63 protein-coding genes and 1 riboswitch (1 of these 64 cut by a window edge) are annotated in these 53,492 nt (G+C 60.9%); of the genes, 53 read left to right on the top strand and 10 right to left on the bottom strand.

What is annotated here, in order from left to right:
- Positions 1-190: 190 nt before the first annotated feature.
- The 36 genes from rpoB (at position 191) to bfr (ending at position 29,058) form a co-directional block, all read left to right on the top strand.
- Entirely contained in the window at positions 191-4,264 is a 4,074-nt protein-coding gene (rpoB, locus tag GJV18_RS16965; RefSeq protein ID WP_160347663.1) for a DNA-directed RNA polymerase subunit beta, read from the top strand.
- Between the two features lie 64 nt (positions 4,265-4,328).
- A complete protein-coding gene (rpoC, locus tag GJV18_RS16960) occupies positions 4,329-8,528 on the top strand; it encodes a DNA-directed RNA polymerase subunit beta' (protein ID WP_160347662.1) in 4,200 nt (1,399 codons plus the stop codon).
- 151 nt (positions 8,529-8,679) lie between these two features.
- Positions 8,680-9,051 carry a 30S ribosomal protein S12 gene (gene rpsL / locus GJV18_RS16955; protein ID WP_004373429.1) on the top strand — a complete coding sequence of 124 codons (372 nt, stop codon included), beginning with the start codon at positions 8,680-8,682 and terminating at the stop codon, positions 9,049-9,051.
- A gap of 111 nt (positions 9,052-9,162) precedes the next feature.
- Complete coding sequence (rpsG, locus tag GJV18_RS16950; protein WP_010490886.1) at positions 9,163-9,633, top strand: 30S ribosomal protein S7; 471 nt, start codon at positions 9,163-9,165, stop codon at positions 9,631-9,633.
- A 33-nt stretch (positions 9,634-9,666) separates the two neighbouring features.
- Complete coding sequence (gene fusA / locus GJV18_RS16945; RefSeq protein WP_160347661.1) at positions 9,667-11,796, top strand: elongation factor G; 2,130 nt, start codon at positions 9,667-9,669, stop codon at positions 11,794-11,796.
- A 30-nt stretch (positions 11,797-11,826) separates the two neighbouring features.
- Positions 11,827-13,020: an elongation factor Tu gene (tuf, locus tag GJV18_RS16940; protein ID WP_160347660.1), complete on the top strand. Its 1,194-nt coding sequence runs from the start codon at positions 11,827-11,829 to the stop codon at positions 13,018-13,020.
- Positions 13,021-13,234: 214 nt separating this feature from the next.
- A complete protein-coding gene (gene rpsJ / locus GJV18_RS16935; RefSeq protein WP_013789756.1) occupies positions 13,235-13,546 on the top strand; it encodes a 30S ribosomal protein S10 in 312 nt (103 codons plus the stop codon).
- An 82-nt stretch (positions 13,547-13,628) separates the two neighbouring features.
- Positions 13,629-14,264 (top strand): 50S ribosomal protein L3, encoded by a 636-nt coding sequence (gene rplC, locus GJV18_RS16930; protein WP_090505796.1) that lies wholly within the window; start codon positions 13,629-13,631, stop codon positions 14,262-14,264.
- Between the two features lie 12 nt (positions 14,265-14,276).
- Positions 14,277-14,879, top strand: coding sequence for a 50S ribosomal protein L4 (rplD, locus tag GJV18_RS16925; RefSeq protein WP_160347659.1), 603 nt, complete (start codon positions 14,277-14,279; stop codon positions 14,877-14,879).
- On the top strand, positions 14,876-15,175 hold the full coding sequence (gene rplW / locus GJV18_RS16920) for a 50S ribosomal protein L23 (RefSeq protein WP_021444331.1): 300 nt from the start codon (positions 14,876-14,878) through the stop codon (positions 15,173-15,175). The genes rplD and rplW overlap by 4 nt, the downstream gene beginning before the upstream one ends.
- Before the next feature lie 14 nt (positions 15,176-15,189).
- Positions 15,190-16,014 carry a 50S ribosomal protein L2 gene (gene rplB, locus GJV18_RS16915; protein WP_160347658.1) on the top strand — a complete coding sequence of 275 codons (825 nt, stop codon included), beginning with the start codon at positions 15,190-15,192 and terminating at the stop codon, positions 16,012-16,014.
- 16 nt (positions 16,015-16,030) lie between these two features.
- The gene (rpsS, locus tag GJV18_RS16910; RefSeq protein WP_010486981.1) at positions 16,031-16,306 is read left to right on the top strand and encodes a 30S ribosomal protein S19; all 276 of its coding nucleotides are present in this window, start codon (positions 16,031-16,033) and stop codon (positions 16,304-16,306) included.
- 11 nt (positions 16,307-16,317) lie between these two features.
- On the top strand, positions 16,318-16,650 hold the full coding sequence (gene rplV, locus GJV18_RS16905; RefSeq protein WP_003103908.1) for a 50S ribosomal protein L22: 333 nt from the start codon (positions 16,318-16,320) through the stop codon (positions 16,648-16,650).
- 13 nt (positions 16,651-16,663) lie between these two features.
- The gene (rpsC, locus tag GJV18_RS16900; RefSeq protein ID WP_160347657.1) at positions 16,664-17,350 is read left to right on the top strand and encodes a 30S ribosomal protein S3; all 687 of its coding nucleotides are present in this window, start codon (positions 16,664-16,666) and stop codon (positions 17,348-17,350) included.
- A 12-nt stretch (positions 17,351-17,362) separates the two neighbouring features.
- Positions 17,363-17,776 carry a 50S ribosomal protein L16 gene (gene rplP / locus GJV18_RS16895; protein WP_090255798.1) on the top strand — a complete coding sequence of 138 codons (414 nt, stop codon included), beginning with the start codon at positions 17,363-17,365 and terminating at the stop codon, positions 17,774-17,776.
- Positions 17,776-17,967, top strand: a complete 192-nt coding sequence (gene rpmC / locus GJV18_RS16890) for a 50S ribosomal protein L29 (RefSeq protein WP_002555481.1) — start codon at positions 17,776-17,778, stop codon at positions 17,965-17,967. The genes rplP and rpmC overlap by 1 nt, the downstream gene beginning before the upstream one ends.
- 2 nt (positions 17,968-17,969) lie before the next feature.
- Positions 17,970-18,236: a 30S ribosomal protein S17 gene (gene rpsQ, locus GJV18_RS16885; RefSeq protein WP_160347656.1), complete on the top strand. Its 267-nt coding sequence runs from the start codon at positions 17,970-17,972 to the stop codon at positions 18,234-18,236.
- Positions 18,237-18,259: 23 nt separating this feature from the next.
- Positions 18,260-18,628, top strand: coding sequence for a 50S ribosomal protein L14 (rplN, locus tag GJV18_RS16880; protein ID WP_003243907.1), 369 nt, complete (start codon positions 18,260-18,262; stop codon positions 18,626-18,628).
- A gap of 11 nt (positions 18,629-18,639) precedes the next feature.
- Positions 18,640-18,954 (top strand): 50S ribosomal protein L24, encoded by a 315-nt coding sequence (gene rplX / locus GJV18_RS16875; protein WP_160347655.1) that lies wholly within the window; start codon positions 18,640-18,642, stop codon positions 18,952-18,954.
- Positions 18,955-18,973: 19 nt separating this feature from the next.
- A complete protein-coding gene (gene rplE, locus GJV18_RS16870; RefSeq protein ID WP_160347654.1) occupies positions 18,974-19,513 on the top strand; it encodes a 50S ribosomal protein L5 in 540 nt (179 codons plus the stop codon).
- Positions 19,514-19,526: 13 nt separating this feature from the next.
- A complete protein-coding gene (gene rpsN / locus GJV18_RS16865; protein WP_160347653.1) occupies positions 19,527-19,832 on the top strand; it encodes a 30S ribosomal protein S14 in 306 nt (101 codons plus the stop codon).
- Between the two features lie 183 nt (positions 19,833-20,015).
- Complete coding sequence (gene rpsH / locus GJV18_RS16860; RefSeq protein WP_160347652.1) at positions 20,016-20,408, top strand: 30S ribosomal protein S8; 393 nt, start codon at positions 20,016-20,018, stop codon at positions 20,406-20,408.
- A gap of 12 nt (positions 20,409-20,420) precedes the next feature.
- Entirely contained in the window at positions 20,421-20,954 is a 534-nt protein-coding gene (rplF, locus tag GJV18_RS16855; RefSeq protein ID WP_160347651.1) for a 50S ribosomal protein L6, read from the top strand.
- A gap of 10 nt (positions 20,955-20,964) precedes the next feature.
- Positions 20,965-21,315 (top strand): 50S ribosomal protein L18, encoded by a 351-nt coding sequence (rplR, locus tag GJV18_RS16850; protein WP_160347650.1) that lies wholly within the window; start codon positions 20,965-20,967, stop codon positions 21,313-21,315.
- A 3-nt stretch (positions 21,316-21,318) separates the two neighbouring features.
- A complete protein-coding gene (gene rpsE, locus GJV18_RS16845) occupies positions 21,319-21,819 on the top strand; it encodes a 30S ribosomal protein S5 (RefSeq protein WP_160347649.1) in 501 nt (166 codons plus the stop codon).
- 2 nt (positions 21,820-21,821) lie between these two features.
- On the top strand, positions 21,822-22,001 hold the full coding sequence (gene rpmD / locus GJV18_RS16840; protein WP_093985653.1) for a 50S ribosomal protein L30: 180 nt from the start codon (positions 21,822-21,824) through the stop codon (positions 21,999-22,001).
- A 3-nt stretch (positions 22,002-22,004) separates the two neighbouring features.
- A complete protein-coding gene (gene rplO / locus GJV18_RS16835; RefSeq protein ID WP_160347648.1) occupies positions 22,005-22,439 on the top strand; it encodes a 50S ribosomal protein L15 in 435 nt (144 codons plus the stop codon).
- Positions 22,440-23,768: a preprotein translocase subunit SecY gene (secY, locus tag GJV18_RS16830; RefSeq protein WP_160347647.1), complete on the top strand. Its 1,329-nt coding sequence runs from the start codon at positions 22,440-22,442 to the stop codon at positions 23,766-23,768.
- A gap of 28 nt (positions 23,769-23,796) precedes the next feature.
- On the top strand, positions 23,797-23,913 hold the full coding sequence (gene rpmJ / locus GJV18_RS16825; protein ID WP_002555468.1) for a 50S ribosomal protein L36: 117 nt from the start codon (positions 23,797-23,799) through the stop codon (positions 23,911-23,913).
- A gap of 133 nt (positions 23,914-24,046) precedes the next feature.
- Positions 24,047-24,403 (top strand): 30S ribosomal protein S13, encoded by a 357-nt coding sequence (rpsM, locus tag GJV18_RS16820; protein ID WP_058070007.1) that lies wholly within the window; start codon positions 24,047-24,049, stop codon positions 24,401-24,403.
- A gap of 30 nt (positions 24,404-24,433) precedes the next feature.
- Positions 24,434-24,823 carry a 30S ribosomal protein S11 gene (gene rpsK / locus GJV18_RS16815; RefSeq protein ID WP_013789773.1) on the top strand — a complete coding sequence of 130 codons (390 nt, stop codon included), beginning with the start codon at positions 24,434-24,436 and terminating at the stop codon, positions 24,821-24,823.
- A 17-nt stretch (positions 24,824-24,840) separates the two neighbouring features.
- Positions 24,841-25,461 carry a 30S ribosomal protein S4 gene (gene rpsD / locus GJV18_RS16810; RefSeq protein ID WP_160347646.1) on the top strand — a complete coding sequence of 207 codons (621 nt, stop codon included), beginning with the start codon at positions 24,841-24,843 and terminating at the stop codon, positions 25,459-25,461.
- A gap of 23 nt (positions 25,462-25,484) precedes the next feature.
- Positions 25,485-26,486, top strand: coding sequence for a DNA-directed RNA polymerase subunit alpha (locus GJV18_RS16805; RefSeq protein WP_160347645.1), 1,002 nt, complete (start codon positions 25,485-25,487; stop codon positions 26,484-26,486).
- Between the two features lie 44 nt (positions 26,487-26,530).
- Positions 26,531-26,917, top strand: a complete 387-nt coding sequence (rplQ, locus tag GJV18_RS16800) for a 50S ribosomal protein L17 (protein ID WP_160347644.1) — start codon at positions 26,531-26,533, stop codon at positions 26,915-26,917.
- A gap of 164 nt (positions 26,918-27,081) precedes the next feature.
- Positions 27,082-28,461, top strand: coding sequence for a Na+/H+ antiporter NhaC family protein (locus GJV18_RS16795; RefSeq protein WP_160347643.1), 1,380 nt, complete (start codon positions 27,082-27,084; stop codon positions 28,459-28,461).
- Between the two features lie 132 nt (positions 28,462-28,593).
- Positions 28,594-29,058 carry a bacterioferritin gene (gene bfr / locus GJV18_RS16790; RefSeq protein ID WP_160347642.1) on the top strand — a complete coding sequence of 155 codons (465 nt, stop codon included), beginning with the start codon at positions 28,594-28,596 and terminating at the stop codon, positions 29,056-29,058.
- Between the two features lie 114 nt (positions 29,059-29,172).
- Here the strand turns inward: bfr and uvrA are convergent, their stop codons facing one another.
- Positions 29,173-32,007 carry an excinuclease ABC subunit UvrA gene (gene uvrA, locus GJV18_RS16785; RefSeq protein WP_160347641.1) on the bottom strand — a complete coding sequence of 945 codons (2,835 nt, stop codon included), beginning with the start codon at positions 32,005-32,007 and terminating at the stop codon, positions 29,173-29,175.
- 135 nt (positions 32,008-32,142) lie between these two features.
- On the opposite strand from uvrA, the gene GJV18_RS16780 reads away from it, so the two are divergent.
- The 4 genes from GJV18_RS16780 to GJV18_RS16765 are packed head-to-tail and all read left to right on the top strand — an operon-like array spanning position 32,143 to position 35,856.
- Positions 32,143-33,531 carry an MFS transporter gene (locus GJV18_RS16780; protein WP_160347640.1) on the top strand — a complete coding sequence of 463 codons (1,389 nt, stop codon included), beginning with the start codon at positions 32,143-32,145 and terminating at the stop codon, positions 33,529-33,531.
- A 17-nt stretch (positions 33,532-33,548) separates the two neighbouring features.
- Positions 33,549-34,031, top strand: a complete 483-nt coding sequence (locus GJV18_RS16775) for a single-stranded DNA-binding protein (RefSeq protein ID WP_160347639.1) — start codon at positions 33,549-33,551, stop codon at positions 34,029-34,031.
- A 15-nt stretch (positions 34,032-34,046) separates the two neighbouring features.
- A complete protein-coding gene (locus GJV18_RS16770; RefSeq protein WP_160347638.1) occupies positions 34,047-34,931 on the top strand; it encodes a sugar nucleotide-binding protein in 885 nt (294 codons plus the stop codon).
- Complete coding sequence (locus tag GJV18_RS16765) at positions 34,924-35,856, top strand: NAD-dependent epimerase/dehydratase family protein (RefSeq protein ID WP_160347637.1); 933 nt, start codon at positions 34,924-34,926, stop codon at positions 35,854-35,856. Before GJV18_RS16770 ends, GJV18_RS16765 begins: the two co-directional genes overlap by 8 nt.
- Positions 35,857-35,909: 53 nt before the next feature.
- Here the strand turns inward: GJV18_RS16765 and GJV18_RS16760 are convergent, their stop codons facing one another.
- The gene (locus GJV18_RS16760; RefSeq protein ID WP_160347636.1) at positions 35,910-36,596 is read right to left on the bottom strand and encodes an OmpW/AlkL family protein; all 687 of its coding nucleotides are present in this window, start codon (positions 36,594-36,596) and stop codon (positions 35,910-35,912) included.
- A gap of 293 nt (positions 36,597-36,889) precedes the next feature.
- Between GJV18_RS16760 and GJV18_RS16755 the strand changes: the two genes are divergently transcribed.
- From GJV18_RS16755 to GJV18_RS16730, 6 genes are read left to right on the top strand one after another with little or no spacing between them, the layout of a single operon-like run.
- Positions 36,890-37,660, top strand: coding sequence for a DUF3450 domain-containing protein (locus GJV18_RS16755; protein ID WP_160347635.1), 771 nt, complete (start codon positions 36,890-36,892; stop codon positions 37,658-37,660).
- Positions 37,660-39,006: a MotA/TolQ/ExbB proton channel family protein gene (locus tag GJV18_RS16750; protein WP_407692372.1), complete on the top strand. Its 1,347-nt coding sequence runs from the start codon at positions 37,660-37,662 to the stop codon at positions 39,004-39,006. The genes GJV18_RS16755 and GJV18_RS16750 overlap by 1 nt, the downstream gene beginning before the upstream one ends.
- Before the next feature lie 55 nt (positions 39,007-39,061).
- Positions 39,062-39,547 carry a MotA/TolQ/ExbB proton channel family protein gene (locus GJV18_RS16745; protein WP_233280214.1) on the top strand — a complete coding sequence of 162 codons (486 nt, stop codon included), beginning with the start codon at positions 39,062-39,064 and terminating at the stop codon, positions 39,545-39,547.
- A gap of 11 nt (positions 39,548-39,558) precedes the next feature.
- Positions 39,559-39,969 carry an ExbD/TolR family protein gene (locus GJV18_RS16740; protein ID WP_160347632.1) on the top strand — a complete coding sequence of 137 codons (411 nt, stop codon included), beginning with the start codon at positions 39,559-39,561 and terminating at the stop codon, positions 39,967-39,969.
- Positions 39,969-40,649: an energy transducer TonB gene (locus GJV18_RS16735; protein ID WP_160347631.1), complete on the top strand. Its 681-nt coding sequence runs from the start codon at positions 39,969-39,971 to the stop codon at positions 40,647-40,649. Before GJV18_RS16740 ends, GJV18_RS16735 begins: the two co-directional genes overlap by 1 nt.
- 1 nt (position 40,650) lies before the next feature.
- Complete coding sequence (locus GJV18_RS16730; protein WP_160347630.1) at positions 40,651-41,745, top strand: tetratricopeptide repeat protein; 1,095 nt, start codon at positions 40,651-40,653, stop codon at positions 41,743-41,745.
- A gap of 216 nt (positions 41,746-41,961) precedes the next feature.
- Here GJV18_RS16730 and GJV18_RS16725 read toward each other — a convergent pair whose 3' ends face one another.
- The 4 genes from GJV18_RS16725 to GJV18_RS16710 all read right to left on the bottom strand — a co-directional run bounded on the left by GJV18_RS16725 (position 41,962) and on the right by GJV18_RS16710 (position 45,332).
- On the bottom strand, positions 41,962-42,483 hold the full coding sequence (locus GJV18_RS16725; RefSeq protein ID WP_160347629.1) for a DUF3299 domain-containing protein: 522 nt from the start codon (positions 42,481-42,483) through the stop codon (positions 41,962-41,964).
- A gap of 18 nt (positions 42,484-42,501) precedes the next feature.
- Entirely contained in the window at positions 42,502-43,767 is a 1,266-nt protein-coding gene (locus tag GJV18_RS16720; RefSeq protein WP_160347628.1) for an ABC transporter permease, read from the bottom strand.
- Between the two features lie 186 nt (positions 43,768-43,953).
- A complete protein-coding gene (locus GJV18_RS16715; protein ID WP_160347627.1) occupies positions 43,954-44,664 on the bottom strand; it encodes an ABC transporter ATP-binding protein in 711 nt (236 codons plus the stop codon).
- A 47-nt stretch (positions 44,665-44,711) separates the two neighbouring features.
- On the bottom strand, positions 44,712-45,332 hold the full coding sequence (locus GJV18_RS16710) for a DUF2796 domain-containing protein (RefSeq protein WP_160347626.1): 621 nt from the start codon (positions 45,330-45,332) through the stop codon (positions 44,712-44,714).
- A 125-nt stretch (positions 45,333-45,457) separates the two neighbouring features.
- On the opposite strand from GJV18_RS16710, the gene GJV18_RS16705 reads away from it, so the two are divergent.
- Positions 45,458-45,787 (top strand): hypothetical protein, encoded by a 330-nt coding sequence (locus tag GJV18_RS16705; protein WP_160347625.1) that lies wholly within the window; start codon positions 45,458-45,460, stop codon positions 45,785-45,787.
- 61 nt (positions 45,788-45,848) lie between these two features.
- On the opposite strand, the gene trxA is transcribed toward GJV18_RS16705, so the two are convergent.
- The 4 genes from trxA to GJV18_RS16685 all read right to left on the bottom strand — a co-directional run bounded on the left by trxA (position 45,849) and on the right by GJV18_RS16685 (position 48,680).
- Positions 45,849-46,721: a thioredoxin gene (gene trxA, locus GJV18_RS16700; protein ID WP_160347624.1), complete on the bottom strand. Its 873-nt coding sequence runs from the start codon at positions 46,719-46,721 to the stop codon at positions 45,849-45,851.
- A gap of 288 nt (positions 46,722-47,009) precedes the next feature.
- A complete protein-coding gene (thpR, locus tag GJV18_RS16695) occupies positions 47,010-47,570 on the bottom strand; it encodes an RNA 2',3'-cyclic phosphodiesterase (protein ID WP_160347623.1) in 561 nt (186 codons plus the stop codon).
- The gene (locus GJV18_RS16690; protein WP_160347622.1) at positions 47,554-48,210 is read right to left on the bottom strand and encodes a class I SAM-dependent methyltransferase; all 657 of its coding nucleotides are present in this window, start codon (positions 48,208-48,210) and stop codon (positions 47,554-47,556) included. Before GJV18_RS16690 ends, thpR begins: the two co-directional genes overlap by 17 nt.
- A complete protein-coding gene (locus GJV18_RS16685; protein ID WP_407692368.1) occupies positions 48,207-48,680 on the bottom strand; it encodes a hypothetical protein in 474 nt (157 codons plus the stop codon). The genes GJV18_RS16690 and GJV18_RS16685 overlap by 4 nt, the downstream gene beginning before the upstream one ends.
- Positions 48,681-48,791: 111 nt before the next feature.
- On the opposite strand from GJV18_RS16685, the gene nrdR reads away from it, so the two are divergent.
- From nrdR to nusB, 6 genes are all read left to right on the top strand, one after another.
- Positions 48,792-49,256: a transcriptional regulator NrdR gene (nrdR, locus tag GJV18_RS16680; RefSeq protein WP_160347621.1), complete on the top strand. Its 465-nt coding sequence runs from the start codon at positions 48,792-48,794 to the stop codon at positions 49,254-49,256.
- Entirely contained in the window at positions 49,256-50,374 is a 1,119-nt protein-coding gene (gene ribD / locus GJV18_RS16675; RefSeq protein WP_160347620.1) for a bifunctional diaminohydroxyphosphoribosylaminopyrimidine deaminase/5-amino-6-(5-phosphoribosylamino)uracil reductase RibD, read from the top strand. Before nrdR ends, ribD begins: the two co-directional genes overlap by 1 nt.
- An 82-nt stretch (positions 50,375-50,456) precedes the next feature.
- A riboswitch (FMN riboswitch) is annotated at positions 50,457-50,620 on the top strand.
- A 150-nt stretch (positions 50,621-50,770) separates the two neighbouring features.
- Positions 50,771-51,433: a riboflavin synthase gene (locus GJV18_RS16670; protein ID WP_160347619.1), complete on the top strand. Its 663-nt coding sequence runs from the start codon at positions 50,771-50,773 to the stop codon at positions 51,431-51,433.
- An 11-nt stretch (positions 51,434-51,444) separates the two neighbouring features.
- Positions 51,445-52,542 carry a bifunctional 3,4-dihydroxy-2-butanone-4-phosphate synthase/GTP cyclohydrolase II gene (ribBA, locus tag GJV18_RS16665; RefSeq protein ID WP_160347618.1) on the top strand — a complete coding sequence of 366 codons (1,098 nt, stop codon included), beginning with the start codon at positions 51,445-51,447 and terminating at the stop codon, positions 52,540-52,542.
- Positions 52,543-52,755: 213 nt separating this feature from the next.
- Positions 52,756-53,232 (top strand): 6,7-dimethyl-8-ribityllumazine synthase, encoded by a 477-nt coding sequence (gene ribH / locus GJV18_RS16660; RefSeq protein ID WP_160347617.1) that lies wholly within the window; start codon positions 52,756-52,758, stop codon positions 53,230-53,232.
- Positions 53,229-53,492, top strand: partial view of a transcription antitermination factor NusB gene (gene nusB, locus GJV18_RS16655; RefSeq protein WP_160347616.1) — the 5' portion only. 231 nt of this gene lie beyond the right edge of the window; only the first 264 of its 495 coding nucleotides appear in the window; it begins with the start codon at positions 53,229-53,231; the stop codon falls past the right edge of the window. The genes ribH and nusB overlap by 4 nt, the downstream gene beginning before the upstream one ends.

Raw genomic sequence — 53,492 nt, 5'->3', positions numbered from 1 at the left:
GCGACTCGCAAAAGGCTGATGGCTGGTGGCTAATGCCACCGGCCTTTTTCCGTTCTAGGTCGGCTATTCGATTGCCGGCCTGGAGCTGAAACCCGCCTCTGTAGGTGGCGCAAACCTTGGGTTTGCAAGAGTTTCTGGCTACTCCCGTCGGAGGGGCCAAATAAGCAGGTGACCAAGCTGGGGAACGCTGATGGCTTACTCATATACTGAGAAAAAACGTATCCGCAAGGACTTTAGCAAGTTGCCGGATGTCATGGATGTGCCTTATCTCCTGGCCATCCAGCTGGATTCGTATCGCGAATTCCTGCAGGCAGGAGCGACCAAGGACCAGTTCCGTGACATTGGCCTGCATGCGGCCTTCAAGTCTGTTTTCCCGATTATCAGCTATTCCGGCAATGCTGCTCTGGAGTATGTCGGTTATCGCCTGGGCGAGCCGGCTTTTGATGTCAAAGAATGCGTACTGCGCGGCGTAACCTTCGCCGTACCGCTGCGAGTCAAAGTCCGTCTGATCATTTTCGACAAAGAATCGTCGAACAAAGCGATCAAGGACATCAAAGAGCAAGAAGTGTACATGGGCGAAATTCCGCTCATGACCGAGAACGGTACCTTCGTAATCAACGGTACCGAGCGCGTAATCGTTTCCCAGCTGCACCGTTCGCCCGGTGTGTTCTTCGACCACGACCGTGGCAAGACTCACAGCTCGGGCAAGCTGCTGTATTCGGCGCGTATCATTCCTTACCGCGGCTCCTGGCTGGACTTCGAGTTCGACCCGAAGGACGCCGTGTTCGTGCGTATCGACCGTCGCCGCAAGCTGCCGGCGTCCGTGCTGCTGCGCGCCCTGGGTTACAGCACTGAAGAAGTGCTGGATGCCTTCTATGACACCAACGTGTTCCATGTGAAGGGCGAAACCCTCAACCTGGAGCTGGTGCCGCAGCGCCTGCGTGGTGAAGTGGCCGTCCTCGATATCAAGGACGACAAGGGCAAGGTCATTGTTGAGCAAGGTCGTCGCATCACTGCGCGCCATATCAACCAGCTGGACAAGGCCGGTATCAAAGAGCTGGAAGTGCCGATCGACTACCTGATCGGTCGCACCACGGCCAAGGCCATCGTGCACCCGGCCACTGGCGAAATCATCGCCGAGTGCAACACCGAGCTGAACGTCGAAGTCCTGGCCAAGATCGTCAAGGCCCAGGTCGTCCGCATCGAGACCCTGTACACCAACGATATCGATTGCGGTCCGTTTATCTCCGATACCCTGAAGATCGACAGCACCACCAATCAGTTGGAAGCGCTGGTCGAGATCTATCGCATGATGCGTCCTGGCGAGCCGCCAACCAAGGATGCCGCCGAGACCCTGTTCAACAACCTGTTCTTCAGTGCCGAGCGTTACGACCTGTCCGCAGTCGGCCGCATGAAGTTCAACCGTCGTATCGGGCGTACCGAGATCGAAGGTTCCGGCGTACTGAGCCGCGAAGATATCGTCGAGGTGCTCAAGACCCTGGTCGACATCCGTAACGGCAAAGGCATTGTCGACGACATCGACCACCTGGGTAACCGTCGTGTGCGTTGTGTTGGCGAAATGGCCGAGAATCAGTTCCGTGTAGGTCTGGTGCGTGTTGAGCGCGCGGTCAAGGAACGTCTGTCGATGGCCGAAAGCGAAGGCCTGATGCCGCAGGATCTGATCAACGCCAAGCCGGTTGCGGCTGCCGTTAAAGAGTTCTTCGGTTCCAGCCAGCTCTCGCAGTTCATGGACCAGAACAACCCGCTCTCCGAGATCACCCACAAGCGCCGTGTTTCGGCTCTTGGCCCGGGCGGTCTGACCCGTGAGCGTGCTGGCTTCGAAGTCCGTGACGTACACCCGACCCACTATGGCCGTGTGTGCCCGATCGAGACCCCTGAAGGTCCGAACATCGGTCTGATCAACTCCCTGGCGGCCTATGCCCGCACCAACCAGTACGGCTTCCTGGAAAGCCCGTACCGTGTGGTGAAGGACACCCTGGTCACCGACGAGATCGTCTTCCTGTCCGCCATCGAAGAGGCCGATCACGTGATCGCCCAGGCTTCGGCGACCATGAACGACAAAGGTCAGCTGGTCGATGAGCTGGTGGCCGTGCGTCACCTCAACGAATTCACCGTGAAGGCGCCGGAAGACGTCACCCTGATGGACGTTTCGCCCAAGCAGGTTGTCTCGGTTGCCGCCTCGCTGATTCCGTTCCTTGAACACGACGACGCCAACCGTGCGTTGATGGGTTCGAACATGCAGCGTCAGGCTGTACCGACCCTGCGCGCCGACAAGCCGCTGGTAGGTACCGGCATGGAGCGCAACGTTGCCCGTGACTCCGGCGTTTGCGTCGTGGCGCGTCGTGGCGGTGTGATCGACTCGGTCGATGCCAGCCGTATCGTGGTTCGCGTTAATGACGACGAAGTTGAAACTGGCGAAGCCGGTGTCGACATCTACAACCTGACCAAGTACACCCGCTCCAACCAGAACACCTGCATCAACCAGCGTCCGCTGGTGAGCAAGGGTGACAAGGTTGAGCGCAGCGACATCCTGGCCGATGGTCCGTCCACCGACATGGGTGAACTGGCGCTGGGCCAGAACATGCGCGTGGCGTTCATGCCGTGGAACGGCTTCAACTTCGAAGACTCCATCTGCCTGTCTGAGCGTGTGGTTCAGGAAGACCGCTTCACCACCATCCACATCCAGGAACTGACCTGTGTGGCCCGTGATACCAAGCTGGGCTCGGAAGAAATCACCTCCGATATCCCCAACGTTGGTGAGTCGGCGCTGAACAAGCTGGACGAAGCCGGTATCGTCTATGTAGGCGCCGAAGTGGGCCCGGGCGATATCCTGGTCGGCAAGGTCACGCCGAAGGGCGAAACCCAGCTGACCCCGGAAGAGAAGCTGCTGCGTGCGATCTTCGGTGAGAAGGCGTCCGATGTGAAGGACACCTCCCTGCGTGTGCCGACCGGCACCAAGGGCACTGTTATCGACGTGCAGGTCTTTACCCGCGACGGCGTAGAGCGTGACAGCCGCGCCCTGGCCATCGAGAAGCAGCAGCTGGACGAGATCCGCAAGGACCTCAACGAAGAGTTCCGCATCGTCGAAGGCGCGACCTTCGAGCGTCTGCGCTCTGCCCTGGTAGGCAAGAAAGCCGAAGGCGGCGCTGGCCTGAAGAAGGGTGCAGAAGTCACCGACGAGTTCCTCGATGGTCTGGAGCGTGGTCAGTGGTTCAAGCTGCGCATGGCTGACGATGCCCTGAACGAGCAGTTGGAAAAGGCCCAGGCCTATATCTCCGACCGCCGTCAGATGCTCGACGACAAGTTCGAAGACAAGAAGCGCAAACTGCAGCAGGGCGATGACCTGGCGCCGGGCGTGCTGAAGATCGTCAAGGTCTACCTGGCCATCCGCCGCCGCATCCAGCCAGGCGACAAGATGGCCGGTCGTCACGGTAACAAGGGTGTGGTCTCGGTGATCATGCCGGTCGAAGACATGCCGCACGACGTCAACGGTACCCCGGTCGACATCGTTCTCAACCCGCTGGGCGTACCTTCGCGTATGAACGTCGGCCAGATCCTCGAAACCCACCTGGGCCTGGCGGCCAAGGGCCTGGGCGAGAAGATCAACCGCATGCTCGATGAGCAGCGCAAGGTCGCCGAGCTGCGCAAGTTTATGCAGCAGATCTACAACGAGATTGGTGGCCGTCAGGAGAATCTGGACGAACTGAGCGATCAGGAAATCCTCAAGCTGGCGCACAACCTCAAGGGCGGTGTGCCGATGGCGACTCCGGTCTTCGACGGTGCCAAGGAAAGCGAGATCAAGGCCATGCTGAAGCTGGCTGATCTGCCGGAAAGCGGCCAGATGCGTCTGATCGACGGTCGTACCGGTAACCAGTTCGAGCGTCCGACTACCGTTGGCTACATGTACATGCTCAAGCTGAACCACCTGGTCGACGACAAGATGCACGCGCGTTCCACCGGTTCCTACAGCCTGGTTACCCAGCAGCCGTTGGGTGGTAAGGCGCAGTTCGGTGGTCAGCGCTTCGGGGAGATGGAGGTCTGGGCGCTGGAAGCCTATGGCGCCGCCTACACCCTGCAGGAAATGCTGACCGTGAAGTCGGACGACGTGAACGGCCGTACCAAGATGTACAAGAACATCGTGGATGGCGATCACCGTATGGAGCCGGGCATGCCCGAGTCCTTCAACGTACTGATCAAAGAGATCCGTTCGCTCGGCATCGACATCGATCTGGAAACCGAATAACACGTGACGCGCATTGGGGGTGGGGCGGTATCGCCCACTCCCTGCTCCTCTAGGAGGAAAGGCCTTGAAAGACCTACTGAATTTGCTGAAAAACCAGGGTCAGATCGAAGAGTTCGACGCCATCCGTATTGGCTTGGCCTCGCCCGAGATGATTCGTTCGTGGTCGTTCGGTGAAGTTAAAAAGCCGGAAACCATCAACTACCGTACCTTCAAGCCTGAGCGCGATGGTCTGTTCTGCGCCAAGATCTTTGGCCCGGTCAAGGACTATGAGTGCCTGTGCGGCAAGTACAAGCGCCTCAAGCATCGCGGTGTGATCTGCGAGAAGTGCGGCGTGGAAGTGGCCCTGGCCAAGGTTCGCCGTGAGCGCATGGCGCACATCGAACTGGCTTCGCCGGTTGCCCACATCTGGTTCCTCAAGTCCCTGCCGAGCCGTATCGGCCTGCTGATGGACATGACCCTGCGTGACATCGAGCGCGTGCTCTATTTCGAGAGCTACGTGGTGATCGATCCGGGCATGACCACCCTGGAGAAGGGCCAGCTGCTGAACGACGAGCAGTACTTCGAAGCTCTCGAAGAGTTCGGTGACGACTTCGACGCGCGCATGGGCGCCGAGGCCGTGCGCGAGCTGCTGCACGCCATCGACCTGGATCACGAGATCGGTCGCCTGCGTGAAGAGATTCCGCAGACCAACTCCGAGACCAAGATCAAGAAGCTGTCCAAGCGCCTGAAGCTGATGGAAGCCTTCAAGGACTCCGGCAACCTGCCTGAGTGGATGGTGCTGACCGTTCTGCCGGTTCTGCCGCCGGATCTGCGTCCGCTGGTACCGCTGGATGGTGGCCGCTTCGCGACTTCGGATCTGAACGATCTGTACCGCCGCGTGATCAACCGTAACAACCGTCTCAAGCGCCTGCTCGACCTGTCGGCGCCGGACATCATCGTGCGCAACGAAAAGCGCATGCTGCAGGAAGCGGTCGACGCCCTGCTCGACAACGGCCGTCGCGGTCGCGCCATCACAGGCAGCAACAAGCGTCCGCTGAAGTCGCTGGCCGACATGATCAAGGGTAAGCAAGGTCGTTTCCGTCAGAACCTGCTCGGTAAGCGCGTGGACTACTCCGGTCGTTCCGTGATCACCGTAGGCCCGACCCTGCGTCTGCACCAGTGCGGTCTGCCGAAGAAAATGGCCCTGGAGCTGTTCAAGCCGTTCATTTTCGGCAAGCTGGAAATGCGTGGTCTGGCGACCACCATCAAGGCCGCCAAGAAGATGGTCGAGCGCGAGCTGCCGGAGGTGTGGGACGTTCTCGCCGAAGTGATTCGCGAACACCCCGTCCTGCTCAACCGTGCGCCGACTCTGCACCGTCTGGGTATCCAGGCGTTCGAGCCGGTACTGATCGAAGGTAAGGCCATCCAGCTGCACCCGCTGGTCTGCGCCGCGTACAACGCCGACTTCGACGGTGACCAGATGGCCGTTCACGTGCCGCTGACGCTGGAAGCCCAGCTGGAAGCGCGTGCGCTGATGATGTCGACCAACAACATCCTGTCGCCGGCCAACGGTGAGCCAATCATCGTGCCGTCCCAGGACGTGGTTCTGGGTCTGTACTACATGACCCGTGAAGCCGTTAACGCCAAGGGCGAAGGTCGCGTATTCGCCGACCTGCAGGAAGTCGACCGCGTATTCCGCGCCGGTGAAGCGTCCCTGCACGCCCGCGTTAAAGTGCGCATCAACGAGGTCATCAAAGACCGCGACGGCAGCATCACCAAGAACACCCGCATCGTCGACACCACTGTCGGCCGCGCGCTGCTGTTCCAGATCGTTCCGGCGGGCCTGTCCTACGACGTGGTCAACCAGTCGATGAAGAAGAAGGCGATCTCCAAGCTGATCAACCAGTGCTACCGCACTGTGGGTCTGAAGGACACCGTGATCTTCGCTGACCAGCTGATGTACACCGGTTTCGCCTATTCGACCATCTCCGGTGTATCGATCGGCGTGAACGACTTCGTCATCCCGGATGAGAAGGCGCGCATCATCGACGCCGCCACCGAGGAAGTTAAAGAGATCGAATCGCAGTACGCCTCCGGCCTGGTGACCCAGGGCGAGAAGTACAACAAGGTTATCGACCTGTGGTCCAAGGCCAACGACGAAGTGTCCAAGGCGATGATGGCCAACCTGTCGAAAGAGCCGGTTGTCGATCGCGAGGGCAAGACCGTCGAGCAGGAGTCCTTCAACTCCATGTACATGATGGCCGACTCCGGTGCTCGTGGTTCTGCCGCGCAGATCCGCCAGCTGGCCGGTATGCGTGGCCTGATGGCCAAGCCGGACGGCTCCATCATCGAAACGCCGATCACCGCGAACTTCCGCGAAGGTCTGTCGGTTCTGCAGTACTTCATCTCCACCCACGGTGCCCGTAAGGGTCTGGCGGATACCGCCCTGAAGACCGCGAACTCCGGTTACCTGACCCGTCGCCTGGTCGACGTGGCCCAGGATCTGGTGGTGACCGAAATCGATTGCGGCACCGAGCATGGTCTGGTCATGACCCCGCACATCGAAGGCGGTGACGTGGTCGAGCCGCTGGGTGAGCGCGTGCTGGGTCGAGTGATCGCCAAGGACGTGTTCAAGCCGGGTACCGATGACGTCATCGTGCCGGCCGGCACCCTGATCGACGAGCAGTGGGTCGAGTTCATCGAGCTCAACAGCATCGACGAAGTGGTCGTGCGCTCGCCAATCACCTGTGAAACCCGCTACGGCATCTGCGCCAAGTGCTACGGTCGCGACCTGGCCCGCGGTCACCAGATCAATATCGGTGAAGCGGTCGGCGTTATCGCCGCCCAGTCCATCGGTGAGCCGGGTACCCAGCTGACCATGCGTACCTTCCACATCGGTGGTGCGGCTTCGCGTACCTCGGCTGCGGACAGCGTACAGGTGAAGAACGGCGGTACCATCCGCCTGCATAACCTCAAGCACGTTGAACGTCTGGATGGCAACCTGATTGCCGTGTCGCGTTCCGGTGAGCTGGCGATTGCCGACGAATTCGGGCGTGAGCGCGAGCGTTACAAGCTGCCGTACGGTGCCGTGATTTCCGTGAAGGAAGGCGACAAGGTCGACGCTGGCGCCATCGTCGCCAAGTGGGACCCGCACACCCACCCGATCGTGACCGAAATGAAGGGTACCGTGACCTTCGTCGGCATGGAGGAGGGCATCACCATCAAGCGCCAGACCGACGAACTGACCGGTCTGACCAACATCGAAGTCCTCGATCCGAAGGATCGTCCGGCTGCCGGCAAGGAAATCCGTCCTGCCGTGAAGATGGTGGGCGACGATGGCAAGGATCTGCTGTTGCCGGGCACCGACGTGCCGGCCCAGTACTTCCTGCCGGCCAACGCCCTGGTGGGTGTGGCCAACGGTGCCCAGGTGGCGGTCGGTGATGTTATCGCCCGTATCCCGCAGGAAACCTCGAAGACCCGTGACATCACCGGTGGTCTGCCGCGCGTTGCCGACCTGTTTGAAGCCCGTCGTCCGAAGGAAGCTTCGATCCTGGCGGAAATCAGCGGCACCATTTCCTTCGGTAAGGAGACCAAGGGCAAGCGCCGTCTGGTCATCACCCCGACCGATGGCAGCGATCCGTACGAGGAGCTGATTCCGAAGTGGCGTCACCTGAACGTGTTCGAAGGCGAACAGGTGAACAAGGGCGAAGTGATCTCCGACGGTCCGAGCGATCCGCACGACATCCTGCGTCTGCTGGGCGTCAGCGCGCTGGCCAAGTACATCGTCAACGAGATCCAGGACGTCTACCGCCTGCAGGGCGTGAAGATCAACGACAAGCACATCGAGACCATCCTGCGTCAGATGCTGCGCAAGGTCGAAGTGACCGAGTCGGGTGATTCCGCCTTTATCAAGGGCGATCAGATGGAGCTGACCGCGGTACTGGGTGAGAACGAGCGTCTGGCGGCTGATGACAAGTTCATCGCCAAGTACGACCGCGTTCTGCTGGGTATCACCAAGGCCTCGCTGTCCACCGAGTCGTTTATCTCCGCGGCCTCCTTCCAGGAGACCACCCGCGTCCTCACCGAGGCGGCGGTTACCGGCAAGCGCGACTTCCTGCGCGGCCTGAAGGAGAACGTGGTGGTCGGTCGCCTGATCCCGGCCGGTACCGGTCTGGCCTATCACAGCGAGCGCAAGCGCAAGCGTGATGCCGACAAGCCGGTCCGCGTCAGCGCCAGTGAGGTGGAAGCCGCACTGACCGAAGCGCTGAACTCCAGCAGCAATTAAGCCTGAGCCCCGCCAGTCCGCTGGCGGGGCTTTGTCTTGACTGGGGCGGCGAGTCTCATTAGACTCATGCACCCCTAAATTTGGCAGGGCATCCGCTCTGCCATTTTGTTTGTAGGGTAATAGCGTCGAAAGACAACAGTGGAGCTTATAGATGGCAACTATCAACCAGCTGGTGCGTCAGCCGCGCAAGCGTATCGTCGAGAAATCCGACGTACCTGCGCTGCAGAACTGCCCGCAGCGTCGTGGTGTGTGCACTCGCGTGTATACCACTACGCCGAAAAAACCTAACTCGGCACTGCGTAAAGTATGCCGCGTGCGTCTGACCAACGGTTACGAAGTGTCTTCGTACATCGGTGGTGAAGGCCACAACCTGCAAGAGCACAGCGTCGTGCTGATCCGTGGCGGTCGTGTAAAAGACCTTCCGGGTGTGCGCTACCACACCGTGCGCGGTTCGCTGGATACCTCCGGCGTTAAAGACCGTAAGCAGGGTCGTTCCAAGTACGGTACCAAGCGTCCGAAGTAAGTTCGGGTCGCTCACTGATTTTCTATTTATTGAGTCGATAAGAGTAAGGTCGGGCGTAACAAGATTGTTGCAGTCCCGGGCTAACCTGAAGACCGTTTGAGGGCTTATCAAATGCCAAGACGTCGTGTAGCAGCCAAGCGCGAAGTGCTTGACGATCCAAAATACGGAAGCCAAATCCTGGCCAAGTTCATGAACCACGTGATGGAAAGCGGCAAGAAAGCCGTTGCCGAGCGTATCGTTTATGGCGCCCTGGACAAGGTTAAAGAGCGTAAGAACAGCGATCCCCTGGAAATCTTCGAGAAAGCTCTCGACGCCATCGCTCCGCTGGTCGAAGTAAAGTCCCGCCGTGTAGGCGGTGCCACTTACCAGGTTCCGGTCGAAGTTCGCCCGTCCCGTCGTAACGCCCTGGCCATGCGCTGGCTGGTGGACTTCGCGCGCAAGCGCGGTGAGAAGTCCATGGCCCTGCGTTTGGCTGGCGAGCTGTTGGATGCTGCTGAAGGCAAAGGCGCTGCAGTCAAGAAGCGTGAAGACGTACACCGTATGGCAGAGGCCAACAAGGCCTTCTCGCACTACCGTTTCTAAGAACCGCGCTTCACATCCCACGAGGATATTATTGTGGCTCGTACAACCTCTATTAACCGCTACCGGAACATTGGTATCTGTGCCCACGTAGACGCGGGCAAGACCACCACCACCGAGCGGGTACTGTTCTACACCGGCGTTAACCACAAGCTCGGTGAAGTGCATGACGGCGCGGCTACCACCGACTGGATGGTGCAGGAGCAGGAGCGTGGTATCACCATTACCTCCGCTGCTGTAACCACCTTCTGGAAGGGTTCGCGCGGCCAGTATGACAACTACCGCGTCAACATCATCGATACCCCCGGCCACGTAGACTTCACCATTGAAGTTGAGCGTTCGCTGCGTGTACTCGACGGTGCTGTCGTAGTGTTCTGTGGCACCTCCGGCGTTGAGCCGCAGTCCGAAACCGTATGGCGTCAGGCCAACAAGTACGGTGTTCCGCGTATCGTTTACGTGAACAAGATGGACCGTCAGGGCGCCAACTTCCTGCGCGTAGTCGAGCAGATCAAGAAGCGCCTGGGTCACACCCCGGTTCCGGTTCAGCTGGCCATCGGTTCTGAAGAGAACTTCGTGGGTCAGGTCGACCTGCTGAAGATGAAGGCGATCTACTGGAACGACGACGACAAGGGCATGACCTACCGCGAGGAAGAAATTCCTGCGGAGCTGCAGGATCTGGCTGCCGAGTGGCGCTCCAACATGATTGAAGCCGCTGCCGAAGCCAACGAAGAGCTGATGAACAAGTACCTGGAAGGCGGCGAGCTGTCGATCGAAGAGATCAAGGCCGGTCTGCGTCAGCGTACTATCGCCTGTGAAATCGTTCCGGCTGTCTGTGGTTCTTCCTTCAAGAACAAGGGCGTGCCCCTGGTTCTCGACGCCGTGATCGACTTCCTGCCTGCTCCGACCGAGATTCCGGCGATCAAGGGTATCCACCCGGATCTGATCGAGAAGCCGAAGGAAGAGCTGGCTGACGCGGACTACGACGAGCGTCATGCTTCTGACGACGAGCCGTTCTCGGCTCTGGCGTTCAAGATCGCAACCGACCCCTTCGTCGGTACTCTGACCTTCGCCCGCGTTTACTCCGGTGTGTTGTCCTCGGGCGACTCCGTGCTGAACTCGGTAAAAGGCAAGAAAGAGCGCGTGGGTCGGATGGTGCAGATGCACGCCAACCAGCGTGAAGAGATCAAAGAGTGTCGCGCAGGTGACATCGCTGCTCTGATCGGCATGAAGGACGTCACCACTGGTGACACCCTGTGCTCGTTGGAAAAGCCGATCATCCTGGAGCGTATGGACTTCCCGGAGCCGGTAATTTCGGTGGCTGTAGAGCCGAAGACCAAGGCCGACCAGGAGAAGATGGGTATCGCGCTGGGTCGTTTGGCTCAGGAAGACCCGTCGTTCCGCGTCAAGACTGACGAGGAAACCGGTCAGACCATCATCTCCGGTATGGGTGAACTGCACCTCGACATCATCGTCGACCGTATGCGTCGCGAGTTCAACGTCGAAGCCAACATCGGTAAGCCGCAGGTTTCTTACCGTGAAAAGATCACCAAGAGCTGCGAGATCGAAGGTAAGTTCGTTCGCCAGTCCGGTGGTCGTGGTCAGTTCGGCCATTGCTGGATTCGTTTTGCTCCGGCAGACGAAGGTCAGGAAGGTCTGATCTTTACCAGCGAAGTAGTAGGTGGTGTGGTTCCGAAGGAATACATCCCGGCAATCCAGAAGGGCGTTGAAGAGCAGATGAAGAACGGCGTTGTCGCCGGTTATCCGCTGATCGGCCTGAAGGCTACCGTGTTCGATGGTTCCTACCATGACGTCGACTCCAACGAGATGGCGTTCAAGGTAGCCGCCTCCATGGCGACCAAGCAGCTGGCCCAGAAGGGTGGCGGCGTTGTGCTTGAGCCGATCATGAAGGTTGAAGTTGTAACGCCTGAGGACTACATGGGTGACGTGATGGGTGACCTGAACCGTCGTCGTGGTCTGATCCAGGGTATGGAAGATTCGGTATCGGGCAAAGTGATCCGTGCTGAGGTTCCGCTGGGCGAGATGTTCGGTTACGCAACCGACGTTCGTTCCATGTCCCAGGGTCGCGCGAGCTACTCCATGGAATTCTCCAAGTACTCCGAAGCTCCGGCGAACATCGTCGAAGCACTGGTTAAAAAACAAGGCTAATCCAGCCCTTTAGGCAAGAGGTTCACTGTCGTGGCTAAAGAAAAATTTGAACGTAACAAACCGCACGTCAACGTAGGCACCATCGGTCACGTTGACCACGGTAAAACCACTCTGACTGCTGCTCTGACCCGTGTGTGCTCCGAAGTGTTCGGTTCCGCCAAGGTTGACTTCGACAAGATCGACAGCGCCCCGGAAGAGAAGGCTCGTGGTATCACCATCAACACTGCCCACGTAGAGTACGATTCCAACATTCGTCACTACGCGCACGTTGACTGCCCGGGTCACGCCGACTACGTGAAGAACATGATCACCGGTGCTGCCCAGATGGACGGCGCTATCCTGGTTTGCTCCGCTGCTGACGGCCCCATGCCGCAGACTCGTGAGCACATCCTGCTGTCCCGCCAGGTAGGTGTTCCGTACATCGTCGTGTTCCTGAACAAGGCCGACATGGTTGACGACGCCGAGCTGCTGGAGCTGGTGGAAATGGAAGTGCGTGACCTGCTCAGCACTTACGATTTCCCGGGCGACGACACCCCGATCATCATCGGCTCCGCGCTGATGGCGCTGAACGGTCAGGACGACAACGAGATGGGCACCACTGCCGTCAAGAAGCTCGTTGAGACCCTGGATAGCTATATCCCTGAGCCGGTTCGTGCCATCGACAAGCCGTTCCTGATGCCGATCGAAGACGTGTTCTCCATCTCCGGCCGCGGCACCGTGGTAACCGGTCGTGTTGAGCGCGGTATCGTCAAGATCCAGGAAGAAATCGAGATCGTTGGTCTGCGTGACACCACCAAGACCACCTGTACCGGTGTGGAAATGTTCCGCAAGCTGCTCGACGAAGGTCGTGCTGGTGAGAACTGTGGCGTCCTGCTGCGCGGCACCAAGCGTGACGACGTAGAGCGTGGCCAGGTTCTGGCCAAGCCGGGCACCATCAAGCCGCACACCAAGTTCGAAGCTGAAGTGTACGTGCTGTCCAAGGAAGAAGGTGGTCGTCACACCCCGTTCTTCAAGGGCTACCGTCCGCAGTTCTACTTCCGTACCACCGACGTAACCGGTTCGTGCGAACTGCCGGAAGGCGTTGAGATGGTAATGCCGGGCGACAACGTGAAAATGGTTGTTACCCTGATCAAGCCGATCGCCATGGAAGACGGCCTGCGTTTCGCGATTCGCGAAGGTGGTCGTACCGTTGGTGCTGGCGTGGTTGCCAAGATCGTCGAGTAATCGACTGATCTGATCCAAAAAAAGCCCCCGCCTCGCGGGGGCTTTTTTTATATGTCATTCGGCTTGGCTGGCTAGTGGGGTGAAGTGCCGGGTGCGTTGCGCTGGTTATTTTCTAACCGGGTTGACACTCTGTAGAGGCATCTATAGAATCACGCCTCCTTTTAACGGGCGTAGTGCGTCCGTTGGGAATAGCAGCTTGGAATCTGAGGTCAAAATGCAAAACCAACAAATCCGTATTCGGTTGAAGGCTTTTGACCATCGCCTGATCGATCAATCAACCCAGGAAATCGTGGAAACCGCGAAACGTACTGGTGCTCAGGTGCGTGGTCCGATTCCTCTGCCTACCCGCAAAGAGCGGTTCACTGTACTGACTTCTCCGCACGTCAACAAAGACGCGCGTGATCAGTACGAGATCCGTACTCATAAGCGTGTTCTGGACATTGTCCAGCCAACGGATAAAACCGTTGATGCTCTTATGAAGCTCGATCTTGCGGCTGGCGTGGAAGTGCAGATCAGCCTCGGCTAAAACCTTGGGGTTTTAGTCGTGTAACGCTCTGAAATGGGCGGCCATAGCGGGTGAAAGCCCCGTACACTCATGAGGTTACAACATGACTATTGGTGTAGTCGGTCGTAAGTGCGGCATGACCCGCATTTTCACCGAAGAAGGTGTCTCCATTCCGGTTACGGTCATTGAGATCGAGCCGAATCGCGTCACTCAGTTCAAAACCGAAGAAAGCGATGGCTATCGTGCAGTGCAGGTCACTGTCGGTGAGCGTCGTGCTTCGCGTGTCAGTAAGGCGCAAGCCGGTCACTTCGCCAAGGCGAATGTCGCGGCAGGTCGTACCGTCATGGAATTCCGTCTTGAAGAAGGCGAGTACCAGGCTGGCGATCTGATCAACGCTGAAATTTTCCAAGCTGGTCAGCTGGTGGATGTCACCGGTCAGTCCAAGGGTAAAGGCTTTGCCGGTACCATCAAGCGTTGGAACTTCCGCGGCCAAGACAACACTCACGGTAACTCCGTGTCCCACCGTGTACCGGGTTCCATTGGCCAGTGCCAGACTCCGGGTCGCGTATTCAAGGGCAAGAAAATGTCCGGTCACATGGGTGCTGAGCGCGTGACTGTGCAGTCCCTGGAAGTAGTGCGCGTCGACGCTGAACGCAACCTGCTGCTGGTCAAGGGTGCCGTTCCTGGCGCTACTGGCGGCAACCTGGTTGTGCGTCCGGCAGCCAAGGCTCGCGGTTAAGGGGAAGCTGACATGCAATTAAATGTAAATGGCGCTCAAGCGATCGAAGTATCCGAAGCCACTTTTGGCGGCGATTACAACGAGACCCTGGTTCACCAAGCAGTTGTGGCCTACATGGCCGGCGGTCGTCAGGGCAGCAAGCAGCAGAAGACTCGTTCCGACGTATCCGGTGGCGGTAAGCGCCCGTGGCGTCAGAAGGGTACTGGCCGTGCACGTGCTGGTACCTCTCGTGGTCCGATCTGGCGTGGCGGTGGTGTGACCTTTGCGGCCCGTCCGCAGAATCACGACCAGAAGCTGAACAAGAAGATGTATCGCGCGGCCATCCGCTCGATCCTTGCTGAGCTGGTGCGTACCGATCGTCTGGTCGTGGTTGAAGACTTCACCGTCGAAGCCCCGAAGACCAAAGAACTGCTGAGCAAGCTGAACGGCATGGGTCTGAACGACGTTCTGATCGTGTCTGATGCTGTTGATCAGAATCTGTACCTGGCTGCTCGCAACCTGCCGCATGTTGATGTTCGTGACGTGCAAGGTTCCGATCCGGTCAGCCTGATCGCGTACGAAAAAGTGCTGGTCACTGTTTCGGCCGTGAAGAAATTCGAGGAGCTGCTGGGATGAACCAGGAACGCGTATTCAAAGTGCTACTTGGCCCGCACATCTCCGAGAAGGCCACGGTTCTGGCTGACAAGCAAGGTCAGTTCGTTTTCAAGGTCGCTACTGACGCGACCAAGCTGGAAATCAAGAAGGCCGTCGAAAGCCTGTTCAGCGTGAAGGTTGAGCGTGTGACTACTCAGAACGTTCTGGGTAAGAGCAAGCGCACCGCTCGCGGTCTGGGCAAGCGTAACGACTGGAAGAAGGCAGTTATCTCCCTTCAGCCAGGCCAAGATCTCGATTTCACCAGCAGTGCTGAGTAAGGAAGGGGTGCATCATGGCAATCGTTAAATGCAAACCGACTTCCGCTGGCCGCCGTTTTGTGGTCAAGGTGGTCAACCAGGAGCTGCACAAAGGCGCTCCTTACGCTCCGCTGCTCGAGAAGAAGTCGAAGTCTGGCGGTCGTAACAACAATGGTCGTATCACTACCCGTCATATCGGTGGTGGTCACAAGCAGCATTACCGTCTGGTCGACTTCCGTCGCAACGATAAAGATGGCATTCCAGCCACTGTCGAGCGTATCGAATACGACCCGAACCGTACTGCTCACATCGCTCTGTTGAAGTATGCCGACGGTGAGCGTCGCTACATCATCGCCCCCAAGGGCGTGAGTGCTGGCGATCAACTGATCTCGGGTCTGATGGCGCCGATCAAGGCTGGTAACAGCCTGCAGCTGCGCAACATCCCCCTGGGTTCGACTGTTCACGGTATCGAACTGAAGCCGGGCAAGGGTGCCCAGATCGCGCGTTCCGCTGGTGCTTCGGCTCAGCTGGTTGCTCGTGAAGGCGTCTATGTAACCCTGCGTCTGCGCTCCGGTGAGATGCGCAAGGTGCTGGCCGAGTGCCGTGCCACCCTGGGTGAAGTTTCGAACTCCGAGCACAGCCTGCGCTCGCTGGGTAAGGCTGGCGCCAAGCGCTGGCGTGGTGTTCGTCCGACCGTTCGTGGTGTTGCCATGAACCCGGTAGATCACCCGCACGGTGGTGGTGAAGGTCGTACCTCCGGTGGTCGTCATCCGGTGTCGCCATGGGGCTTCCCGACCAAGGGCGCGAAGACTCGCTCTAACAAGCGCACCGATAACATGATCGTCCGTCGTCGCAAGTAAATAGAGGGATACGACAGTGCCACGTTCTCTGAAAAAAGGTCCTTTTATTGATCTTCACCTACTGAAGAAGATCGAAGTGGCGGTGGAAAAGAACGATCGCAAGCCGGTGAAAACCTGGTCGCGTCGTTCCATGATCCTGCCACAGATGGTCGGTCTGACCATCGCTGTGCATAACGGTCGTCAGCATGTCCCGGTCCTCGTGAACGAAGACATGGTCGGCCACAAACTGGGCGAATTTGCCGGCACTCGTACCTATCGTGGGCACGTGGCTGACAAGAAAGCCAAGCGTTAAGGGGTAAGGAAATGGAAGTAGCCGCTAAGTTGTCGGGCGCTCGCATCTCCGCCCAGAAAGCCCGCTTGGTCGCCGACCAGATCCGCGGGAAGAAGGTGGGCGAAGCGCTCAACCTGCTGGCTTTCAGCAGCAAGAAAGCCGCCGAGATCATGAAGAAAGTGCTGGAGTCGGCCGTTGCCAACGCCGAGCACAACGAAGGCGCAGACGTTGATGACCTGAAGGTCAGCACCGTTTTCGTCAACGAAGGGCGTTCGCTTAAGCGCATCATGCCGCGTGCCAAAGGCCGTGCTGATCGCATCGTCAAGCGGTCTTGCCATATCACTGTCAAGGTTGCGGACAAGTAACGGAGTCGATCAGATGGGTCAGAAAGTACATCCCATAGGCATCCGCCTGGGAATCGTCAAGGATCACACCTCGGTTTGGTACGCAGATGGTCGCAATTACGCCGACTACCTGAATGCCGACCTGAAGGTCCGTGCATACCTGCAAGACAAATTAAAAAGCGCGTCCGTAAGCCGTATCGACATCGCTCGCCCGGCTCAAACCGCACGTATCACCATCCACACCGCCCGTCCCGGTATCGTGATTGGCAAGAAAGGTGAAGATGTTGAGAAGCTGCGCCAGGACCTGACCAAGCAAATGGGTGTGCCGGTGCACATCAATATCGAAGAGATCCGCAAGCCGGAGCTCGACGGTATGCTGGTTGCGCAGAGCGTAGCTCAGCAGCTGGAGCGTCGTGTGATGTTCCGTCGCGCCATGAAGCGCGCTGTACAGAACGCCATGCGTATCGGTGCCAAGGGCATCAAAATCCAAGTGAGCGGTCGTCTCGGTGGTGCAGAAATTGCCCGTACCGAGTGGTATCGCGAAGGTCGTGTGCCGTTGCACACCCTGCGCGCCGATATCGACTATGCCACGTACGAAGCGCACACCACTTATGGTGTGATCGGTGTCAAGGTTTGGATCTTCAAAGGCGAAGTGATTGGTGGTCGCCAGGAAGAACTCAAGCCGCAAGCACCTGCGCCTCGTAAAAAAGCTGCTAAGTAAGGGGTACGCCAAATGTTGCAACCAAAGCGTACGAAGTTCCGCAAGCAGATGACCGGCCACAACCGTGGTCTGGCTCAGCGCGGTAGCAAGGTCAGCTTCGGCGAATTCGCGCTGAAGTCTGTCGCCCGCGGTCGTCTCACCGCCCGTCAGATTGAGTCCGCTCGTCGTGCTCTGACTCGTCACGTTAAGCGTGGCGGGAAAATCTGGATTCGCGTTTTCCCGGACAAGCCGATCTCCAAGAAGCCTCTCGAAGTGCGGATGGGTAAAGGGAAGGGTAGCGTTGAGTATTGGGTAGCCCAGATCCAGCCAGGCAAGGTCCTGTATGAGATCGAAGGCGTTTCCGAAGAGCTGGCGCGTGAGGCTTTCGCCCTGGCTGCTGCAAAGCTGCCGCTCGCCACCACCTTTGTTAAGCGGACGGTGATGTGATGAAAGCGAATGAACTTCGTGAAAAATCAGCACAGCAGCTGAACGAGCAACTGCTCGGCCTGCTGCGCGACCAGTTCAATCTGCGTATGCAGAAGGCAACTGGCCAGTTGGGGCAGTCTCACCTGCTCTCGCAAGTTAAGCGCGATATCGCTCGCGTCAAGACTGTGCTCAACCAGCAGGCAGGTAAGTGATCATGGCTGAAGCCGAAAAAACAGTCCGTACGCTGACCGGCCGAGTTGTCAGCGACAAGATGGACAAGACCATCACCGTACTCATCGAGCGTCGCGTAAAGCACCCGATCTACGGTAAATACGTCAAGCGTTCGACCAAGCTGCACGCACACGACGAAAACAATCAGTGCCACGTCGGTGACAAGGTTTCCATCCGTGAAACCCGTCCCGTTGCCAAGACTAAGTCCTGGGCGCTGGTTGAAGTTCTCGAACGCGCAGTTGAAGTCTAAGAGCTAGGGGTCGGAGAAATTTTATGATTCAGACTCAATCCATGCTCGATGTGGCTGACAACAGCGGTGCACGTCGTGTGATGTGCATCAAGGTGCTGGGCGGCTCGCATCGTCGCTACGCCGGCATCGGCGACATCATCAAGGTTACCGTCAAGGAAGCAATTCCGCGCGGTAAGGTTAAGAAAGGCCAGGTCATGACCGCAGTGGTCGTTCGCACCCGTCACGGCGTTCGTCGCGCCGACGGTTCGATCATCCGCTTCGACGGCAACGCTGCTGTTCTGCTGAACAACAAGCAGGAGCCGATCGGTACCCGTATCTTTGGGCCGGTGACCCGCGAACTGCGTTCCGAGAAGTTCATGAAGATCGTCTCGCTCGCCCCTGAAGTGCTTTAAGGAGATCCGACATGCAAAAGATTCGTCGTGATGACGAGATCATCGTGATCGCCGGTAAAGACAAAGGTAAGCGTGGCAAGGTGCTGAAGGTGCTCGCTGACGACCGTCTGGTCGTTGGCGGGGTCAACCTGGTCAAGCGCCATACCAAGCCGAACCCGATGTCGGGCGTTCAAGGCGGTATCGTCGAGAAAGAAGCGCCTCTGCACGCTTCCAACGTTGCCATCTTCAACACTGAAACCAACAAGGCTGATCGCGTTGGCTTCAAGATTGAAGACGGCAAGAAAATTCGTGTCTTCAAGTCCACCCAGAAGCCGGTTGGCGCTTGAGAATCATAGGTAAAACACCATGGCACGACTGAAAGAGATTTACCGGAAGGAAATCGCGCCCAAGCTGAAGGAAGAACTGAAGCTGGCCAACGTGATGGAAGTTCCGCGCATCACCAAGATCACCCTGAACATGGGCCTGGGCGAAGCGATCGGTGACAAGAAGATCATCGAAAACGCAGTTGCCGACCTGGAAAAGATTACCGGTCAGAAAGTCGTTGTGACTCATGCCCGTAAGTCGATTGCAGGCTTCAAGGTTCGTGAGGGCTGGCCGATTGGCGTCAAGGTCACTCTGCGTCGCGAACGTATGTACGAGTTCCTGGATCGTCTGCTGTCCATCTCCCTGCCGCGCGTGCGTGACTTCCGCGGCCTGAATGCCAAGTCCTTCGATGGTCGTGGCAACTACAGCATGGGCGTGAAAGAGCAGATCATCTTCCCGGAAATCGATTACGACAAGATCGATGCACTGCGTGGTCTGGACATCACTCTGACCACCACTGCCCGTAACGATGATGAAGGCCGCGCTCTGCTGCGTGCTTTCAAATTCCCGTTCCGCAACTGATTGGAGTTGGAACATGGCTAAAACCAGCATGAAAAACCGCGAGCTGAAGCGTCAGCAAACGGTAGCCAAGTACGCCAAAAAGCGTGCCGAGCTGAAAGCTACCATCGCCAACCCGAACTCCACTCCGGAAGCGCGTTGGGAAGCCCAGGTGGCTCTGCAGAAGCAGCCGCGCGATGCCAGCGCTGCGCGTCTGCGTAACCGCTGCCGCGTCACCGGTCGTCCGCACGGCGTATTCCGCAAGTTCGGTCTGTCCCGCATCAAGCTGCGTGAAGCAGCCATGCGTGGTGATGTACCCGGTCTGGTGAAAGCCAGCTGGTAAAAAAGCAAAGCCGGCCTAGCGCCGGCTTTGTCTTATGTGTGAATCAGGCCCCTTTGGGGCTTGCTTCATTTTTGATCAGTCTCTAGAATGTCCGGCTCGCCTGAGTCTGGGAAGTTTTTGCCCGGAATATTCAGCGACTGTAGCCGCAAGGCTAATTCTTTTTGTATCAGGAGCGTCTAGCCCATGAGTATGCAGGACCCGTTAGCGGACATGCTAACTCGTATCCGTAATGCCCAGATGGCTGAAAAGTCCGTCGTAAGCATGCCCTCTTCCACGTTGAAGGTGGCTGTAGCCAAAGTTTTGAAAGACGAAGGTTATATTGCGGGTTATCAGATCAGCGGTGAATCCAAGCCGCAGCTGTCCATCGAGCTGAAGTACTTCGAAGGCCGTCCGGTTATCGAAGAAGTGAAGCGCGTGAGCCGTCCAGGCCTTCGCCAGTACAAATCCGTCGATGATCTGCCGAAAGTACGCGGCGGTCTCGGTGTTTCCATCGTCTCCACCAACAAGGGTGTGATGACGGACCGCGCTGCGCGCGCTGCCGGTGTCGGCGGCGAAGTGCTCTGCACAGTGTTCTAAGGGGGGATAAGCATGTCTCGCGTTGCTAAGAACCCCGTTAAGCTGCCTGCCGGTGTCGAGATCAAACTCGCTGGTCAGCAGCTTTCGGTGAAGGGTGCCAAGGGCACTCTGGAACTGAATGTTCACTCGTCCGTTGAAGTCGTGCAGGAATCCGGTGAGCTGCGTTTCGCTGCTCGCAATGGTGACCAGCAGTCTCGCGCCATGGCCGGTACCACTCGTGCTCTGGTCAACAACATGGTGATCGGCGTTAGCGCTGGCTTCGAGCGCAAGCTGCAGCTGGTCGGCGTTGGTTACAAGGCGCAAGCCAAAGGTCAGGTGCTGAACCTCGCTCTCGGCTTCTCCCATCCGATCGACTATGAGTTGCCGGAAGGTGTTGTGGCTGAAACCCCGAACCAGACCGAGATCCTGATCAAGGGTGTCGACAAGCAACTGGTTGGTCAGGTCGCCGCGGAGATTCGTGATTTCCGTCGTCCTGAACCTTATAAGGGCAAAGGTGTTCGTTACGCAGACGAAGTCGTCCGTCGTAAAGAAGCCAAGAAGAAGTAGGGCATAGCAAATGACCGACAAAAAAGTTACTCGACTGCGTCGCGCTCGCAAAGCACGCCTGAAAATGCACGAGCTCGAAGTCGTGCGTCTGTGCGTGTATCGCTCTTCGCAGCACATCTACGCCCAGGTCATTTCGGCCGACGGCGGCAAGGTTCTGGCCAGTGCCTCGACCTTGGACAAAGCACTGCGTGACGGCGCCACTGGCAACGTCGACGCCGCCAAGAAAGTTGGTGCGCTGGTGGCCGAGCGTGCGAAAGCCGCTGGTGTAACCCAGGTTGCATTCGACCGTTCTGGCTTCAAGTACCACGGCCGCGTCAAGGCGCTGGCTGATGCTGCTCGTGAAGGCGGGCTGGAGTTCTAAGTTATGGCAAATAACGACCAAAAGCGCGACGAAGGCTATATCGAGAAGCTGGTACAGGTTAACCGCGTTGCCAAGACCGTTAAGGGTGGCCGTATCTTCACTTTCACCGCGTTGACCGTGGTAGGTGATGGTAAGGGTCGCGTCGGTTTCGGCCGTGGCAAATCCCGTGAAGTGCCGGCTGCCATCCAGAAGGCGATGGAAGCTGCGCGTCGCAACATGATCCAGGTTGATCTGAACGGCACCACTCTGCAGTACGCGATGAAGTCCGCCCATGGCGCCTCCAAGGTGTTCATGCAGCCGGCTTCCGAAGGTACCGGTATCATCGCCGGCGGCGCCATGCGTGCCGTGCTGGAAGTGGCCGGTGTGCAGAACGTTCTGGCCAAGTGCTACGGCTCGACTAACCCGGTGAACGTGGTGCACGCCACTTTCAAAGGTCTGAAGGCTATGCAGTCTCCAGAGTCCGTTGCAGCCAAGCGTGGCAAGAGCGTCGAGGAGATTCTCTAACCATGGCTAATACCGTAAAAGTCACGCTGATCAAGAGCGTGAATGGCCGTCTGGCCAACCACAAGGCTTGCGTCAAGGGTCTCGGCCTGCGTCGCATTGGTCACACCGTTGAGGTTCAGGACACTCCTGAAAATCGCGGCATGATCAACAAGGCTTACTACCTTCTCCGTGTTGAGGGTTAAGACATGTACCTGAACGATTTGAGTCCTGCGCCGGGTTCCCGTCGCGAGAAGCACCGTCCGGGCCGTGGTATCGGTAGCGGTTTGGGTAAGACCGGTGGCCGCGGCCACAAGGGTCAAACCTCCCGTTCCGGTGGCACCATTGCCCCTGGCTTCGAGGGTGGCCAGCAGCCGCTGCACCGTCGTCTGCCCAAGTTCGGCTTCGTGTCCCTGAAGGCTATGGATCGCGCCGAAGTGCGTACCTCCGAGCTGAACAAGGTCGAAGGCGGGGTTATTACTCTGCAGTCGCTGAAGGATGCCAACCTGATCAACCAAAACGTACAGCGCGTGAAAGTCATGCTGTCGGGTGCGGTCACTCAGGCAGTCACCCTTAAAGGTATCGCCGCCACCAAAGGTGCGCGCGAGGCCATCATCGCGGCTGGCGGTAAGTTCGAGGAATAAATGGCTAAGCAAGGTGCTCTCTCAGCGCTCAGCAATGGCGGGTTATCCGAGCTCTGGGCTCGTCTGCGCTTTCTGTTCATGGCGATCATCGTCTATCGGATAGGTGCACACATCCCGGTTCCTGGTATCAACCCTGATCGGCTGGCGGACCTGTTTCGACAGAATGAGGGGACCATTCTTAGCTTGTTCAACATGTTTTCCGGTGGCGCGCTGGAGCGCATGAGCATTTTTGCGCTGGGGATCATGCCGTACATTTCGGCGTCGATCATCATGCAGCTCATGACTGCGGTCAGCCCGCAACTGGAGCAGTTGAAGAAGGAAGGTGAGGCTGGCCGTCGCAAGATCAGCCAGTACACCCGCTACGGCACACTCGTCCTGGCGTTTGTCCAGGCCATCGGTATGTCCGTTGGTCTGGCCAGTCAGGGCGTAGCGTTTTCGGTTGATTTCGGCTTCCACTTCGTTGCGGTTACCACTTTTGTGGCGGGCGCGATGTTCATGATGTGGCTGGGCGAGCAGATCACCGAGCGTGGTGTCGGCAACGGTATTTCGATGCTGATCTTTGCGGGCATCGTAGCCGGTCTGCCGTCGGCGATCGGGCAGTCTTTCGAGTCTGCTCGTCAGGGCGATATCAATATCTTCGCCCTGATCGCCATCGGCCTGTTGGCAGTAGCGATCATCGGTTTCGTGGTGTTCATTGAGCGTGGTCAGCGTCGCATTGCGGTGCACTATGCCAAGCGTCAGCAGGGCCGCAAGGTCTTCGCGGCGCAGACCAGCCACCTGCCGTTGAAGGTGAACATGGCGGGGGTTATTCCGGCCATTTTCGCCAGCAGCCTTCTGCTGTTCCCGGCCTCGCTGGGTGCCTGGTTTGGTCAGTCCGAAGGTCTGGGCTGGCTGCAGGACATTTCGCAGGCTATCGCTCCTGGTCAGCCGTTGAACATTTTGCTGTTTAGTGCAGGGATCATTTTCTTCTGCTTCTTCTATACGGCGTTGATGTTCAATCCGAAAGACGTAGCGGAAAACCTGAAGAAGTCCGGTGCCTTTATTCCGGGTATCCGTCCCGGCGAGCAATCGGCGCGCTATATCGATGGCGTGTTGACCCGCTTGACCATGTTCGGTGCTCTGTACATGACGGCCGTGTGCCTGCTGCCCCAGTTCCTGGTGGTGGCGGCTAACGTTCCGTTCTACCTTGGCGGGACCTCGTTGCTAATCGTGGTCGTGGTTGTGATGGACTTTATGTCGCAAGTACAATCGCACCTCGTTTCGCACCAGTACGAATCCCTGATGAAGAAAGCCAACCTGAAGGGCTACGGCAGCGGCATGATGCGCTGAAGTTCCCGTAAGGTTCGAGGAGTTGGTAATGAAAGTTCGTGCATCGGTGAAAAAGCTGTGCCGTAACTGCAAGATTATCCGTCGCGAAGGTGTCGTACGGGTTATCTGCAGTGCAGAGCCGCGTCACAAGCAGCGCCAAGGCTGAGTGTGAATCAAGCGTTTCAAGCCCGGCAGCTAGTGCGCTGCCGGGTTGATTAATTGTTTCTACAGCGTTAATATCTCGCGCCCTATTTCTTGGCTTCCGGGGCGTAGGTAGCTGTCAATTGGAGTTCCACTGAATGGCCCGTATTGCAGGCGTTAACATTCCGGATAACAAACACACTGTTATCTCGCTGACCTACATCTATGGTGTTGGTCGTACCACTGCACAGAAAATCTGTGCTGCTACCGGCGTTAATCCGGCAGCAAAGATCAAGGATCTCTCTGACGAGCAGATCGAGCAGCTGCGTGGCGAAGTAGCCAAGGTGAATACCGAGGGTGACCTGCGTCGTGAAGTGAATATGAAAATCAAGCGCTTGATGGATCTGGGTTGCTACCGTGGCCTGCGCCACCGTCGCGGCCTTCCGGTTCGTGGTCAGCGTACCAAGACCAACGCTCGCACCCGTAAGGGCCCGCGTAAGCCGATCCGCAAGTAATCGCATTCGCGCATCGACAGGAATTTAGTCATGGCAAAACCTGCTGCTCGTACTCGTAAGAAAGTCAAAAAGACGGTGGTTGATGGCATCGCCCACATCCACGCGTCGTTCAATAACACCATCGTGACCATTACTGACCGTCAGGGTAACGCCCTGTCCTGGGCTACCTCCGGTGGTTCGGGTTTCCGCGGCTCCCGTAAGAGCACCCCGTTCGCTGCCCAGGTGGCTGCTGAGCGTGCTGGTCAGGCTGCCCTGGAATATGGCCTGAAGAATCTTGACGTCAACGTCAAAGGCCCAGGTCCGGGTCGTGAGTCCGCTGTCCGTGCTTTGAACGGCTGCGGTTACAAGATCGCCAGCATCACCGATGTGACGCCTATCCCGCACAACGGGTGCCGTCCTTCGAAGAAGCGTCGCGTGTAATCAGGAGACAGTGAGAAATGGCTCGTTACATTGGTCCCAAATGCAAACTGTCTCGTCGTGAAGGCACCGATCTGTTCCTGAAGAGTGGCGTCCGCGCTCTGGAATCGAAGTGCAACATCGAAGCAGCCCCAGGTATTCACGGTCAGCGCCGTGGCCGTCAGTCCGACTACGGCACCCAGCTGCGTGAGAAGCAGAAAGTTCGTCGCATCTATGGCGTACTTGAGCGTCAGTTCAGCGGTTACTACAAGCAAGCTGCCAGTCAGAAAGGCGCTACTGGTGAGAACCTGCTGCAGCTCCTCGAGTGCCGTCTGGATAACGTGGTTTACCGTATGGGCTTTGGTGCTACCCGCGCTGAATCCCGTCAGCTGGTTTCGCACAAGGCGATCAGCGTAAACGGTAAGACTGTCAACGTACCGTCCTACCAGGTTAAAGCTGGTGACGTGGTTGCCGTTCGCGAGAAGTCGAAGAATCAGCTGCGCATTGTCCAGGCTCTCGAGCTGTGTGCCCAGCGTGGCCGCGTTGAATGGGTAGAAGTAGACACTGAGAAGAAATCCGGCGTGTTCAAAAGCGTTCCGGCTCGCAGTGACCTCTCCGCCGACATCAACGAAAGCCTGATTGTCGAGCTCTACTCCAAGTAAGGGCTAGAAAATAGGTGCATTCCATGCAGATTTCGGTAAATGAGTTCCTGACCCCCCGTCACATTGATGTGCAGGTGGTCAGTCCGACCCGCGCCAAGATCACCCTCGAGCCTCTCGAGCGTGGTTTTGGCCATACCCTGGGCAACGCGCTGCGTCGCATCCTGTTGTCCTCCATGCCTGGCTGTGCAGTAGTCGAGGCCGAGATCGACGGCGTACTCCATGAGTACTCCGCCATCGAAGGTGTTCAGGAAGATGTCATTGAAATCCTGCTCAACCTGAAAGGTCTGGCTGTCAAACTGCACGGTCGTGACGAAGTGACACTGACTCTGGCGAAGAAGGGCTCGGGCGTAGTAACCGCTGCCGATATTCAGCTGGATCATGATGTCGAGATCGTCAATGGCGACCACGTAATCGCCAACCTGGCTTCCACTGGCGCGCTGAACATGAAGCTCACCGTAGCTCGTGGTCGCGGCTACGAGCCGGCTGACGCGCGTCAGAGCGATGAAGACGAAAGCCGCAGCATTGGTCGCTTGCAGCTGGATGCTTCGTTCAGCCCTGTGCGCCGGGTGTCCTACGTGGTGGAAAACGCTCGCGTCGAGCAGCGTACCAACCTGGACAAACTGGTCATCGATCTGGAAACCAACGGTACCCTGGATCCTGAAGAGGCTATCCGTCGTGCCGCAACCATTCTGCAACAGCAGCTGGCTGCGTTCGTCGACCTCAAGGGTGACAGCGAGCCTGTTGTTGTCGAGCAGGAAGACGAGATCGATCCGATCCTGCTGCGTCCGGTTGACGACCTGGAACTGACCGTGCGTTCGGCCAACTGCCTCAAGGCAGAAAACATCTACTACATCGGCGACCTGATTCAGCGTACCGAAGTAGAGCTGTTGAAAACCCCGAACCTGGGCAAGAAGTCCCTGACTGAAATCAAGGATGTTCTGGCCTCTCGCGGTCTGTCCCTCGGTATGCGCCTCGACAATTGGCCGCCGGCAAGTCTGAAGAAAGACGATAAGGCGACTGCCTGATCGTCATCATCACCGAACGAACAAGTTTGGTAAGGAATTGAACCATGCGTCATCGTAAAAGTGGCCGTCACCTCAGCCGCACCAGCGCACACCGCAAGGCCATGTTCCAGAACATGGCGGTATCGCTGTTCGAGCATGAGCTGATCAAAACTACTCTGCCGAAAGCCAAAGAACTGCGTCGCGTTGCCGAGCCGCTGATCACTCTGGCTAAAGAAGACAGCGTTGCCAACCGTCGTCTGGCCTTCGATCGTACTCGCTCGAAAGCTATCGTCGGCAAGCTGTTCAACGACCTGGGCAAGCGCTACGCCACCCGTCAGGGCGGTTACCTGCGTATCCTCAAGTGCGGTTTCCGCGCTGGCGACAATGCTCCAATGGCTTATGTTGAGCTGGTTGACCGTCCGGTCGCTGGTGCAGCTGTAGACGCTGAGTAAGTCGTAGGTTGTAGAAAAAACCGGGCCCTGGCCCGGTTTTTTTGTTTTGGGCGTGAATAATATTCCGCACGTCGTGTTTGATATTGTGTTCGATTATGGCCTCGGGTATGGTGCATCGGTCTTCCGTTCACGCCCTCGGGCCTCCATAAGAACAATCGCACATCATGTCTGAACCAACTGCTCTGAGTCTGATCCCCCCTGCCGTCGTGCTGCTCCTGGCTGTGTGGCTGCGTCGTCCCATACTGGCTCTGGTCTGCGGTGCTGCCGCCGGCCTGTTGCTATTGTCGCCGCAGGACGCGATGACCAATTTCTCCGAGATATCCCTCAAGGTCATGCAGGATGAAACCATCGGCTGGCTGATCCTGGTATGCGGCAGCTTCGGTGCCCTGATTGCCTTGCTCATCCGTACCGGTGGCGCATTGGCCTTTGGCCGTGCGGCATTGCTGGTGGCCAAGGGTAAGCGTTCTTCCTTGCTGATGACGTTCTTTCTGGGCCTGGTGATTTTCGTCGACGATTATCTCAACGCCTTGACCGTGGGCGAGACCATGAAGCGAGTGACCGATCGTTTCCGTATCTCCCGCGAGAAGCTGGCCTATATCGTTGACTCCACTGCAGCGCCCATCTGCGTGCTGGTGCCCCTGTCGACCTGGGCCGTATTCTTCGGTGGTCTGCTGGAAAACAACGACATCGCCGCCACGGGTGAGGGTATCGCCACCTATATCCAGGCGATTCCCTACATGCTCTATGCCTGGGCTGCGGTGATTCTGGTACTGCTGGTTGCGATGGGGCTGGTGCCGGACTTCGGGCCGATGCGCAAGGCCGAGATGCAAGCTCAGCATGGTTCGGCTGGCGCCATGCATGTGGGCGAGCTGAATCCCGAGCACAACTTCTCGATGAAATCCATGGAGGAGGAGTTCGAGGGTGCGGACAAGGAAAGCGGCAAGCTCTATAACTTCCTGGTGCCGCTGCTGATGCTGGTGGGGTTCACCATCTATTTCGACATCGACGTGTGGATGGGCATGATTGCCACCATGCTGCTGACCGTGCCCTTCTACATGTTGCAGCGTCTGATGCCCCTGGCCGAGATGCTGGAGCAGATGATGGACGGCTTCAAGACCATGCTGCCGGCCATCGGTATCTGCGTTGCCGCCTTTATCTTCAAGGATGTCTGTGACCAGCTGATGCTGCCGCAGTATGTGGTCGAAAGCCTCAAGCCCTACATGACCCCGCAGATGCTGCCGGCCATGGTGTTCCTGTGCATGGCGGTGCTGTCGTTCGCCACCGGCTCCTCCTGGGGCATCTTTGCCGTAACCATTCCAATCGTAATGCCTCTGGCCTTTGCCCTGGAGGCGGATGTGCCGCTGGTGATCGGCGCGCTGATGTCGGCTTCGGCCTTTGGCAGTCAGGCCTGTTTCTACAGTGACTCCACCGTGCTGGCGGCCCAGGGCTCGGGTTGCAACCTGATCAGCCATGCGGTCACTCAGCTGCCTTACACCCTGGTGGCGGCGACAGTAGCCTTTGTCGGCTTTATCCTGATCGCCTAAGCGAGCAGGATTGGAAAAAAACGGGCCTACGGGCCCGTTTTTTCTGTCTGCCAGCAGGGCGCTGCGCTTGACCCGCTCCAGACTGAGGCGGAGCATAGGCAGTCATCCAGCTTTGTTTAAGGAACTGTCCTCATGAAAGGCCATGTGCAGGTTGTCGATTACCTCAAGCAGCTGCTCAAGGGCGAGCTGGCTGCCAGGGATCAGTATTTCGTGCATTCGCGCCTGTATGAGGATTGGGGCTTTAGCAAGCTCTACGAGCGGATCAACCATGAAATGGAGGAAGAGACCCAGCATGCTGATGCGCTGCTCAAGCGGATTATCTTCCTTGAGGGCGTGCCGGATATGACGCCGAATTCATTCCGCTTTGGCCAGACGGTGCCGGAGGCGTTAAAGCTGGATCTGGCCCTGGAGTACGAGGTGCGCGCGGCCCTGGCCAAGGGCATTGCCCTGTGTGAGCAGCATCAGGATTATCAGAGCCGCGACATGCTGTTGGCCCAGCTCAAGGATACCGAGGAAGACCATGCCTACTGGCTGGAAATTCAGCTGGGCCTGATCGACAAGCTGGGTCTGGAGAACTATCTGCAAAGCCAGATGTAATCGGCCAGCTACAAGCTACAAGCTACAAGTAAGAGCAGAAGCGAAAAAGCCAGAGCGGAGATGATCTGCTCTGGCTTTTTCTTGTGGCTTGGAGCTTCAGGCTTGTGGCTGCTCTTAGGCTCTGTCTCTCTCCAGCAACGGCTTGAGGAAATGCCCGGTATGGGACTGCGGCATCTCGGCCACTTCTTCCGGTGTGCCGACCGCAATGATCTGCCCGCCCTTGGAGCCGCCTTCCGGGCCAAGGTCCACCAGCCAGTCGGCGGTCTTGATCACGTCCAGGTTGTGTTCGATCACCACCACGGTGTTGCCGTGGTCGCGCAGGCGGTGCAGCACGTCGAGCAGTTGCTGGATATCGGCGAAGTGCAGGCCGGTGGTCGGCTCGTCGAGGATATACAGGGTCTTGCCGGTGTCACGCTTGGAGAGCTCGCGGGATAGCTTGACCCGCTGGGCTTCACCGCCGGACAGGGTGGTCGCCGACTGACCGAGCTTGATGTAGGACAGGCCGACGTCCATCAGCGTTTGCAGCTTGCGCGCCAAGGCTGGGACGGCATCGAAGAAGGCGCGTGCGTCCTCGATGGTCATTTCCAGCACCTCGTGGATGTTCTTGCCCTTGTACTTCACTTCCAGGGTTTCGCGATTGTAGCGTTTGCTCTTGCACACGTCGCAGGGCACGTAGATATCCGGCAGGAAGTGCATCTCCACCTTGATCAGGCCGTCGCCCTGGCAGGCTTCGCAGCGCCCGCCCTTGACGTTGAAGGAAAAGCGCCCCGGGCCGTAACCCCGTGAGCGCGCTTCCGGTACCCCGGCAAACAGCTCGCGGATCGGGGTGAAGATGCCGGTGTAGGTGGCCGGGTTGGAGCGCGGCGTGCGGCCGATGGGGCTCTGGTCGATATCCACCACCTTGTCCAGATGCTGCAGGCCGTCGATGCTGTCGTGGGGCGCGGCTTCCAGGGTGGTGGCACCGTTCAGGGCGGTGGCGCTCAGGGGGAACAGGGTGTTGTTGATCAGGGTCGACTTGCCCGAGCCGGACACCCCGGTCACGCAGGTCAGCAGACCGATGGGGATTTCCAGATCTACGTTGCGCAGGTTGTTGCCGCGGGCGCCCTTGATCTTCAGCGAGAGCTTCTTGTCCCGGGGCGTGCGCTGGGCCGGCACGGCTATCTTCACTCGGCCGGAGAGGTATTTGCCGGTGAGCGAATCGGGGTGGGCCATGACTTCGGCGGCGGTGCCCTGGGCGACGATCTGCCCGCCATGCACGCCAGCGCCGGGGCCGATATCCACCACATAGTCGGCCAGGCGGATGGCGTCCTCGTCATGCTCGACCACGATCACCGTATTGCCGATATCGCGCAGGTGCTTGAGGGTGCCGAGCAGGCGCTCGTTGTCGCGCTGGTGCAGGCCGATGCTTGGCTCGTCGAGGATGTACATCACCCCCACCAGGCCGGCACCGATCTGGCTGGCCAGGCGGATGCGCTGGGCCTCGCCACCGGACAGGGTGTCGGCGCTGCGATCCAGGGTGAGGTAGTCGAGGCCGACGTTGACCAGAAACTGCAGGCGTTCGCGGATTTCCTTGAGGATCTTCTCGGCGATCTCGCCGCGTCGGCCCGGCAGGCTCAGCGCGGTGAAATACTCGGCGGCGCTACCAATCGGCAGGCTGGTGACGGCCGGCAGGGTCTTCTCACCCACCCAGACATGCCGCGCCTCGCGGCGCAAGCGGGTGCCACGACAATCCTGGCAGGCCTGGGTGCTGAGGAACTTGGCCAGCTCCTCGCGCACGCTGGTGGATTCGGTCTCGCGGTAACGCCGCTCCAGGTTCGGCACGATGCCTTCGAAGGGGTGCGAGCGCTTGACGATATCGCCACGGTCGTTGAGGTACTTGAAGTCGACGTTCTGCGTGCCGCTGCCGAACAGGATGCACTTCTGGTGCTCGGCGCTGAGGTCGTCGAAGGGGATTTCCAGGCTGAAACCGTAATGCGCGGCGAGGGAACCGAGCATCTGGAAGTAATAGACGTTGCGCCGGTCCCAGCCGCGAATCGCGCCTTCGGCCAGGGTCAGTTCGCCATTGACCAGGCGCTTGCTGTCGAAGAACTGCTTCACGCCCAGGCCGTCGCAGGTCGGGCAGGCGCCGGCCGGGTTGTTGAAGGAGAACAGCTTGGGTTCCAGCTCGCTGATCGAGTGGCCGCACTGTGGGCAGGCGAAACGGGCGGAGAAGATGATTTCCTCACCGTCTTCCCCTTCCATCGGCGCGATCAGCGCCAGGCCGTCGGCCAGTTTCAGCGCGGTCTCGAAGGACTCGGCCAGGCGCTGCTGCAGATCGCCACGGGCCTTGAAACGGTCCACCACGGCGTCAATGCTGTGCTTCTTCTGCTTGTCGAGTTTGGGCAGTTCGTCCAGCTCGTAAATCTTGCCGTTGACCCGTACGCGGACAAAACCCTGGGCGCGCAGCTCATCGAAAATCGCCAGGTGTTCGCCCTTGCGCTCGCGAATCACCGGAGCAAGCAGCATCAGCTTGCTGCCTTCGGGCAGGGCCAGCACCTGATCGACCATCTGGCTGATGGTCTGCGCCTCCAGCGGCAGGTCGTGATCCGGGCAGCGCGGGGTGCCGGCGCGGGCGTAGAGCAGGCGCAGGTAGTCGTAGATCTCGGTGATGGTGCCGACGGTGGAGCGCGGGTTGTGCGAGGTGGACTTCTGCTCGATGGAAATCGCCGGCGACAGGCCTTCGATGGTGTCAACATCGGGTTTTTCCATCATCGACAGGAACTGCCGGGCGTAGGCCGACAGCGATTCGACATAGCGGCGTTGGCCCTCGGCATAGAGCGTGTCGAAGGCCAGCGACGACTTGCCGGAACCGGACAGGCCGGTAATCACGATCAGCTTGTCGCGGGGCAGGGTCAGGTCGATGTTTTTCAGGTTGTGGGTGCGGGCACCCCGGATCAGAATCTTGTCCACAAACAGCGGCCTCCCGTGGCGGGCGGAAAACCACCGAGTATACGGGCCGGGGGCCTTGCGCGGCAAAGCGTCACTGCTGTGCCATGGACGATCAGACTGCTAGAATCGCCGCCTGTTTTTAATAGGGCATTTCCCATGCACGATCCGCACAGCGAGCGCATGAGCGGTGGCGAAACACGCGCAGCCAGTGGCCTGGCGCTGGTGTTCGCATTCCGCATGCTGGGGTTGTTTATGGTGTTGCCGGTCATGGCCACCTACGGCATGGAGTTGCAGGGCAGCACCCCGGCCCTGATTGGTCTGGCCATCGGCGCCTACGGTCTGACTCAGGCCATCCTGCAGATTCCCTTCGGTATGCTCAGTGATCGTATTGGCCGGCGTCCGGTGATCTATGCCGGGCTGCTGATCTTTGCCGCCGGCAGTCTGCTGGCGGCCAATGCCGACTCTATCTTCGGGGTGATTGCCGGGCGTGTGTTACAGGGCGCGGGGGCCATCTCGGCGGCGGTGATGGCGCTGCTCTCCGATCTGACCCGCGAGCAGCACCGCACCAAGGCCATGGCCATGGTCGGCATGAGTATCGGCCTGTCCTTTGCCGTGGCCATGGTGGTCGGCCCGCTGCTGACCCGCGCCTTCGGCCTGTCCGGGCTGTTTCTCGCCACCGCAGCCATGGCCCTGCTGGGTATGCTCGTGGTAGCCACCTGGGTGCCGCGGGCGGCCGCGGCCTTGCAGCATCGCGAATCCGGGGTGGCCAGCCAGGCGCTGTGGCCGACCCTGAAGAACCTCGATCTGCTGCGCCTGGATTTCGCCATTCTGGCCCTGCACGCGATTCTCATGGCCAGCTTTATCGCCTTGCCCCTGGCCCTGGTGGAGCAGGGCGCCCTGGTCAAGGAGGAGCACTGGTGGGTCTATCTGACGGCCTTGCTGGTGGGGTTCTTCGCCATGGTGCCCTTCATTATCTATGGCGAGAAAAAGCGCCGGATGAAGCAGGTACTGCTCGGCGCGGTCTGCGTACTGCTGGCTTGCGAGCTGTTCTTCGCCCTGGTCGGGCAGGATCTGCGCAGCCTGGTGCTGGGCATGGTGGTGTTCTTTACCGCCTTCAATCTGCTGGAAGCCTCCCTGCCATCACTGGTCAGCAAGGTGGCCCCGGCTGGCGGCAAGGGCACGGCGATGGGGGTGTACGCCACCAGTCAGTTTCTCGGCGCCGCCATTGGCGGCATCCTGGGTGGCTGGCTGTACCAGCACTACAGCCTGTCGGGGGTGTTCCTCGGCTGCGCCCTGTTGGCTCTTTTCTGGCTGGCCTTTGCTGTTACTATGCGCGAACCGCCTTATGTCACCAGCCTGCGCCTGCCGCTTTCCAGTGCGGCTCTACAGGATGCGGGGCTGGCCGAGCGTTTACAGGCAGTGCCCGGAGTGGCGGATGCCGTGGTGGTGGTTGAAGAGGCCGCCATCTATATCAAAGTGGATACCCAACAATTGGACCGCAAGTCCCTTGAGCGCCTGATCGAGACGGCGCCGGTGGCTTGCTGAGAGCTTAGGAGAACGTTATGGCCCGTGGGGTTAACAAAGTCATTCTGGTCGGCACCTGCGGTCAGGACCCGGAAGTCCGCTACCTGCCCAGCGGCAACGCTGTCACCAACCTGAGCCTGGCGACCAGCGAGCAGTGGACCGACAAGCAGACCGGGCAGAAGGTCGAGAAGACCGAGTGGCACCGCGTTGCCCTGTTCGGCAAGGTGGCCGAGATTGCCGGCGAATACCTGCGCAAAGGTTCCCAGGTGTATATCGAAGGCAAGCTGCAGACCCGCGAGTGGGAAAAAGACGGCATCAAGCGTTACACCACGGAGATCATCGTCGATATGCAGGGCACCATGCAGCTGCTCGGCGGCCGTCCCAGTGGTGACGATTCCGCGCCGCGTCAGTCTCGCCCAGCCCCTCAGCGCGAGCCGCAGCAGCAGGCCCGCCCGGCGCCGCAGCCGGCTGCCCAGCCCGCCCCGGACTATGACAGCTTCGACGACGATATTCCGTTCTAAAGGCTGCCGCCGTTTATGCGCATGCGCTTGATGCTGCTGGGGGGCGGTAACGCCCTGGGGCAGGCACTGATCCGTCTGGGCGCCGAGGAAGACATCGGCTTTCTCGCCCCCAGACCGCCGGAATCCGGCTGGGATCCGGCCAGCCTGACCCAGTTGCTGGACGAGACCCGTCCTGATGCTCTGGTCAACCTGGCCTACTACTTCGACTGGTTCCAGTCCGCCGAGGTCAGCGCCGAGCGCTTTGCCGAGCAGACCCGTGCAGTCGAGCGCCTGGCTGAGCTGTGCCAGCACCATGAGATCCGTCTGCTGCAACCCTCCAGCTACCGCGTCTTCGATGGCGCGCGCGCCACTGCCTATAGCGAAAAGGACGATCCATTGCCCCTTGGCGCGCGCGGTCAGGCTTTGCTGGCGCTGGAACAGGTGGTGCGGCGCAGCTGTCCGCGGAATGTGCTGTTGCGTTTTGGCTGGTTACTGGACGACAGCCCGGATGGCTTGCTCGGGCGCTTTCTGCAGCGTGCCGAGCGCGACGACGTGCTCTATCTGGCCGATGACCGACGTGGCAATCCGACTCCAGTGGATGATGCGGCGCGGGTGATTCTGGCGGTGCTCAAGCAGCTCGATTGCAACAGCCCGTTGTGGGGCACCTATCACTATGGCGGCCATGAGGCGACCACCAGCCTGACCCTGGGTCAGGCGGTGTTGAGCGAGGCGCGCCAACTGCATGGCAACCTGATCGAGGAAATTGGCGCCCAGGCCCATGCCGCTCGCGCCGACTCTGCGGAAGAGCCGCAGCACGCCGTGCTGGCCTGCAAGAAAATCTTCCACACCTTTGGTATCAAGCCCAGGGCCTGGCGTACCGGGCTGCCTGCTCTGCTGGATCGTTATTACCGCCATGTCTGAGTTATCCAAGATTCTGGTCACCGGCGGCGCCGGTTTTATCGGCTCTCATCTGGTCGATGCGCTGCTGGCTGCCGGCCATGTCGTGCGGGTGCTGGACAACCTGTCCATGGGCAAGCTGGCCAACCTGGCGCTGGATAATCCGGCTCTGGAGTTTATTCAGGGCGATGTGGCCGATGCGGCGACGGTCAGTGCGGCCGTGCAGGGCTGCTCGGCGGTGGCTCATCTGGCCGCCGTGGCCTCGGTGCAGGCTTCGGTGGATGATCCGGTTGGCACCCACCAGAGCAATTTTGTCGGCACCCTGAATGTCTGCGAGGCCATGCGCCAGCGCGGTGTAAAGCGGGTGTTGTTTGCCTCCAGTGCGGCGGTCTACGGCAATAACGGGGAGGGCCAGGCTATTGCCGAGGATACAGCCAAGGCGCCGTTGACCCCCTACGCGGCGGACAAGCTGGCCAGCGAGCATTACCTGGATTTCTATCGCCGCCAGCATGGGCTGGAACCTGCGATCTTTCGCTTCTTCAATATCTTCGGCCCGCGCCAGGACCCATCCTCGCCCTATTCCGGGGTGATCAGCATCTTTACCCAGCATGCCCAGCAGGGGCTGCCGATCAACGTATTCGGCGATGGCGAGCAGACCCGGGATTTCTTCTACGTGAGCGATCTGGTGCAGCTGCTGGTGCAGGCCCTGCAATTGCCGCAGGTGCCTCTCGGTGCGGTGAATGTGGGCTGGAATCAGGCCGTCAGCCTGAATCAGCTACTGGCCGAAGTTGGCAGGCTCTGTGGTGGGTTGCCCGAGGTACGGTATCTGTCCCCGCGCGCCGGTGATATTCGCCACTCCCGGGCGGCCATCGAGCGCCTGCGTGCGGCGTATCAGCTGCCTGCGTCAACGCCTCTGGCCGAGGGCTTGCAGCGTTTGCTGCAAGGTTAAGCACCAGGCATAAAAAAACCGGCTGCAATAGCCGGTTTTTTTATGGGGCAGGGTTAGAACTTGTAACCCAGGCCGACCATATAGACCATCGGGTCTACGTCTACATCAACCTTGACCTTGGCGCCGCCGAAGTTGGTGGTGCCGGTGGTGTCGATATCGATATAGCGCACCTGGGCATTGAGCAGCAGGTTCTCGGTCAGCATGTAGTCCATGCCCACTTGAGCTGCCAGGCCCCAGGAGTCTTTCAGATCCAGGCCGCTGAAACCTTTGTCCTCGGCTGCGCCGCTCAGCTCCGTGTCGAAGAACCAGGTGTAGTTGATGCCGGCGCCAACGTAGGGCTGGAAGGCCGAGCTGGAATCTAGCGGGTAGTACACCACGCTAACGGTCGGCGGCAGATGCTTGAGGCTGCCCAGCTTGCCATTGAGCCCGGCGAAAGCACCTGGCATACCTTTAACGCCGACATCATGGCTGAACGGGGTAGCGGCCAGCAGCTCAATGCCGACATGACTGGTCAGCATATAGGCGAAGTTCAGGCCCAGCTGGGTGTCGCTATCCAGGGTGGCTTTGGTGCCGGCTACATCAGTATTCAGTGCGCCGACCCAGATATCACTGCTGCTTTCGCGCGGGTCAACGGTGATTGCACCGGCTCGCACGATAATATCGCCGGCCTGATAGGCATGGGCCATGGGCGCGGCAATGGCCAGGGCCAGCAGAGAAGCGGTGAAGACTGATTTACGCATGGTGCACTCCCATAGAGCATCGGTTCGTATTGGCTGAGTACGATGTTAGGGCGGCGGAAAATGCGACTCTTGATCCAGCTCAATAAATTAGCTTGCTATCTATAGCGCCGAGCTGCTGCGGGCTGCATACGCGGGTGCAGCAGCGGCTCTGCTGCGGGCTTTGCTGGGGCGGTGCGACGCGCTGTCGCAGCGTCGGCACAACAGTCCGGGCGCGGGATCAATCCTGAGGTTGCCTGCAACTGCTAATGCAGTTGATAATGCTTCTCTTTGATATATTTCTTCAAGGATTCTCTATGCTCCCTCTGCCCAAGCGCCTGCTGGCGGTGGCGTTGGCTCTGGTCAGTGCCCCCGTGATGGCGACCGCCCTTGATGCGGCTCTGGATGAAAGTCAGCGTCTGGCCGCCGAGGCCAAGGCCTCCCAGGCCCGTATCGAGCAGCTGGATGATGCTAGTCGGGCGATGCTCGATGAATACCGTCATGCCCTGCAGCAGGCAGAAGCCTTGCGCGGCTACAACATCCAGCTGCGTGAGCTGGTGCTGGCACAGCGTCAGGAATTGGCGGGTTACCAGGCGCAGCTGGAAAGTATCGAACGTACCCAGGAGGCGGTGACGCCGCAGATGCGCCGTATGGTCGAGGTGCTCGGCGAGTTTATCGCTGCCGATCTGCCCTTCCTACCGGATGAGCGGCGTGATCGCCTGGCCCAGTTGCAGGATCTGCTACCGCGCGCCGATGTCAGCCTGGCGGAGAAGTACCGTCGCATTCTTGAGGCCTACCAGGTGGAAAGCGACTACGGCCGCACCCTGGAAGCCTGGCGCGGGGAGCTGCCCGAGGCCGAGGGTTCGCGTAGCGTGGAGTTCCTTCGCCTCGGTCGAGTCATGCTCTATTACCAGACCCTGGATGGCCATGAGAGCGGTTGGTGGGATGCGTCCAGCCGCAGTTGGCAGCGCCTCGACGGCAGTGCCCGCCGCCCCCTGCGCCAGGCCATCGCCATCGCTCGCCAGGAGCAGGCCCCGACATTGCTGGAGCTGCCCGTGACAACCCTGGCCGTGGAGGGCGCGCAATGATGCGCTATCGCCTGAGTCTATTCGCGCTGTGCCTGCTGCCGGCCCTGGGTGCCATGGCCGAAACCCTCAGCCCTGATCAGTTGCTGCAGCGCATTCGCAGCGAGCGCGCCGCCGAGATCAGCGCCATGCAGGCCCGCGAGCAGGCCTTTGTTGCCCAGCGCAGTGAGCGTGCCCAGCTGTTGGCCCAGGCGCGTGTCGAACTGAATCGGCAGCAAGCCGAGGCCGATCGTCTGAAGGCCGAATTCGAGCGCCAGGAACGCCAGCTGGCCGAACTGGAGCAGCTGCTGGCACAGCGTTCAGGGCATCTGGGCGAACTGTTTGCCGTGGTGCGGCAGAGTGCCGGGGATGTGGTCGGGCAGTGGCAGGACAGCCTGCTCAACGCCCAGTACCCGCAGCGCCTGCAGCGTCTTGATGCGCTGGCACAAAGTCGTACCTTGCCGGCCGCCGCCGATCTGCAGGATTACTGGCTGCTGTTGCTGGAAGACCTGGCCGCCAGTGGTCGTGTCGAACGCCTGCAGTTGCCGGTGGTGGCGGCCGATGGCACGCGCAGCGAGCAGAGCGTGCTGCGTGTGGGCACCTTCTCGGCCTTTGCCGAGCAGGCGCAGTTGCGTTACGACAGCGATGCCGGCGAGCTGCTGGCGCCGCCGCGGCAGCCTGGCGGCCTGGGGCAGGTCGCGGACTATCTGGGCAGCAAGCAGGCCCTGGCCAGCCTGCCTGTGGATCCAACCCGCGGCACCCTGCTGGCCCAGTTGCAACGTCAGCCAACCCTGTGGGATCGCCTGCAGCAGGGAGGCCTGGTTGGCTGGATCATTCTTGCCCTCGGTGCTCTGGGGCTGGCCCTGGCCGGCTGGCGCATGGCTGTGCTGGTGCGTGTCGGACGGGGTGTCGATACGCAGATGCATGACCTCGGTCAGCCGCGCGCTGACAACCCCCTGGGGCGAGTGATCGGTGTGTTGGGGCCCAAGCCGCAGCTGGCCGATCTGGAAACCCTGGAGCTGAAACTGGACGAGGCGATCCTGCAGGAGACTCCGCCCCTGGAGAAAGGCCAGAGCCTGCTCAAGCTGCTCTGCGCGGTGGCACCACTGCTGGGGCTGCTAGGCACCGTGACCGGCATGATCGTCACCTTCCAGGCCATTACCCAGGGTGGCGGCGGTGATTCGCGGCTGATGGCCGAGGGCATTTCCCAGGCCCTGGTGACCACGGTGCTGGGGCTGGTTGTGGCGATTCCGCTGCTGTTCCTGCACAGCCTGCTGGCCAGTCGCAGCAAGAGTCTGATCCAGTTGCTAGAGCAGCAGAGCGCCGGCCTGGTTGCCCTGCACCTGTCGGGAACTGTGCGTCGTGACTGATGGGCTGAGCCTGTGGCTGCGGCTGCTCGACAGCGCTCACGCCCTGCTCGACTTTATGGGCGCCGGTGGTGTGGTGATGTGGGCCCTGGCCGGGCTGTGCGTATTGTTCTGGGGGCTGATGTTCGAGCGCTTCTGGTTTGTGCGCCGGGTGTTTCCGCACTGGGGGCGCGAGCGGCGCCGCGCCTGGCAGCAGGTACTGGCCGACGAGCAGGGCGGCTGGTCGCGGGCGGTGCGCAGTGCCTGGCTGGCCCAGGCCCGACAGCAGCTGATCGGGCCGTTGCGCCTGGGCAAGACCCTGGTGGCGCTGTACCCGCTGCTGGGCCTGCTCGGTACCGTCAGCGGCATGGTCGCGGTATTCGATGTGCTGGCCCTGAACGGCACCGGCAACCCCCGCGGCATGGCCGCCGGGGTCTGGCAGGCCACCCTGCCGACCATGGCCGGGATGGTCCTGGCCATCAGCGGATTATTCAGCCTGGCGCGTCTCGAACGGGATGCGCGCCGGGCCCTTGAGCGGCTGGCCGACCAGCTGCGTCACGATTGAGAGCGCCGATTATGCGTATGCGTCGCCACCATCAAACCGAAGAAGACACCGGCATCGACCTCACACCGATGCTCGATGTGGTCTTTATCATGCTGATCTTCTTTATCGTTACCAGCTCCTTTATCAAGGAGGCCGGGGTCGAGGTGCAGCGCCCCCAGGCGCAAACCGCCAATCCCCAGGACAAGGGCAATATCCTGATTGCCGTGACCGCTGACGGTCAGGTGTGGATGGACAAGAAAGTCATCGATGTACGCAGCGTGCGCGCCCAGGTCGAGCGTATGCGCATGGATCAGCCCGAGGGCGCGGTGGTGGTGCAGGCCGATCAGGAGGCACGCACCGGCCTGGTGGTACAAGTGATGGATCAGGCACGCCTGGCCGGGGTGCAGGATGTCGCACTGGCCGCAGCGGCGGGGGCGCGGTGATGCGTCTGCCCCTGGCCCTGCTCGGCGGCTGCCTGATGGCCCTGATGCTGTTCGGCCTGATGCTCTATATGGTGGCGCCGCCCAAGCCAAGCCATACCGATGAGCCCCTGGTGGTGGCCAACTTTGTTCGCCTGGACGCCAACAACAGCAGCACCGCGACCCGCTCGCGTCAGCAGGCGCCGCAACCGCCGCAGCCCCAGACGCCGCCCACCCCGCAGGCCGTCACGCCGATGGCGGCCGCCCCCAGCGCACTGCCGAACCTGGATCTGCCGCTGCCCAGCCTGAGCAGCAATGTCGCCCTGAACAGCGCTCCAGCCCCCAGCCTCAGTGGCCTGGTGGCAGGCGCAGCGGCCCCCAGTGCGCCGGCAGTGGAAGAGGCGGGCGGTCAAGCCGGTGGCCCGGAAAGCGAGGTGATGCCGCTCAACGATGTGCGCCCCGAGTACCCCCGCTATGCCTTGCAGCGCGGAATCGAGGGGCACGTCAAGCTGGCTTTCACCATCAATCGCGCCGGACGTGTGGAGAACCTGCGCGTGATCGAGGCCAGCCCGAGCAATGTATTTGAGCGTGAAGCCCGTCGCGCCGCCCAGCGCTGGCGCTTTGCTCCGCGCACCGAGAATGGCCTGGCCGTGGCCCGGGATGCGGTGAAGACCCTGCACTTCCGTCTACAGAGGGGAGGTTGAGATGATTCGAGCGATACTGCTGGTGCTGCTCTGCGGCGTCTCTGGTGTGCAGGCGGCCGGGCAGACGGTTGAACCGGGTGTACTGCGCGCCCTGAATGCCGCGCAAAGTGCCCAGCAACAGGGTGACTATGCGGCGGCTCGGCGCGCTCTGGCTGCCCTCAAGCCTCGTCAGGGCAGCCTGGAACAGGCGCTGGTCTGGCGCAGTCAGGCCTATCTGGCCTGGGCCGAAGGGCGCAATGCCCAGGCTATCGAGTTGCTGGCCAAGGCCCTGGATAGCGGCCGGCTGGATGCCGTCATGGCCGCCGATGAGCGCCTCAACCTGGCGCGCCTGAATCTGGCCGAGAGGCGTTATGCCGCCGTGGTGACGCTCTTGAGCCCGCAGCAGGTGGGTGCAAGCGAGGACGTGCTGCAGATGCTGGTGCAGGCCTATCAGGGCCAGGGCCAGCCGGCCAAGGCGCTGCCCCTGGCCGAGCGCTATATCCAGCTCAACCCGGCCGCCGCGGACAGCTGGCTACAGTTTCTCGTGGCGGCCAATGCCGAGCTCAAACGCTACGCCGCTGCCGAGCGCTGGCAGCGTCGTCTGCTGGCCCGCCAACCGAACCAGGCGCGCACCTGGCGCCAGCTGGCGGCTCTGCAGCAGCTGGAGGGACGGCATGACAAGGCCCTGGCCACCCTGCGTGCGGCCCATGCCAAGGGCGTGAATTTCACCGCCGCAGAGCTGGATAATCTGGTGCTGCTGGCCAGTGGCGCCGGTCAACCCTGGCAGGGCGCCAAACTGCTCGCCGGTCTGCTTGAGCAGGGCCTGCTGGTGCGCAACCCTGTCCGTGAGGAGCGCCTGGGTCGGCTCTGGTGGCAGGCCCGCGAGCGTCAGCAGGCGGCCGGGGTGTTTCGTCAATTGGCACCGCGCAGCGGCAGTGCCCAGCATTGGCTGAGCCTGGCCCAGCTGGAGCTGGAGCAGCAGCGCTGGCAGGCCGGGTTGGAAGCGCTGGCCCGGGCCGAGCAGGCTGGCGCCGCGCGCAGTCAGGTCCGCGCCTGGCGCGCCTGGGCGGAAAGCGAGTTGAGTCAGCGGGAAAATCGTCTGGCCAGCCGCGGCTGAGTTGCCGGCGTCTGGTATTTGCTTGAGGTTGTTGGGGGCGGTGGACAACGCTGCGCGGTTGTCCAGCCTACAAAAGATTCGCTCTCCTGCCTGGGTGTTAAATCCTAGCCCGTAGGGTGGATGGCCGCAGCCATCCACCGTTTATTCAGCCTCAGGTCTTGCAGGTGGGTAAACCCACCTCACCAGGCAGATGCAGGGCATTGCGTATCTACCGGGTCAGCTCTCCGGCAGCTCATAGGCGTAGATCTTGCTCGCCTGCATCTGGTAACCCACCTCCGCCAGTTCGCTGCTGACATGTTCGACCTTCAGCGGGCCTTCGATCCAGAACGGTTGGTAGAGGGCATCAAGCAGCACACCCAGTTCGGTGGTGACATGCACGATCTGGTTGGACGGGGGGGGCGGCACATGGATGCAGGCGCCGAAGTAGGGCACCAGCAGGAACTCGATCACCCGGCCCTCGTCGGTCACATCCAGCGGCACGATATAGCCGGGTAGCTTGACCTGCTGGCCATCCAGTTCCTCCACCACCGGGGCCGCCGGTGACTGCTGCATGGCTGCCGGGCCGGACTCGGCCAGGGCGTCGGCCAGTTGCGACAGATCATGGATCGGCGCTGGCTCCACCGCCTGCGGCGGCGCATCGGCGGGTACCATTTCCAGCCAGGTCAGCTCGCGCACCTCGGCAGCCAGCAGAGGGCTGGTCAGGGCCAGCAGCAGAAGGGCAAACAGCGGGCGCAGCATGGGATTACCTCAACAGCATCAGAGTCGGATCGACAGGCCGTCGGCCAGGGATTGGCGGTAGGCCCGCCAGGCCGGCACACAACCCATCAGCAGGGCGGCAGACAGAATAGCGCCGAGTAGCGTCCACTCATAGCGGCTGGGTGTGCTGAGCGGCAGATACAACCCATAGTTGGCCTGCACATAGCCCTGGGCGCCGGCGATGCCCAGGTACAGCAGCAACAGACCGAGCAGCACGCCCGCCAGGGCCAGGGTAAAGGCTTCGACGATCAGCAGGCTGGCGATATGCCAGGGCCGGGCGCCCACCGAACGCAGGATGGCCATCTCCCGGCGCCGCTCGTTGAGGCTGGTGAGGATGGCCGTGAGCATGCCGATCAGGCCGGTCAGCACGACAAACAGGGACACCACAAACAGGGCTTTCTCCGCCGTGCCCATCAGGCTCCACAGCTCCTGCAGGGCCACGCCGGGCAGGATCGCCAGCAGCGGCTCGCCACGGAACTCGTTGATCTCCCGCTGCAGGCTGAAGGTGGCGATCTTGCTGTTGAGGCCCAGGAGGAAGGCGGTGATCTGCCTGGGTTGCAAGTCCATGGCCCGGGCCTGGTCAGCACTGACCTGCGCCGCGCCGCGGGCCGGCATGCCGTTCTGCCAGTCGATATGCAGGGCTTCCATGCCGGCCAGGGAAATATGCAGGGTGCGGTCCACCGGGGTGCCGGTGCGGGCCAGGATGCCGACCACGGTAAAGGGCTTGTCGTCATGCTTGAGCAGACTGATACGGGCCACGCCATGGGCCAGGACGATTTTCTCGCCCAGGGCATAGCCCAGGGCCTGGGCCACTTCGGCGCCCAGCACCACCTCGAAGGGGTCATCGCTGAAGGCACGGCCCTCGCGCAGTTGCAGCTGCTGGCTGCGGGCGTAACGGTAGTGCTCGAAATAGCTGGGGCTGGTGCCCATCACCCGGTAGCCGCGGTGGGAGTCGCCGAGGGAGATGGGGATGGCCCACTTGACCTGACGATGCTCGGCAAAGCGCTCGAAGCTGTCCCAGCGGATATTGTTGGTGGCGTTGCCGATACGAAATACCGAATACAGCAGCAGGTTGACGCTGCCCGAGCGGGCGCCAACGATCAGGTCGGTGCCGCTGATGGTGTTGGCGAAGCTGGCCCTGGCCTCGGTGCGTACCCGCTCGACCGCGAGCAACAAACATACAGAGAGCGCGATGGCGAATACCGTGAGCAGGGCGGTAAAACGGCGGTTGCCCAGGCTGGCCAGGGCCAAACGAAGTAGATACATCCTAAATCTCCGTGAACAGGCCGTTGAGAAACATAGGCGAGGCAGCCGAGGCAAGGCGCAGCGTTAATAACAGCCTTCGGCTGGTTAAAGCGGCGAGAAATCGGCGGTTAATGGTGTAAATGAGCATTTTGAGCCTGTTTTTAACGCCCCTTTCTTTTCTAAAAGAGGGGCAACTTAGTTAGTTTCTCAATGGTCTGCGGGGCGGGTGGCTTGGTTCAGTTCAGCCAGCGACAGGCTGCGGTCGAACAGGCGCGCCAGGCTCTGGTCATGGCTGACAAACAGCAGGCTGGAGCCGGCTTCGCGGCATTCCCCGAACAGCAGTTGCAGAAAGGCCTCGCGGGCGTCCGCGTCCAGGGCCGAGGTGGGTTCGTCGGCAATCACCAACTCCGGCTGGCCGATCAGGGCGCGGGCGGCGGCCACCCGCTGTTGCTGACCGATGGACAGTTCATCGGCGCGGCGCTGCAGCAAGCCGGGCTGCCCCAGCCCCAGGTGGGCAAGCAGGGCGGCGGCGGCCTGGCCGACACTGCCGTGTCGCTGGCGGGCCCGCTGGGCGCGCAGGCTGGAGAAGTGGCAGGGGAGTTCGACATTCTCGCGTACCGAGAGAAACGGCAGCAGGTTGAACTGCTGGAAGATATAACCGGTATGGTCGACCCGGAAGCGGTCACGGGCGCCGGCCGACAGACGACTCAGTTCCTGGCCGAGCACCTGAATGCTGCCGCGCTGAGGCTTCTGCACGCCGCCGAGCAAACCCAGCAGGGTGGTCTTGCCGCTGCCGCTGGGGCCCTTGAGAAACACACACTCGCCACGCTGCAGATGAAAGGCGGGGATATCCAGCAACTCGTCCTGGCTGGGCCAGGCGAAGCCAAGATTGGACAGTTCGATCAGAGGTTGGCTCATAAACCAAACGGCCGGGTTGCCCCGGCCGGTCTACTACTCGCATGGGATTAGAAGTTGAGGGTGCTGTTGCCAGGGCTGAGTTCCAGGCCCTGCTGACCCTTGGGGCCGATCAGTTGTACCTGAATTTTCTCCATGCCGGGGAAACGGTTGAACAATTCGGCCAGGTCAAGTTGTTGCAAGTCGTGCGGCTGCTGGCAGCTGAACTGGTAGTGGGCATGAATATCGCTGTGCTCATCCTTATGTTCGTCAGCCTGGTGCGCAGCGTGCTCGTGGTCGTGCGCTTGATGCAACCTGGTGTCGGCAAATAGCGGGCTTTCCAGCGTCTGCTCGCCGACCGTGCAATTGCCTGTGCCGAGGCCAAACAGGGGCTGCGGGTTTGCCAACTGGTTATGCACTTCGGTCACTCTGGCCTTGTCGGCCTCGCTCTGGGCGGCATGCTCGAAACCAACCAGATTCATGGCTGGGCTTTTCAGTTCGATCTCCAGGGTCTGGCCATCGAGTGCCACATTGAGTTCTGCGGCGCCGTGTTCGTGGGCGTCGAGGCTGGCGTGCTCGGCGTGATCATGGTCGTGGCCATGGTTGTGCTCGTCTTGATGAGCGTGCTGGTGGGCTTGGGCAAGGGTCAGTGGCAGCAGGGTGAGGGGCAGGGCGAGAATCAGGTGGCGCATGGCGGTCTCCGTGCAGGGGATTTAATTGTTACGTTATAACAACTTTGTGCGTGATCTGGCCAGTCGAGCTTTCTCTGCGGCAACTGCCGTGGGAGCATGCGGGCTGATGACAGGGGGAGGCTGAAATGATCAGAGTGCGCGGACATATAGGGGCCTGGCCGGTGGACTTGACCCTTGAGCTGGATGCCGAGGACTGGACGCGCCTGGGGGCGCACTGGACTGCAGAGAGTGCGCCGCCGGCTCGCCCCGCCACTGACGAGCAGCCGCTGTGGCAGAACGCTTTGCAACTGCTGCGTGAGGCTGGGCAGATGGACGGCCCGCAACTGCTCAGGCAACTGGTCGCCATGGCCGGTAGTGAGCAGGCCGGCAAGCGCCTGCTGGTGCGCATGCGCCACTGTGAGCAGATTCGCGTGCAGGCCGGAGCAGACGCGGCCATCTATCACTGGCTGGGCTGAGCACCGATGCCGGGAGGTGGTGGAAAACGCTTCGCGGTTTTCCACCCTACCGTTTGCGCCGTCAGTAAATCGCCTGATACAGCTTGCGGCGATAGGCGGTGACCAGCGGGTGGTCGTTGCCCAGCAGGTCGAAGACCTGCAGCAGGGTCTTGTGCGCCGCACCCTCGGCATAGCTGCGGTTGCGGATAAACAGCTGCAGCAAGGCCTGCAGAGCCGGTTCGTACTGTTGCCGGGCCAGTTGCTGAATGGCCAGCTGGTAACAGGCCTCGTCATCTTCACCATTCTGCGCCAGGCGGGTTTTCAGGCTGGCCACCTCGGGCAGGCTGGCGGCCTGGCGCAGGAAGGTCAGCTGGGCGCGGGCGGCGGCCAGGGCCTGCTTGTGTTCGTCGCCTTTCACCGCATTGAGCACGGCTTCTGCTTCACCCAGTTCGCCGCGCTCGGCCAGGCAGCGGGCATAGAGGATCAGCGCGGCAGCATGTTCGTTGTTCTCGGTCAGCAGCTGCTTTAGCACGGCCTCGGCTTCAGCGATACGGCCTTCGTCGAACAGGGCGCGGGCGCTTTCCATGGGGTCGGCCGCCAGGGGCGCCGGCTCGGCCACATGGGGTTTGAGCATTTCGCGGATGGCCGACTCCGGCTGGGCGCCGGCAAAGCCGTCCACCGGCTGGCCGTTCTTGAACAAAACCACTGTGGGCAGGCTGCGAATGCCGAAGCGGGCAACGATGTCCTGCTCGATATCGCAATTGACCTTGGCCAGCAGCAATTCACCGCGGTAGCCCTCGGTGATCTGCGCCAGCAGCGGCATCAGCGCCTTGCACGGCGCGCACCACTCGGCCCAGAAGTCCACCAGCACCGGCTTGTGGAAGGAGTTCTCGATCACCAGCTGCTCGAAGCTGGTGGCACCGGAGACGTCGAAGATATAGGGCAGGTCGCTCATCGGGGTTCTCGCTTGAGTAAGGGCTGCATCTTAACAGGCCGTTGAAAAACGTTGGCGAGGCAGGCAAGACAAGGCAAAAGCGGCCGCTACGTAGCGAAGCGGAGTAACAGCCGCAGGCTGGCCCGCAGGGCGAACGTAGTGAGTCAAAAGCGGAGTGTACAAGTTGTACATGAGCATTTGATTCGCTTCGCTCACCCCTTCGGGGCCGCGCTAAAGCGCGTTCAGCCTTCGGCTGTGAGGTCGCTTTTAACGCAGGATTGCCAACGCAGGTAGTTTTTCAGTGGTCTGTTAGATGGGGGCGGGCGTGGGCGGACGCAAGGGCCAGCTGGCTAGCTCGCGATAATGCACGCCCTCTGCATCGTTATAGGACTGGTACAGGCCGAAGTGGGTAACCGGCCAGGCGAATAGCGGCGCCTGGCCATGCAGGTGCTGGGGTGCCTGGCGCGTCAGGGTCAGGTGGGGCACAAAGGTGCGGCTATCCGGCAGCACCAGGCCGTGCTCGAACAGGGCTTCGCGCAACAGGGTGGCCAGCTGGTCGAGGGCGACAGGCGTTCGGCTTGGTCGCAGGCAGATAAAACCATGGCCGAGGCTGTCCAGATGCTCCAGGCGCAGTTCAAAGGCCGGGCAGTGCACTGTCTGCGCGAGCCGATACAGTTCGGGCAGCAGGCTCGCCGGTTGGGCACCGAGAAAGGCCAGGGTCAGGTGCAGGTTGGCTTCGGGCACCGGGCGCCCGGGCAACGCCTGGCCGGCGCGCCACTGGCAGATGGCGGCGGTCTGTTCAGGCGGGCAGGGCAGGGCGAAAAACAGGCGCAGCAGGCCCGTGTCCTGGGGTTCAGGCACGCTGGGCATGGTACAGATTGACCTGGCGGAATTCGGCCGGCTCGGCCAGGTCGGGCCAGGTGCAGGCTTCCAGTTGACCCAGGTGCTGGTACAGCGGGTGCTGGAAGTCCTTGACCCGAGAGTCGGCCACCAGGGCCTGATGCCCGCGGCTGAGGAACTGGTCGAGCAGCGGCAGGTTGGCCCGGTCGTAGAGCACGTCGGCGACTATGATCAGGTCGAAGCGATCGGCCTCGGCGAAGAAGTCTTCCGAGTAGCTCAGCTCAACCCCATTGAGCGCGGCATTGGCCCGGCAGGCGGCGATGGCCAGCGGGTCCAGGTCGCAGGCCACCACCTCAAGGGCGCCGGCCTTGGCCGCAGCGATGGCCGCCACCCCGGAACCTGCGCCGAAATCCAGCACGCGCTTGCCGCGCACCCACTCGGGACGTTCGGCCAGCCAGCGCGCCAGCACCAGGCCGCTGGCCCAGCAGAAGCACCAGTAGGGCGGCTCGTCGAGAATGCGCCGGGTTTCCTCGGGGCTAAAGGCGCGGTCCATATTCTCGGCGTCGATCAGCCACAGGCGGATATCGGTGCCGGGCAGGCCGGTGGCGCTCAGGCGGGCATCACCGAGCAGTTCGCTCAGGGCCTGTTGCAGAGGTTGCGGCGCACTCATGGCGCCGGCACCAGGCGCAGGCTGCCCAGCTGGCGATTTTCGGCATGGGGGATGGGCTGCGGCGGCAGGCGCAGGATCAGGCGGCCATCCAGATGGGCGCGGGCGCGCAGCTCTACCCGGCGGTGCAGGGCGAAACGTTCGGCATCAAAGGGCAGCTGGAAGGCCAGGCTGTCGCCACTGGCCGGCAGCTGCATATGAGCCAGCAGGGAATAGGGCCGACCCTTCGGGTCGATGGCCAGCAAGGCCAGCTCCACCTGTGCCCGGGCGGGGATCCCGAGCAGGGTGCCGCTGAGTTCGCGCTGATGCGCCGGCACGATAGCGGGGGCTACGGGGGTGGCGGCGGGCGTTGGGGCGTGCTGGCTCGGCTGTACGGCGTTTGAGCTCACAGGGGCAGGGCTGGCGCAGCCATACAGCAGGCCGAACAGGCTGCATAGCAGCGTGGCGTGCAGGGCTTTGGCTAGGTTGATCACGATAATGGCCCGGTTGGCGGATATGGGCGCCTGTATAGCGCAAAGTGCGCGGCTTGTCTTGCCCACGGGATGCGCTACCATGGCGGCTTCCCGTCCAAGGTTGCCTTATTTATGCACTGTCCCTTCTGCGGTGCCAACGACACCAAGGTTATCGACTCGCGCCTGGTCGCCGAGGGCGAGCAGGTGCGCCGTCGGCGCGAATGCCTGGCCTGCGAGGAGCGTTTCACTACCTTCGAAACGGCTGAGTTGGTGATGCCGCGCTTGATCAAGCAGGACGGCAGCCGTCAGCCTTTCGATGAAGACAAGCTGCGCGCCGGCATGCAGCGCGCCCTGGAAAAGCGCCCAGTCAGCATTGAGCGCCTGGAAGCGGCTATCGCCCATATCAAGCACAAGCTGCGTGCCACTGGCGAGCGTGAAATCAAGTCGCTGGTGCTGGGTGAGCTGGTGATGGCTGAGCTGCAGAAACTCGATGAGGTGGCCTATATCCGCTTCGCTTCGGTGTACAAGCGCTTTCAGGACCTCAACGAGTTCCGCGAAGAGATTGAGCGATTGTCCCGTGAGCCCGCCAAGGGCTGATGATGAATAGCGATCACGCCTATATGGCGCGCGCGCTGGAGCTGGCGCGTAAAGGTCTGTACTCCACCCATCCCAACCCCCGGGTCGGTTGCGTCATCGTCCGTGATGGGCGCATCGTCGGCGAGGGCTGGCATGCCCGTGCGGGTGAGCCCCATGCCGAAGTGCACGCCCTGCGTCAGGCCGGCGAGCAGGCACGCGGCGCCACTGCTTATGTCACGCTGGAGCCCTGCAGCCATCATGGGCGCACCCCGCCCTGTGCCGATGCCCTGATCAATGCCGGGGTGGCGCGGGTGGTGGCGGCCATGCAGGACCCCAATCCCCAGGTCGGCGGCAATGGTCTGCTGCGTTTGATGCATGCCGGTATCGCGGTGCACAGCGGCGTGCTGGAGGCTGAGGCGCGCAGCCTCAATGCCGGCTTTATTAAGCGTATGGAGCACGGTTTGCCTTTGGTCCGGGTCAAACTGGCCATGAGTCTCGATGGCCGCACCGCCATGGCCAATGGCGAGAGCCAGTGGATTACCGGGCCGCAAGCCCGTTCGGCGGTGCAGCGTCTGCGCGCCCGCTCCAGTGTGGTACTCACCGGTGCCGATACGGTATTGGCCGATGGTGCGCGCCTGACCCTGCGCGAAAGCGAGCTGGGCCTGGACACCGAGCAGACTTTTATGGCCCTGTCCCGGCAGCCTCTGCGGGTGCTGGTGGACGGTCGCCTGCGCGTGCCCCTGAGTGCGCCTTTCTTTCAGGCCGGCGCGGCCATGGTGGCCACCTGTGCAGCAGCCTCGGCACGCTTTCGCTATCTGGACGATGGCCATGAACTATTGGCCGTGCCCGGCAGCAACGGCCATGTTGATCTGCGTAAGCTGCTATTGGAGCTGGCTGAGCGCGGCGCCAATGAAGTGCTGGTGGAGGCTGGGCCGCGTCTAGCGGGTGCTTTTACCCGGCAGAACCTGGTGGATGAGTACCAGTTGTTTGTCGCCCCCAAGTTCCTCGGCTCCAGCGCCCGGCCGCTGCTCGACCTGCCTCTGGGGCGCATGGCTGAGGCCCCCGCGCTGAAAATCGTGGAAATGCGTGCGGTGGGCGATGACTGGCGGATTGTGGCGGTGCCCCAGCCCGTCGAGTGATCTCGGCCCATTCACGCGGTCGCCTGACCATGCAGGGCGGCGGCAATTGTGGTAAAACGCCACTCGGCCACGCAGGTGGCCTGTACGTTCTCAGGGCGGGGTGTAATTCCCCACCGGCGGTAATGATGCTTTTGCGTCTAGCCCGCGAGCGCTTGCCGGGGCTGTTTGAACACAGCCAGGCAAGGTCAGCAGACCCGGTGTGATTCCGGGGCCGACGGTTAGAGTCCGGATAAAGAGAGAGCGGGATTCCCTCCAGGGGCGCGGCCTGACTGCGCCCGTGAAATCCCTTTCGCTCCCATACGCCCTGTTTGTCAGCAAACAGGAGTGGCGTGATGTCTTGTATTTTTCTTGCGGCGGGCCTGTTGCCTGCCACGAGTCGCGATCAGGGGAGGTGTGATGTTTACCGGGATTATTGAAGCCATTGGCAGTATCCGTGCGCTGACCCCCAAGGGCGGCGATGTACGGGTCTATGTGGCCACTGGCAAGCTGGATCTGGCCGACGTGAAGCTGGGCGACAGCATTGCCGTCAACGGCGTGTGCCTGACCGCCGTGGAATTGCCGGGTGATGGCTTCTGGGCCGATGTCAGCCGCGAAACCCTGGCGCGCACCGCCTTTATCGACCTCAAGGCCGGCAGCCCGGTCAACCTGGAAAAGGCCCTGACCCCGACCAGCCGCCTGGGCGGTCATCTGGTCAGTGGTCATGTCGATGGTATCGGTGAGGTCATCTCCCGCGAGGACAATGCCCGCGCCGTGCAGTTCAGGATCCGCGCGCCCCGTGAGCTGGCCAAGTACATCGCGCACAAGGGCTCGATCACCGTCGACGGCACCAGCCTGACGGTCAACGCGGTCAATGGCGCCGAATTCGAGCTGACCATCGTGCCGCACACCCTGGCCGAGACCATCATGGTCGACTACCGCCCGGGGCGTCAGGTCAACCTCGAAGTGGACCTGCTGGCGCGTTACCTGGAGCGCCTGCTGCTCGGCGACAAGGCCGCCGAACCCAAGGCATCGGGCCTGACCGAAAGCTTTCTGGCCGAACACGGCTACCTGAAGAATTAAGGAGACGCCCCATGGCGCTCAACACCGCTGAAGAACTGATCGAAGACATCCGCGCCGGCAAGATGGTCATCCTGATGGATGACGAGGACCGCGAGAACGAAGGCGATATCATCATTGCCTCCGAATGCGTGACTGCCGAGCACATCAATTTCATGGCGCGCTTCGCCCGCGGCCTGATCTGCATGCCGATGACCCGCGAGCGCTGCGAGCTGCTCAAGCTGCCGCTGATGGCGCCGCGCAACGGCTCCGGCTTCGGCACCAAGTTCACCGTGTCCATCGAAGCCGCCACCGGGGTGACCACCGGCATCTCCGCCGCCGACCGCGCACGTACCGTGCAGGCCGCCGTGGCGCGCAATGCGGTGGCCGACGATATCGTCAGCCCCGGCCATATCTTCCCGCTGATGGCCCAGCCTGGCGGCGTGCTGGCCCGAGCCGGCCATACCGAGGCGGCCTGCGACCTGGCGCGCATGGGCGGTTTCGAGCCGAGCGGGGTGATCTGCGAGATCATGAACGACGACGGCACCATGGCCCGTCGCCCGGAGCTGGAAAAGTTCGCCGAAGAGCACAACCTGAAGATCGGCACCATTGCCGACCTGATCCACTACCGCCTGATCCACGAGCGCACCGTGGAGCGCGTCAGCGAGCAGGTGCTGGACAGCGAGCTGGGCCAGTTCAACCTGGTCACCTACCGCGATTCGGTGGAGAACGACGTGCATATGGCCCTGACCCTGGGCAAGATCTGCGCCGAGGAGCCGACCCTGGTGCGGGTGCACAATATGGACCCGCTGCGCGACCTGTTTATGGTCAAGCAGGGTGGCCGCTGGAGCCTGCGCGCGGCCATGGCCGAGGTGGCCAGGGCCGGCAGCGGCGTGGTGCTGCTGCTGGGCAACCCGCTGACCGGCCCGGACCTGCTGGCCCACCTGGAGCGTCAGCTGGGCGGCGAAGCGAAAGCCGCAGCCAACCCGACCACCTACAGCACCGTTGGTGCCGGCTCGCAGATCCTGCGTGACCTGGGCGTGCGCAAGATGCGCCTGATGAGCTCGCCGATGAAGTTCAACGCAATATCCGGTTTCGACCTGGAGGTTGTAGAATACCTGCCGGCTGAATAAAAGCGGCCCGCAGGGCCAATGCTGATGTCCCTCTCCTGCGTGCGGGAGAGGGTGCCCGCAGGGCGGGAGAGGGTAGTTCGGTGGATACCGTTGCCCTCTCCCCCAGCCCCTCTCCCACAGGGAGAGGGGAGCAACATCCGCTCCATTTGTGAGCACCTATTTTTATTTCAGGGCACCTAGGCCCTGGCTCTTTAAACACTGTGAGAACTCGCTATGACCCTGAAGACCATCGAAGGTACTTTTATCGCCCCCAAGGGCCGCTACGCCCTGGTGGTTGGCCGCTTCAACAGCTTCGTCGTGGAAAGCCTGGTCAGCGGCGCCGTTGATGCCCTGGTGCGTCATGGCGTGAGCGAGAGCGATATCACCATCATCCGCGCCCCAGGCGCCTTCGAGATTCCCCTGGTAGCGCAGAAGGTTGCCCAGCGTGGCGATTTTGACGCCATCATCGCCCTCGGTGCGGTGATCCGTGGCGGCACCCCACACTTCGAATATGTTGCCGGTGAATGCACCAAGGGCCTGGCCCAGGTGTCCATGGAATTCGGCGTGCCGGTGGCCTTCGGTGTGCTCACCGTCGACTCCATCGAGCAGGCCATCGAACGTTCCGGCACCAAGGCCGGCAACAAGGGCGCCGAAGCTGCCCTTTCCGCTCTGGAAATGATCAGCCTGCTGGCGCAGTTGGAGGCCAAGTGAGCCAGAGCGATAACGGCGGCCAGAAGCCCCAGAGCAAAGGCCCGAAAGCCCCCAGCGGCAAGACCCTGGCCCGTCGTCAGGCCCGTACCCTGGCCATGCAGGCCCTGTACTCCTGGCATATCGCGGGGCAGGCGCTGAATGAAATCGAGGCGCAGTTTCGCGTCGACAACGATTTCAGCGCGGTGGATGGTGCCTATTTCCACGAGATCCTGCACGGTGTGCCGCGGCAGAAAACGGAAATCGACGGCGCCTTCGAGTCC

The sequence above is a fragment of the Pseudomonas xionganensis genome, from assembly GCF_009763245.1.
Classification (GTDB): domain Bacteria; phylum Pseudomonadota; class Gammaproteobacteria; order Pseudomonadales; family Pseudomonadaceae; genus Aquipseudomonas; species Aquipseudomonas xionganensis.
The sequence above is the reverse complement of the archived record's forward strand: the minus strand, read 5'-3'. Positions and strand labels throughout refer to the sequence as shown.

What these genes read in the sequence shown, in the direction of transcription:
- rpoB (WP_160347663.1), top strand. Translation starts at nt 191, where the DNA reads ATGGCTTACTCATATACTGAGAAAAAACGTATCCGCAAGGACTTTAGC.
- rpsL (WP_004373429.1), top strand. Translation starts at nt 8,680, where the DNA reads ATGGCAACTATCAACCAGCTGGTGCGTCAGCCGCGCAAGCGTATCGTC.
- rpsG (WP_010490886.1), top strand. Translation starts at nt 9,163, where the DNA reads ATGCCAAGACGTCGTGTAGCAGCCAAGCGCGAAGTGCTTGACGATCCA.
- rpsJ (WP_013789756.1), top strand. Translation starts at nt 13,235, where the DNA reads ATGCAAAACCAACAAATCCGTATTCGGTTGAAGGCTTTTGACCATCGC.
- rplC (WP_090505796.1), top strand. Translation starts at nt 13,629, where the DNA reads ATGACTATTGGTGTAGTCGGTCGTAAGTGCGGCATGACCCGCATTTTC.
- rplD (WP_160347659.1), top strand. Translation starts at nt 14,277, where the DNA reads ATGCAATTAAATGTAAATGGCGCTCAAGCGATCGAAGTATCCGAAGCC.
- rplW (WP_021444331.1), top strand. Translation starts at nt 14,876, where the DNA reads ATGAACCAGGAACGCGTATTCAAAGTGCTACTTGGCCCGCACATCTCC.
- rplB (WP_160347658.1), top strand. Translation starts at nt 15,190, where the DNA reads ATGGCAATCGTTAAATGCAAACCGACTTCCGCTGGCCGCCGTTTTGTG.
- rplV (WP_003103908.1), top strand. Translation starts at nt 16,318, where the DNA reads ATGGAAGTAGCCGCTAAGTTGTCGGGCGCTCGCATCTCCGCCCAGAAA.
- rpsC (WP_160347657.1), top strand. Translation starts at nt 16,664, where the DNA reads ATGGGTCAGAAAGTACATCCCATAGGCATCCGCCTGGGAATCGTCAAG.
- rplP (WP_090255798.1), top strand. Translation starts at nt 17,363, where the DNA reads ATGTTGCAACCAAAGCGTACGAAGTTCCGCAAGCAGATGACCGGCCAC.
- rpmC (WP_002555481.1), top strand. Translation starts at nt 17,776, where the DNA reads ATGAAAGCGAATGAACTTCGTGAAAAATCAGCACAGCAGCTGAACGAG.
- rpsQ (WP_160347656.1), top strand. Translation starts at nt 17,970, where the DNA reads ATGGCTGAAGCCGAAAAAACAGTCCGTACGCTGACCGGCCGAGTTGTC.
- rplN (WP_003243907.1), top strand. Translation starts at nt 18,260, where the DNA reads ATGATTCAGACTCAATCCATGCTCGATGTGGCTGACAACAGCGGTGCA.
- rplX (WP_160347655.1), top strand. Translation starts at nt 18,640, where the DNA reads ATGCAAAAGATTCGTCGTGATGACGAGATCATCGTGATCGCCGGTAAA.
- rplE (WP_160347654.1), top strand. Translation starts at nt 18,974, where the DNA reads ATGGCACGACTGAAAGAGATTTACCGGAAGGAAATCGCGCCCAAGCTG.
- rpsN (WP_160347653.1), top strand. Translation starts at nt 19,527, where the DNA reads ATGGCTAAAACCAGCATGAAAAACCGCGAGCTGAAGCGTCAGCAAACG.
- rpsH (WP_160347652.1), top strand. Translation starts at nt 20,016, where the DNA reads ATGAGTATGCAGGACCCGTTAGCGGACATGCTAACTCGTATCCGTAAT.
- rplF (WP_160347651.1), top strand. Translation starts at nt 20,421, where the DNA reads ATGTCTCGCGTTGCTAAGAACCCCGTTAAGCTGCCTGCCGGTGTCGAG.
- rplR (WP_160347650.1), top strand. Translation starts at nt 20,965, where the DNA reads ATGACCGACAAAAAAGTTACTCGACTGCGTCGCGCTCGCAAAGCACGC.
- rpsE (WP_160347649.1), top strand. Translation starts at nt 21,319, where the DNA reads ATGGCAAATAACGACCAAAAGCGCGACGAAGGCTATATCGAGAAGCTG.
- rpmD (WP_093985653.1), top strand. Translation starts at nt 21,822, where the DNA reads ATGGCTAATACCGTAAAAGTCACGCTGATCAAGAGCGTGAATGGCCGT.
- rplO (WP_160347648.1), top strand. Translation starts at nt 22,005, where the DNA reads ATGTACCTGAACGATTTGAGTCCTGCGCCGGGTTCCCGTCGCGAGAAG.
- secY (WP_160347647.1), top strand. Translation starts at nt 22,440, where the DNA reads ATGGCTAAGCAAGGTGCTCTCTCAGCGCTCAGCAATGGCGGGTTATCC.
- rpmJ (WP_002555468.1), top strand. Translation starts at nt 23,797, where the DNA reads ATGAAAGTTCGTGCATCGGTGAAAAAGCTGTGCCGTAACTGCAAGATT.
- rpsM (WP_058070007.1), top strand. Translation starts at nt 24,047, where the DNA reads ATGGCCCGTATTGCAGGCGTTAACATTCCGGATAACAAACACACTGTT.
- rpsK (WP_013789773.1), top strand. Translation starts at nt 24,434, where the DNA reads ATGGCAAAACCTGCTGCTCGTACTCGTAAGAAAGTCAAAAAGACGGTG.
- rpsD (WP_160347646.1), top strand. Translation starts at nt 24,841, where the DNA reads ATGGCTCGTTACATTGGTCCCAAATGCAAACTGTCTCGTCGTGAAGGC.
- GJV18_RS16805 (WP_160347645.1), top strand. Translation starts at nt 25,485, where the DNA reads ATGCAGATTTCGGTAAATGAGTTCCTGACCCCCCGTCACATTGATGTG.
- rplQ (WP_160347644.1), top strand. Translation starts at nt 26,531, where the DNA reads ATGCGTCATCGTAAAAGTGGCCGTCACCTCAGCCGCACCAGCGCACAC.
- GJV18_RS16795 (WP_160347643.1), top strand. Translation starts at nt 27,082, where the DNA reads ATGTCTGAACCAACTGCTCTGAGTCTGATCCCCCCTGCCGTCGTGCTG.
- bfr (WP_160347642.1), top strand. Translation starts at nt 28,594, where the DNA reads ATGAAAGGCCATGTGCAGGTTGTCGATTACCTCAAGCAGCTGCTCAAG.
- GJV18_RS16780 (WP_160347640.1), top strand. Translation starts at nt 32,143, where the DNA reads ATGCACGATCCGCACAGCGAGCGCATGAGCGGTGGCGAAACACGCGCA.
- GJV18_RS16775 (WP_160347639.1), top strand. Translation starts at nt 33,549, where the DNA reads ATGGCCCGTGGGGTTAACAAAGTCATTCTGGTCGGCACCTGCGGTCAG.
- GJV18_RS16770 (WP_160347638.1), top strand. Translation starts at nt 34,047, where the DNA reads ATGCGCATGCGCTTGATGCTGCTGGGGGGCGGTAACGCCCTGGGGCAG.
- GJV18_RS16765 (WP_160347637.1), top strand. Translation starts at nt 34,924, where the DNA reads ATGTCTGAGTTATCCAAGATTCTGGTCACCGGCGGCGCCGGTTTTATC.
- GJV18_RS16760 (WP_160347636.1), bottom strand. Translation starts at nt 36,596, where the DNA reads ATGCGTAAATCAGTCTTCACCGCTTCTCTGCTGGCCCTGGCCATTGCC.
- GJV18_RS16755 (WP_160347635.1), top strand. Translation starts at nt 36,890, where the DNA reads ATGCTCCCTCTGCCCAAGCGCCTGCTGGCGGTGGCGTTGGCTCTGGTC.
- GJV18_RS16750 (WP_407692372.1), top strand. Translation starts at nt 37,660, where the DNA reads ATGCGCTATCGCCTGAGTCTATTCGCGCTGTGCCTGCTGCCGGCCCTG.
- GJV18_RS16745 (WP_233280214.1), top strand. Translation starts at nt 39,062, where the DNA reads ATGGGCGCCGGTGGTGTGGTGATGTGGGCCCTGGCCGGGCTGTGCGTA.
- GJV18_RS16740 (WP_160347632.1), top strand. Translation starts at nt 39,559, where the DNA reads ATGCGTATGCGTCGCCACCATCAAACCGAAGAAGACACCGGCATCGAC.
- GJV18_RS16735 (WP_160347631.1), top strand. Translation starts at nt 39,969, where the DNA reads ATGCGTCTGCCCCTGGCCCTGCTCGGCGGCTGCCTGATGGCCCTGATG.
- GJV18_RS16730 (WP_160347630.1), top strand. Translation starts at nt 40,651, where the DNA reads ATGATTCGAGCGATACTGCTGGTGCTGCTCTGCGGCGTCTCTGGTGTG.
- GJV18_RS16725 (WP_160347629.1), bottom strand. Translation starts at nt 42,483, where the DNA reads ATGCTGCGCCCGCTGTTTGCCCTTCTGCTGCTGGCCCTGACCAGCCCT.
- GJV18_RS16720 (WP_160347628.1), bottom strand. Translation starts at nt 43,767, where the DNA reads ATGTATCTACTTCGTTTGGCCCTGGCCAGCCTGGGCAACCGCCGTTTT.
- GJV18_RS16715 (WP_160347627.1), bottom strand. Translation starts at nt 44,664, where the DNA reads ATGAGCCAACCTCTGATCGAACTGTCCAATCTTGGCTTCGCCTGGCCC.
- GJV18_RS16710 (WP_160347626.1), bottom strand. Translation starts at nt 45,332, where the DNA reads ATGCGCCACCTGATTCTCGCCCTGCCCCTCACCCTGCTGCCACTGACC.
- GJV18_RS16705 (WP_160347625.1), top strand. Translation starts at nt 45,458, where the DNA reads ATGATCAGAGTGCGCGGACATATAGGGGCCTGGCCGGTGGACTTGACC.
- trxA (WP_160347624.1), bottom strand. Translation starts at nt 46,721, where the DNA reads ATGAGCGACCTGCCCTATATCTTCGACGTCTCCGGTGCCACCAGCTTC.
- thpR (WP_160347623.1), bottom strand. Translation starts at nt 47,570, where the DNA reads ATGCCCAGCGTGCCTGAACCCCAGGACACGGGCCTGCTGCGCCTGTTT.
- GJV18_RS16690 (WP_160347622.1), bottom strand. Translation starts at nt 48,210, where the DNA reads ATGAGTGCGCCGCAACCTCTGCAACAGGCCCTGAGCGAACTGCTCGGT.
- nrdR (WP_160347621.1), top strand. Translation starts at nt 48,792, where the DNA reads ATGCACTGTCCCTTCTGCGGTGCCAACGACACCAAGGTTATCGACTCG.
- ribD (WP_160347620.1), top strand. Translation starts at nt 49,256, where the DNA reads ATGATGAATAGCGATCACGCCTATATGGCGCGCGCGCTGGAGCTGGCG.
- GJV18_RS16670 (WP_160347619.1), top strand. Translation starts at nt 50,771, where the DNA reads ATGTTTACCGGGATTATTGAAGCCATTGGCAGTATCCGTGCGCTGACC.
- ribBA (WP_160347618.1), top strand. Translation starts at nt 51,445, where the DNA reads ATGGCGCTCAACACCGCTGAAGAACTGATCGAAGACATCCGCGCCGGC.
- ribH (WP_160347617.1), top strand. Translation starts at nt 52,756, where the DNA reads ATGACCCTGAAGACCATCGAAGGTACTTTTATCGCCCCCAAGGGCCGC.